Origin of the sequence: Desulfosediminicola sp., from assembly GCF_048381775.1 — a bacterium.
GTDB classification, from domain to species: domain Bacteria; phylum Desulfobacterota; class Desulfobulbia; order Desulfobulbales; family Desulfocapsaceae; genus Desulfopila; species Desulfopila ganghwensis.
Genome location: NZ_JBLXGE010000002.1, coordinates 507,065 through 564,735 on the forward strand (window position 1 = coordinate 507,065; position 57,671 = coordinate 564,735).

40 protein-coding genes, 1 tRNA gene, 2 pseudogenes and 1 riboswitch (1 of these 44 cut by a window edge) are annotated in these 57,671 nt (G+C 49.7%); of the genes and pseudogenes, 18 read left to right on the forward strand and 25 right to left on the reverse strand.

Features of this window, described 5'->3' with window-relative positions; genetic code table 11:
* The first annotated feature begins 328 nt into the window (after positions 1-328).
* Positions 329-916 carry a methyl-accepting chemotaxis protein gene (locus tag ACN5NT_RS05170; RefSeq protein ID WP_136795507.1) on the forward strand — a complete coding sequence of 196 codons (588 nt, stop codon included), beginning with the start codon at positions 329-331 and terminating at the stop codon, positions 914-916.
* Positions 917-949: 33 nt separating this feature from the next.
* On the opposite strand, the gene ACN5NT_RS05175 is transcribed toward ACN5NT_RS05170, so the two are convergent.
* Positions 950-1,456 (reverse strand): hypothetical protein, encoded by a 507-nt coding sequence (locus tag ACN5NT_RS05175; protein ID WP_419174715.1) that lies wholly within the window; start codon positions 1,454-1,456, stop codon positions 950-952.
* A gap of 435 nt (positions 1,457-1,891) precedes the next feature.
* Between ACN5NT_RS05175 and ACN5NT_RS05180 the strand changes: the two genes are divergently transcribed.
* Together ACN5NT_RS05180 and ACN5NT_RS05185 are read left to right on the forward strand one after the other, a co-directional pair.
* Positions 1,892-2,827, forward strand: a complete 936-nt coding sequence (locus ACN5NT_RS05180) for a methyltransferase domain-containing protein (RefSeq protein WP_419174716.1) — start codon at positions 1,892-1,894, stop codon at positions 2,825-2,827.
* Positions 2,828-2,850: 23 nt separating this feature from the next.
* Complete coding sequence (locus ACN5NT_RS05185; protein ID WP_419174717.1) at positions 2,851-3,195, forward strand: hypothetical protein; 345 nt, start codon at positions 2,851-2,853, stop codon at positions 3,193-3,195.
* Positions 3,196-4,365: 1,170 nt separating this feature from the next.
* Here the strand turns inward: ACN5NT_RS05185 and ACN5NT_RS05190 are convergent.
* From ACN5NT_RS05190 to ACN5NT_RS05210, 5 genes are all read right to left on the reverse strand, one after another.
* A complete protein-coding gene (locus ACN5NT_RS05190; RefSeq protein WP_419174718.1) occupies positions 4,366-5,070 on the reverse strand; it encodes a hypothetical protein in 705 nt (234 codons plus the stop codon).
* A gap of 34 nt (positions 5,071-5,104) precedes the next feature.
* Complete coding sequence (locus ACN5NT_RS05195) at positions 5,105-7,516, reverse strand: acetate--CoA ligase family protein (RefSeq protein ID WP_419174719.1); 2,412 nt, start codon at positions 7,514-7,516, stop codon at positions 5,105-5,107.
* Positions 7,517-7,586: 70 nt separating this feature from the next.
* Positions 7,587-10,109, reverse strand: a complete 2,523-nt coding sequence (locus ACN5NT_RS05200; RefSeq protein WP_419174720.1) for a 2-oxoacid:acceptor oxidoreductase family protein — start codon at positions 10,107-10,109, stop codon at positions 7,587-7,589.
* Between the two features lie 653 nt (positions 10,110-10,762).
* Positions 10,763-12,043 carry a PAS-domain containing protein gene (locus tag ACN5NT_RS05205; RefSeq protein WP_419174721.1) on the reverse strand — a complete coding sequence of 427 codons (1,281 nt, stop codon included), beginning with the start codon at positions 12,041-12,043 and terminating at the stop codon, positions 10,763-10,765.
* A gap of 240 nt (positions 12,044-12,283) precedes the next feature.
* Positions 12,284-13,255 carry a DUF1848 domain-containing protein gene (locus ACN5NT_RS05210; protein WP_419174722.1) on the reverse strand — a complete coding sequence of 324 codons (972 nt, stop codon included), beginning with the start codon at positions 13,253-13,255 and terminating at the stop codon, positions 12,284-12,286.
* Between the two features lie 334 nt (positions 13,256-13,589).
* Here ACN5NT_RS05210 and ACN5NT_RS05215 point away from each other — a divergent pair, with 334 nt between their 5' ends.
* Positions 13,590-14,342: a class I SAM-dependent methyltransferase gene (locus tag ACN5NT_RS05215; protein ID WP_136795515.1), complete on the forward strand. Its 753-nt coding sequence runs from the start codon at positions 13,590-13,592 to the stop codon at positions 14,340-14,342.
* Between the two features lie 48 nt (positions 14,343-14,390).
* Here ACN5NT_RS05215 and ACN5NT_RS05220 read toward each other — a convergent pair.
* Positions 14,391-14,707 (reverse strand): annotated as a pseudogene (locus ACN5NT_RS05220) (hypothetical protein).
* A 181-nt stretch (positions 14,708-14,888) separates the two neighbouring features.
* Between ACN5NT_RS05220 and ACN5NT_RS05225 the strand changes: the two are divergent.
* The gene (locus tag ACN5NT_RS05225; protein WP_419174723.1) at positions 14,889-16,787 is read left to right on the forward strand and encodes a TIGR00341 family protein; all 1,899 of its coding nucleotides are present in this window, start codon (positions 14,889-14,891) and stop codon (positions 16,785-16,787) included.
* Positions 16,788-16,804: 17 nt separating this feature from the next.
* On the forward strand, positions 16,805-17,947 hold the full coding sequence (locus ACN5NT_RS05230) for an ABC transporter substrate-binding protein (protein WP_419174724.1): 1,143 nt from the start codon (positions 16,805-16,807) through the stop codon (positions 17,945-17,947).
* 139 nt (positions 17,948-18,086) lie between these two features.
* Here ACN5NT_RS05230 and ACN5NT_RS05235 read toward each other — a convergent pair whose 3' ends face one another.
* A complete protein-coding gene (locus ACN5NT_RS05235) occupies positions 18,087-18,536 on the reverse strand; it encodes a cytochrome C (RefSeq protein WP_419174725.1) in 450 nt (149 codons plus the stop codon).
* 649 nt (positions 18,537-19,185) lie between these two features.
* On the opposite strand from ACN5NT_RS05235, the gene ACN5NT_RS05240 reads away from it, so the two are divergent.
* The 4 genes from ACN5NT_RS05240 to ACN5NT_RS05255 all read left to right on the forward strand — a co-directional run bounded on the left by ACN5NT_RS05240 (position 19,186) and on the right by ACN5NT_RS05255 (position 24,599).
* The gene (locus ACN5NT_RS05240; protein ID WP_419174726.1) at positions 19,186-19,650 is read left to right on the forward strand and encodes a hypothetical protein; all 465 of its coding nucleotides are present in this window, start codon (positions 19,186-19,188) and stop codon (positions 19,648-19,650) included.
* Between the two features lie 246 nt (positions 19,651-19,896).
* Positions 19,897-20,973, forward strand: coding sequence for an efflux RND transporter periplasmic adaptor subunit (locus tag ACN5NT_RS05245; protein WP_419174727.1), 1,077 nt, complete (start codon positions 19,897-19,899; stop codon positions 20,971-20,973).
* Between the two features lie 8 nt (positions 20,974-20,981).
* Positions 20,982-24,086 carry an efflux RND transporter permease subunit gene (locus tag ACN5NT_RS05250; RefSeq protein WP_419174728.1) on the forward strand — a complete coding sequence of 1,035 codons (3,105 nt, stop codon included), beginning with the start codon at positions 20,982-20,984 and terminating at the stop codon, positions 24,084-24,086.
* Positions 24,087-24,164: 78 nt separating this feature from the next.
* Positions 24,165-24,599 (forward strand): ferritin-like domain-containing protein, encoded by a 435-nt coding sequence (locus ACN5NT_RS05255; protein ID WP_136795519.1) that lies wholly within the window; start codon positions 24,165-24,167, stop codon positions 24,597-24,599.
* 300 nt (positions 24,600-24,899) lie between these two features.
* Here the strand turns inward: ACN5NT_RS05255 and ACN5NT_RS05260 are convergent, their stop codons facing one another.
* From ACN5NT_RS05260 to ACN5NT_RS05275, 4 genes are all read right to left on the reverse strand, one after another.
* Complete coding sequence (locus tag ACN5NT_RS05260) at positions 24,900-25,289, reverse strand: cytochrome c3 family protein (RefSeq protein WP_136795520.1); 390 nt, start codon at positions 25,287-25,289, stop codon at positions 24,900-24,902.
* 22 nt (positions 25,290-25,311) lie between these two features.
* Positions 25,312-26,838, reverse strand: a complete 1,527-nt coding sequence (locus ACN5NT_RS05265; protein ID WP_419174729.1) for a flavocytochrome c — start codon at positions 26,836-26,838, stop codon at positions 25,312-25,314.
* A 199-nt stretch (positions 26,839-27,037) separates the two neighbouring features.
* Complete coding sequence (locus tag ACN5NT_RS05270; RefSeq protein WP_419174730.1) at positions 27,038-28,480, reverse strand: flavocytochrome c; 1,443 nt, start codon at positions 28,478-28,480, stop codon at positions 27,038-27,040.
* Position 28,481: 1 nt separating this feature from the next.
* Positions 28,482-30,137 (reverse strand): PAS domain S-box protein, encoded by a 1,656-nt coding sequence (locus ACN5NT_RS05275; protein ID WP_419174731.1) that lies wholly within the window; start codon positions 30,135-30,137, stop codon positions 28,482-28,484.
* A gap of 137 nt (positions 30,138-30,274) precedes the next feature.
* Here ACN5NT_RS05275 and ACN5NT_RS05280 point away from each other — a divergent pair.
* Positions 30,275-30,667, forward strand: a pseudogene (locus ACN5NT_RS05280) (transposase); the annotation flags it as partial.
* A gap of 473 nt (positions 30,668-31,140) precedes the next feature.
* Positions 31,141-34,125: a PAS domain S-box protein gene (locus ACN5NT_RS05285; RefSeq protein WP_419174732.1), complete on the forward strand. Its 2,985-nt coding sequence runs from the start codon at positions 31,141-31,143 to the stop codon at positions 34,123-34,125.
* Between the two features lie 753 nt (positions 34,126-34,878).
* Here the strand turns inward: ACN5NT_RS05285 and ACN5NT_RS05290 are convergent.
* A complete protein-coding gene (locus tag ACN5NT_RS05290; RefSeq protein ID WP_419174733.1) occupies positions 34,879-36,156 on the reverse strand; it encodes an Hsp70 family protein in 1,278 nt (425 codons plus the stop codon).
* A gap of 572 nt (positions 36,157-36,728) precedes the next feature.
* Here ACN5NT_RS05290 and apaH point away from each other — a divergent pair.
* From apaH to ACN5NT_RS05305, 3 genes are all read left to right on the forward strand, one after another.
* Positions 36,729-37,553 carry a bis(5'-nucleosyl)-tetraphosphatase (symmetrical) ApaH gene (gene apaH / locus ACN5NT_RS05295; RefSeq protein WP_419174734.1) on the forward strand — a complete coding sequence of 275 codons (825 nt, stop codon included), beginning with the start codon at positions 36,729-36,731 and terminating at the stop codon, positions 37,551-37,553.
* Positions 37,554-37,735: 182 nt separating this feature from the next.
* A riboswitch (TPP riboswitch) is annotated at positions 37,736-37,837 on the forward strand.
* Positions 37,838-37,988: 151 nt separating this feature from the next.
* A complete protein-coding gene (locus ACN5NT_RS05300; protein WP_419174735.1) occupies positions 37,989-39,194 on the forward strand; it encodes an NRAMP family divalent metal transporter in 1,206 nt (401 codons plus the stop codon).
* Positions 39,191-39,730, forward strand: a complete 540-nt coding sequence (locus ACN5NT_RS05305; RefSeq protein ID WP_419174736.1) for a hypothetical protein — start codon at positions 39,191-39,193, stop codon at positions 39,728-39,730. The genes ACN5NT_RS05300 and ACN5NT_RS05305 overlap by 4 nt, the downstream gene beginning before the upstream one ends.
* Positions 39,731-39,830: 100 nt before the next feature.
* Here ACN5NT_RS05305 and gltS read toward each other — a convergent pair whose 3' ends face one another.
* A complete protein-coding gene (gltS, locus tag ACN5NT_RS05310; protein ID WP_419174737.1) occupies positions 39,831-41,057 on the reverse strand; it encodes a sodium/glutamate symporter in 1,227 nt (408 codons plus the stop codon).
* 616 nt (positions 41,058-41,673) lie between these two features.
* On the opposite strand from gltS, the gene ACN5NT_RS05315 reads away from it, so the two are divergent.
* Positions 41,674-41,760: transfer RNA gene (locus ACN5NT_RS05315), tRNA-Leu, on the forward strand.
* A gap of 510 nt (positions 41,761-42,270) precedes the next feature.
* Here the strand turns inward: ACN5NT_RS05315 and ACN5NT_RS05320 are convergent.
* Both ACN5NT_RS05320 and ACN5NT_RS05325 read right to left on the reverse strand, forming a co-directional pair.
* Positions 42,271-44,940 (reverse strand): cation-translocating P-type ATPase, encoded by a 2,670-nt coding sequence (locus tag ACN5NT_RS05320; RefSeq protein WP_419174738.1) that lies wholly within the window; start codon positions 44,938-44,940, stop codon positions 42,271-42,273.
* On the reverse strand, positions 44,937-45,782 hold the full coding sequence (locus ACN5NT_RS05325) for a universal stress protein (RefSeq protein ID WP_419174739.1): 846 nt from the start codon (positions 45,780-45,782) through the stop codon (positions 44,937-44,939). Before ACN5NT_RS05325 ends, ACN5NT_RS05320 begins: the two co-directional genes overlap by 4 nt.
* A 337-nt stretch (positions 45,783-46,119) precedes the next feature.
* Here ACN5NT_RS05325 and ACN5NT_RS05330 point away from each other — a divergent pair, with 337 nt between their 5' ends.
* Entirely contained in the window at positions 46,120-46,749 is a 630-nt protein-coding gene (locus ACN5NT_RS05330; RefSeq protein ID WP_419174740.1) for an N-acetyltransferase family protein, read from the forward strand.
* A 344-nt stretch (positions 46,750-47,093) separates the two neighbouring features.
* On the opposite strand, the gene ACN5NT_RS05335 is transcribed toward ACN5NT_RS05330, so the two are convergent.
* The 8 genes from ACN5NT_RS05335 to ACN5NT_RS05370 all read right to left on the reverse strand — a co-directional run bounded on the left by ACN5NT_RS05335 (position 47,094) and on the right by ACN5NT_RS05370 (position 55,217).
* A complete protein-coding gene (locus tag ACN5NT_RS05335; RefSeq protein WP_419174741.1) occupies positions 47,094-47,864 on the reverse strand; it encodes a sulfite exporter TauE/SafE family protein in 771 nt (256 codons plus the stop codon).
* Positions 47,865-48,125: 261 nt separating this feature from the next.
* Positions 48,126-48,506 (reverse strand): hypothetical protein, encoded by a 381-nt coding sequence (locus ACN5NT_RS05340; RefSeq protein WP_419174742.1) that lies wholly within the window; start codon positions 48,504-48,506, stop codon positions 48,126-48,128.
* Positions 48,507-48,711: 205 nt separating this feature from the next.
* Complete coding sequence (locus ACN5NT_RS05345; RefSeq protein ID WP_136799524.1) at positions 48,712-49,302, reverse strand: FumA C-terminus/TtdB family hydratase beta subunit; 591 nt, start codon at positions 49,300-49,302, stop codon at positions 48,712-48,714.
* Between the two features lie 20 nt (positions 49,303-49,322).
* Positions 49,323-50,204, reverse strand: coding sequence for a fumarate hydratase (locus tag ACN5NT_RS05350; protein WP_136799525.1), 882 nt, complete (start codon positions 50,202-50,204; stop codon positions 49,323-49,325).
* Between the two features lie 91 nt (positions 50,205-50,295).
* Positions 50,296-51,753 carry a cytochrome b N-terminal domain-containing protein gene (locus ACN5NT_RS05355; protein ID WP_419174743.1) on the reverse strand — a complete coding sequence of 486 codons (1,458 nt, stop codon included), beginning with the start codon at positions 51,751-51,753 and terminating at the stop codon, positions 50,296-50,298.
* A gap of 2 nt (positions 51,754-51,755) precedes the next feature.
* The gene (locus ACN5NT_RS05360; RefSeq protein WP_136799527.1) at positions 51,756-53,072 is read right to left on the reverse strand and encodes a 2Fe-2S iron-sulfur cluster-binding protein; all 1,317 of its coding nucleotides are present in this window, start codon (positions 53,070-53,072) and stop codon (positions 51,756-51,758) included.
* 30 nt (positions 53,073-53,102) lie between these two features.
* Complete coding sequence (locus ACN5NT_RS05365; protein WP_136799528.1) at positions 53,103-53,441, reverse strand: succinate dehydrogenase; 339 nt, start codon at positions 53,439-53,441, stop codon at positions 53,103-53,105.
* Positions 53,442-53,489: 48 nt separating this feature from the next.
* Positions 53,490-55,217 (reverse strand): L-aspartate oxidase, encoded by a 1,728-nt coding sequence (locus ACN5NT_RS05370; RefSeq protein WP_136799529.1) that lies wholly within the window; start codon positions 55,215-55,217, stop codon positions 53,490-53,492.
* Positions 55,218-55,535: 318 nt separating this feature from the next.
* On the opposite strand from ACN5NT_RS05370, the gene ACN5NT_RS05375 reads away from it, so the two are divergent.
* Entirely contained in the window at positions 55,536-57,071 is a 1,536-nt protein-coding gene (locus ACN5NT_RS05375; protein ID WP_136799530.1) for a sigma-54 interaction domain-containing protein, read from the forward strand.
* A 350-nt stretch (positions 57,072-57,421) separates the two neighbouring features.
* Here the strand turns inward: ACN5NT_RS05375 and ACN5NT_RS05380 are convergent, their stop codons facing one another.
* Positions 57,422-57,671, reverse strand: the final stretch of a protein-coding gene (locus ACN5NT_RS05380) for a hypothetical protein (protein WP_419174744.1). It continues 416 nt past the right edge of the window; the window shows 250 of its 666 coding nt (coding positions 417-666); its start codon lies off the right edge, out of view; the stop codon is at positions 57,422-57,424.

Consider the following 57,671-nt stretch of genomic DNA (forward strand, 5'->3'; position numbering starts at 1 on the left):
GTAAAAGATATTACCCCTGGAATTCTTATATCGATTTTCCGAACTTTTCCCACATTAAAACGTTCCCGTTGGCTCGACTGGTGATAAGGCGCTTTGCCTTCCATGCCCTCAGAAAGGCCTCATACAAGAGGGGGCCACTATTACAGCCTCGACAAAAAGCAGGGAAAATCAACGCGAAATTGATATTTTAACCAATTGACTATACAATTCAGCAGGCATTGCCTCGTCAGGATACGAAACAGGCCACCATCCCCCCGGGAGAACAAGCCAATTATTTCATTACCCAGCAATCTCAAATCATTTTGACTTGATTTAGAGGTAAACCAATATGGCCCTCAGAGTGTTCAGAAAAACCTGGATTATCGACTCGAATCAATACAAAGTACTCGCAATCATAATTCTTTACATACTTCTGGCCTTGCTCCTCTCCGGCGCTATGATCTTCCTGCCTTCAATCACCAGCCTCGTGTCAGACCAGCCTCCCGAACAGCAACAGCAAGCAGCCTTTGAGATGCTCCTGTTACATGAACGCTTCTGGCCCACCATCCTCATCGTCACCATCATCCTCGGTCTGCACTCGGTCTTTATCTTTCACAAAATTTTCGGCCCCCTCTATAGATTCAGGACCATTTTCAACAACGTTGCCGAAGGAGATCTTTCCACTCTTATAAAAATTCGTAAAAAAGATTTCCTGAAAAGTGAAGAAATAGCTATTCGCCAGATGGTTACCTCGCTCAATACCCAAGTCGGCCTGTTGCAGAAAACCCACCATGAATTGCAACACAACCTATTGGCCTTAAAAGAAAAGATTGAAACAACTGAAGACCTGACCCAAGCAGAGCTGCTCACCCAACTGGCTACCCTTGAATCAATGTGTTCGGAAATGGATACAAACCTGAGACATTTTCGAACCTGACAGCACGGTTTGCCTGACACACAAAAGCCGTTGTTACTTTTTTTTCTGCTCCTGCAACGGTATGACAATTCGCTGCAGCGACACCACCGTGCTTTCAGGCACCGTGACTTTAATTCCGCCTTGACTCAGGTAGCTTAACATGCCTTCACCAAACGATATCTTATCGGCAATGGTGCCGGTACCGTTCGTGAACTCAAGCTGATAGAGATACTTTTTCCCTGCAGGAGCAACTTCGGTGCTGAAAACCTTGCGGATGTCCGCCTTCCCGCGCCCGACCTGCTGCTGTTTCTGCTTCAACACTTCCTGAGTCGCTTTTTCAACATCTTCAGCCGAATATACATGGTGCTTTCCCTGCATTTCCATTTCATCAACATTTTCAAGACCAGGTAGATACTCCTTGATTGATAAAGACTTCACCTGGTCAACAACCCGCTTCGCAGTCTCGATTGATACAAGTTCAGGCCTGAGCCGATACACTGTTCCCCCTGCAGCAATTCCCCCCAGCAGCAAAAGCAATAATAACAGTTGTCTCATTGTCATGAGGTTTCAATCCCTTTATAAACTTCATCAGTAAACGGCAATGCTGGTGCAATCACTGGAATTCCAGTTGAATTCCCAGTTTATTCTTACCTCTTCAGGAACATTCACTATACCATTAAAGCCAGCCGATGAAGACGGTCATCTTAAACAGTTCACGCGGTAACCCCATAAAATCAATTGAGATTACCAATTCACAAATCATTCCCAGGCGAATTGTAGTTGTCTATTCACCCCTCTAAGAAATTTCTATTTCCCCATGATGCCTTGGCCGACCATCTTGACTCCCCCGCTCTATGGCGATATCATTTTTAATGAAACCTCCTTTAATTTAGCCTTCTTCGTCATGTTTTAGTTATCAGATCATTGCTTTGGGCAAGAGTTGGCATGTATTTCATGTTGTTCTGCTGCTACCAGGAATCACACTGAGGGATTGCTATGAAAAAAAAGCTTCTCGAGCTGCTTATCTGCCCGCAATGCCTGCCCGAAGAACATGGCCTGCAGGTTGAGATACGAGAAGAACTCAGCGAAGATATTATCGACGGCAATCTCAGCTGCCTCAAATGCCGGGGGAGCTACCCCATCTCAGACGGTATCGCCAATCTCGACCCAGACAGTAAAGGCTCCGGCCAGAACAATACGTATGAAACCGACGAGCTTGTTGCCTCGTATCTCTGGAGTCATTATGGTGAGCTACTCAACGACAGGCATGCATCTAACGCCTATAGTGTCTGGGCAGAACAGCTCCAACCCCATGAAGGAATAGCTCTTGACGCCGGTGGTGCTGTGGGTAGATTCGCTTTTGAAATGACCGGCCGCGCCGAATTTTCAATAGGGCTTGATAACTCAGTTGCCTTCATCAGGACTGCCCGACAGTTAATGAACGAACGCCAGATGACCATCTCCTTAAAAGACGAGGGGTTTCTCCGTAAAGAAGTTACCTTTATCCTGCCCGGCCGATGGAAAAGTGACAAGGTTGAGTTCATCGTCGCCAACGCCCTGGCGCTGCCTTTTCGCGCAAAATCTATCTCTTCCATATCTTCACTGAACCTGATCGACAAGGTGCCGTCTCCCACTCAACATCTTGCTGAAATGAACCGGGTAGCCAGGAACAGGTGGGCACAGTTCATCCTCTCCGATCCATTTTCGTGGTCAACTGAATGCACCCCAGTGCAGGAGTGGCTCGGCGGCCATATCGAAGGAAGATATTCGGGCAAAGGGATAGAGAACATTGCCTCCATGCTCACAGAAGACGAAGGCCCACTGTCTCCCCCCTGGCGTGTCACATCCCCGGCGAGTGTCTGGTGGAAGATCCGTACTCACTCCAACCATTACGAACTCATCCGGAGCTGTTACATCCTCGCACATCGCTGACAATAGATAATCCCTGGTAATTAATGATATACGATACAGTGTGTCGCCAGTGCTCTTCGTGCTGTGCCATCGAGGCAAAGGTGATCAACAACAGAGTTGTGTCTGCCTGGCGGAAATTTGATGAGGTGAGTTGGGATAGCGCACTCAATTGTGTCGCCGAAAAGCTTCACCGCTCAAAGAAAATGTCAGGCGATCGCTCTATCGCCTGGCTTCGCGCTCTAACCGGCAACATCTATCTTGCCGGCGGCGACCTTCTGCCACAACCGGTACCGGTTCGAAATATCCAGATAAAAGACCGCCTGCGGGCCGGAACATGGCCGGTTACCGAACAGTATGCACTGTTCAATACGTTCTTCGAGACCCGGTAAATCAGGTTCAGGGCTGTCCGGTGGATGCTGTTCTCGATCATCAACCACATCCTGTCGAGGCAATTATCGCGCAGTCCGCCAACCCGGTTATCCTGCAGAACGCGGTCATCGATCATGTGAGTGACTCGTGACCGGATTGGAAGATCGTTTTTGAGCTTGCCCGTAAACTCGGATACAGCGAAGAATTTCCATGGCGGACGGCGGAAGATGAAGTGCGTGGTCCAGTAACCGGTACTCCCAGCTACAGAAGTGTCATGTGCAGAGTTGAGAAAAAGTAGGAACCCGCCCTATCCCGCATCTTTCACAAGTTCAGACAGCCTACCTGCCAAGTAACTTTTAGGATCACGATGCTCTATAGAGTTTGACTGGCAATTTGCATGAGATATGCGACCGAAAAACTTCACGAGAAAACTTCCAACCGGTTCAAAATCGCCCGAAAATTGGTAGGGCCAATTTGGGCAATTCAGCAAGATACAATTTTGTTTTGATCTCTGCAATGAAAATTACTCACTTAGTTTCAGTAAGCTAGAAATCTAAACTTTCCCCCAAAGAGCTGTACGATTGGACTTGCTTCCCTGGTCTTACCAGCGTATTGTGGGACCAGAAATCAGCCACGGCTTTATCCTTCGATACAGGCAAAACCAGATGCGCCTGAGAGAGGAACAAGCCCTGGTCGCAGAAACCTTGCTTCGAGCAAAGTGCAGCACCATGGCGGTCGCTAAGAAATTTGCTGATCGCCGTTCGAGCGGGTTACCCACCAACCAATTGAAGCAAATGAAAAGGAGTATATTATGAGTAGCGAATCTAAAAAAGAAATGAATGAGTATCTTGAGATGGCCCTTATCACAGCAGGAGTCATAGCAGTGATGAGCATTTATGCGGTAATGATCTGATATATATCTGCCTTACTCTTCATCCTGAAAACAAAACTTCACGGCTGGAGAAAAGCGGAAAAACTTCCTTCCACTACGTATTACGAAATATTAGAGGAGCCTGTCCCTCCCAAGATGGCTCCTCCCCCTCACATTTGCAGGTCTCAATGCTTAGCCTGGGTCGCCCCAGGCTCCCACCGCATTCACATGGGGCAGAGTCAATAAACTCTGCCCCAGCCTGAACTGATAAGAAAGAGTGGCAGCGCACAGAACATGAAGGCTATGCTTCCAATATCACTTAGGAACAGACCTTCCTCTCAGCTGCGATGGCCAGGATGAGACCCAGAGTCACTCCCAGTATGGCTGCAAAAAATACCTGAAACTCTGCAGGTAGCAGAAAGGTAATAGTATGGGCGGGCACCCAGAAAAATGGGATGGTCTTTTTGAAGACAAAGTTCCACATTACCGACCAGTCTATTTCTCTCAAAATAGAGGCAATATCAATCGCCGACATGGAACCGCGCAAGCTCCCGCCCACCTGCCGAATGTGAGTGTCTGTGATTTTATGCAAGGTCATCAACACCGGCGCAAAAATCAGATTCATGGTCAGGCTTATGGAAAATGCCAACAACAACCTCTGGAAAGACAATCCTGAACGTATAGCATCAGGGTTCAACTGCACACCAAGCGAAGCCAGTACATTCGGTGCGCCTGTGGCAAAAATCACAAACGCGGCCTTTATTAACAGACCAAGCATCCCCCAGACCAGCATTTTCGGCAACAGACCAAACCCCGGCTGCAGGTAATTCCCCGTGGTTATCCGAAGAGCCATACATTCGCCGAAAGTGGCAAGCAAGGCAAATTTCACAAAACTCAACAGATAGGGATACTCGATATTCAGTTGCCGATATGTCTCGAAAACTCCAGGTACAATTGCAAAAATTCCAGCTGTGGCGCAAAAAACAGTTATTACCCGTAAATCAATACTCTTTATTTTTAACATATATACGTACAAGTCATTAGCTGAAGTCCCCACCTTACAACCCAGCTCCATTGCGTATCCGCTCTGCATAAAGGCGGCTCTCAATATACAAAGAGACAGAAGCAACAGCTCGATCACAGACTGGAAAAACAGGTACACCACGTTCAAGCAGAGCATCCCGCATGGGATCATAAAGACGGCCACCGTCAACCACGCCGATAATCGGCACCTCGCTCTTCTTCACCACTTCAGCAACCAGCTGCACTATGCCCTTGTCTGCACCCAGCTCAAAAGCAGGGACATCACTGTTCATGATGGAGTGAACTGCCGGTGAAAGCGGGTCAAGCCCCACCACAATCGCATCCACCGCACCATCCTGGCTCAGCACCTCAACAATAGAGGCATGCACCCCGTCATTAGCGGATGGGTTGATATCCATAGGATTCTTAACAGTGACCAAGCCATCGAGCCTGTTCTCTTTCAAAAGCGCTCCGAGTCGTGCCTGGGTCTGCAGCGAGAAAGAAGCAAGTTCCATTTGAAAATCATCGGACTGGATGGAGTCGGCCATGCCCACCGCCTCAAAGCCAGCACCGCTCACCGCAGCCAACCGGTTTCCCATGATCTTCTTTGGCCCGAGAGTCTCAGCCAATAGAAACAGGTCCTGAAACTCAGTAAACGAACGGGCAACAATCGCGCCCGCCTGACGCACACAGCTCTCGCAGACCATATAATCACCAGCAAGTGAGGCGGTATGGCCGCTGGTGGCTGTCTTGCCCTCCGGGGTACGACCGGCTTTATAAAACAGCACTTCCTTGCCTGCGAGTACAGCCCCGCGTACAGCCTTGCAGAACTCAAGCCCGTCGAGATCCGAGAAGCCTTCCGCGTAGACGGCGATCACGTCCACCTCATCCGAGTCCTTGAAGTACTTGAGCATATCGCCAAGGGTAAGATCCGTCTGGTTGCCCATGGAGACCATATAGGCCGGAGCCAACTCCGGGCACTGGCTGTAGCGGTGCAGCATAAATGCGCCGGACTGACTGACCAACGCCGCCCGTCTGTAGGGCTGATTGCGGCTTACAGGCAACTTCTCCTCAGGGATGAACCAGGTGTCGTAATTACCGGGATGTGAGACCACCCCCATACAGTTGGCCCCCAGAAAAACCGGGCCGCCATCCTCTGTACCATGTACCGCGTCGATCTTGGCGATAACTTTTGCGGCCCGCTCCTGACTTTCCTCATTCTCGCCCATACCGCCGGGGATGAGCATCACCGAATTGGCTGCATCGAGTGCAATCACTTCATCAACCAGCTCAGGCACCTGGTCCGCACCGATGGCTACCACAAAGAGGTCGAGCTTCTCCGGCAGCGATTTGAGATCAGGGAAACATTTCACACCCTCAATCTCATCCACACCATCTCGAATTATAACGACATTTTCTGCAGGATAGCCTTCAGCCAAAATGTTGTCGAGAATGATGCGGCCAAAGTTTTTGCGGGTGGCAGAAACACCGACAAGACCAATCTTGCCGGGATGCAATAAGGTGTCGATCTTGACCACTGGCCTGGTATTGCCGAGTTTCTTCGGTAAGGAGAATCGGCACATGCCATCCAGCGGCACCATCAGGAAATCGGTAAAGGCGTATGGATTTATCTCCATCTCCTCAATGACGAACTCCGCCTGCGGGTTCACCGGTGAGTATCTGCGTCCCATCTCGATAAATGAGCTGAAGCATTCGATCAACTGTTCATCGGAGACGATACGCCTTTGACCGCGGGTGAGACCTGCCAGCTTTTTGTAGGAGATGGTTTTGCGAAACAGTTCAAAGAAATGCTCGCCATCTATCAACTCGCAGGAAGCAGCAATAATTGCCTGGCCTTTACGGAACCGCTCAGCGTACAACTCGGTATCTGTGCCACCAAGCCCGGCACTGATAACCATCCCGAATTCCCGTGTGTTCCTGAGGCCCACGATCAGCTCGTTGCCAAAGGCCGCCGAGTCAGGTGGCATGAACTGCACCATCAACACACCCACCACATCGCGACTGATAGCGGCCAGCAGCGCCTCGCCACTCAAACCTCGATATGAGTCCGGCACCGCGGCCGGGTTCGCCTGGCACCAGGCAGCATAATTCTCCGGCACTTCATACAGCATACGTCTCAGCGCCGAGCGGATCTTGTTCGGGTCCTTGGCAACGATACGAACACCACCCACCTCGGTTTTATGGATGATGGTGGGTGAGGCTATCTTCAGCACCACCTTCTCGCCGGGCAGAGCCAGCAACTCGTCTTCCGAGGGCCTTGCTCCGCGTGGAATCAGTATCGATTTCGGCGGCGTTTCGGCACCTGAATCCGCAAGGAGGTTATACACCTCGTACTCATATAAAAAATTACGCCCTTCGTTCCCTGCATTCTGAAACAGTTCGGTAATAGCATCGAAATGAATTTCCGGCCCATATTGAACAGTCATTACTTCTCCTTATCCGGCTTAACAAAAACTCTGGATGACATATCATCCAGAGTCACCGTGTTGTCAGTTGCTAATTTTTCGCGACAATCACCTGAGCCATCAACTCACGACCCGCTTCGAAGGCAGCGTAGTTTGCTGCCCAGATAGCCGGTTTCGGGCTGACGTTCTGCAACGCCTGATACCAGAGTTCCGCCGGGAAATCGGCAAAGGCCGAAGTCGCGGAAAGCGCACCCATCATCACTACATTGGCACTGCGACCGCTCTCATCACCCAGGGCCAGAGCCTCTCCCAGCACATCCACCTCAAACACAGTATAACCTGAAAGTGACTCAAGAATAGATTCGTAAGCTGGATAGCTCGATTCATCCACGCCATACGGGAAGACCCTGGTTCCGGCAAGCAGAACGGTACCTCCAGGCTCAAGCATGGAGAGAAAGCCCGGTCGCAACACCTCGCTCATCTCCATGGAGACCAGACAGTCCGCAGTACCTGGCAGGAGGTTTGGCGAGCAAGCCTTACCGCAGCTGAAAGTCGAGATTACCGGCCCACCCATCTGGGCCATACCATGGGTCTCACCTTTCACGATATTGGTGTCTCCATAACCGGCCAGGAAAGCGAGTTGGGTCAATACACGGCCAAAGAAAAGGTTTCCCTGACCGCCCACACCGCGAATGGCAACTGCCAGCTTCTCCGGCAGGGTCAGATCTTTAGCATTCGGAAGCACTATGTTTTGGGGTGGTTCAGCAAGATCAACCTTACCCTGCCCAGCGCTTTGTACCGCTTCGGCCGGGGCAAGCGCCCCTACCGGGCACATCTGGGCACAGGCCGAGCCCTGGCTTACGCATCCGGAGCAAATGTTATTGTACGATGGCAGGCCATCTTCATCCGCCTGAATACCGGGACAGACCTGGCAGAGGCCGCACCGTTTACACTTTTCCTCATCCACCATCATTTTGGTGTTAAAAGAAGCTTTCGGCATCCGGCGAATACAGGTTCCGGTAACCACCAGGGTGGTAAAGCTACCCTTTTCAGCCTGCTGCAGCACTTCGGTCAACGCCTTCTTGATCGCCTTGCGGTCATAGCCGTTCACCACGACTATCTCCGCGCCATGGGCAGCAAGTGATGATTGCAGATTAAATATATTTTCCTCACCGGCAAAGTTGGTCGGCGATGTCGGACCAGGTTGGCCACCGGTCATGGCCGTCCAGTTATTATCTAGAATAACTTTTACCCCCGGGATCTTCCGAAAGAGGGTATTTCTGGTGGCATCCATACCGGAGTGCGTCTCGGTACCGTCACCGAGAAGAGAGATACATTTGCCGACTTTTCCCGGATTGGAGAGCACATAACCGGCACGATTCGCCTCCGATGCTCCCATACAGAGGTTGGTATCCACCGCATCCATAAAATAGAGCAGGGTATTGCAGCCGATATCACCAAAAACCGTCTCGAGTTTCTTGCGCTTTTTCATCAGCCGCACCTCTTCCCCGAAGAGACGGTACGGACAACCACCACAGATCATCGGCGGACGCATCAACGGCTGGGCCGCAGGAGGTGTAGCCGTGGCAATCCCGAAGCCAAGTTTTCTCGCGATCATTTCCGGGTTCCACTCGGTGAGAGTGTCATATTCAGCCTTACCTGTTACCTCCAGGCCTTTGCGCTCCAGCTCATCCTGCAGATAGCGATAGCCATCCTCAATCACATATACCGGTCCGTCGATGGACTGGCAGAACTCATTGATCAGCTTCATCGGCAAAGGAAAGGTGAAACCGAGGGAAAGGATATCAAACTGCTCGCCCAGGGAGTTCTGTACCTCACGCACCATCATATCGCTGACGCCATAGGTGATGATGCCGATCTTACCGTTGCCCTTGTCCCAGGTGTTAAGCGGGCTGTTCTCCACCATCTCCACCAGCGCAGGCATGCGCTCGCCGAGCACCTTGTCGTAATCCTTTCTGGCTGTTACCGGTAAGGTGTTGAAAGTCTTGAGGGGCACCTCGATTTCAACTCTGTCGCGTTTTTTCAGCTCAGAGAGACGCACCAACCCCTCACTATGACAGAGAGTGCCGCTGGTCATGATCACCACCGGGGTATGGAAAGCACGTCCGACATCCGCCGCCAGTTCCGCCGCGCCATGCAGCTCCTGGTGATTTCTCGGCTCGTACACCGGCACAAAGCAGCTTTTGATAAATGGCCGCGGGTCAACCAGATGCTGGGTGGAACTCGGGGTGAAATCAGAGGCCAGATAATAAACCAGGGCCCCTCGCTTTTCGTTGAAAAATGCGGAGCTTGCAAATGGATCACCGCCCTGGAAAAGTCCTGGGATCTTCATGGTGACTACACAGTCATTACCCGCCAGCGAATGGCCATGGCCCATAGCCACTGCGGCCGCCTCGTTGACCGACCAGCCGACGGTGATCATATCCTGTACATGATTCAAGCCCTTGTCGATAACCTCGGTGCTCGGTGTTCCAGGATAACCGTCAACAGCATGAATACCGCTACGCACACAACCCACTGCAAAAGCAATATTACCCTGCAACACTGTTGCCTCACCCTCTCCCCTGGTACACAACTGCTTAATCTGATTCATTATTGGCAACACCCCAAATTATGTGATTTATACGTATTTACACCTACCCTGAACTTCTCATCGGTTCAGGCAGGATTCGCTTCGAAGTTTTCTGCGACAAATCATAGCAGACTGTTTTCGCAACACAAGACCAAGGCAGATAAGGCGCATAAGCTGACCTTTCATGAGCAATTCCGGCCAATCACGACATTCTTCCCAAACCCTGGCTGCAGTCAACTACACCCTTTACCAACAGGCCGGACCACCAGCTAGTGCAGACCGTTCTTTAAAGACAGGTCCCGAAAGGTACTGGAAAACCAACCATGGTTGCTATATTTTTATCGATTTTTCTTACCCCAAGGATGGTAATTTGAAAACAGGCTCAGCGTTTTGCGGAAAGTGGATAACGGGTGGGGAGCGCTGAGCAGGCAGCTGCCTGTCAAAGCGCGGTGACTGGACAACACGACTGCCCCCTTGTTTTTTCGTGGTCTCCCTTCTTAATCAGGCGAATCAACATCCCGGGATCTGAATGAGGTTAGCCCGGATCTCTCACGAGCATTTTGTCGTTATGAATTGAATAAAGCAGCAAGCCATAGAACTGTCTCCCCCGGACAAACATTTGCCAATCTGCCACGCCTCAGACCTCACTCCTCACCTTTTCAAGTCTGGCGCTATCAATTCTTATCCATCTTGTACCACTCTTCTCTACCATACAGTTCTTCTATGCAGACCGGGCAGATTCCATGGCTGAACGACACATCTGAATGTCTTTGCAGATACGCCTCAAGCATTTCCCAGTAACCGCTGTCGTCCCTGATCTTTTTGCAGTTGGTGCAGATGGGCAGAATGCCTTTCAAAGTCTTGATCTCTTCCAGGGCAGTCTGCATTTTGGTGATATCGGAGTGGATACCCACAATATTGCCTGCCGCAGTTCGCCGCTCACGAATCTGCAACCACCTTCCGTCATAGAGTTTTAATTTAGCATCAATATCGATCGGATAACTGGAAGCAGCCCTGGCATATAACATCTCTATATCTCTTTGCGGTGTATCCGTAGAAACAGCATTCCTGGTGCGCCCTATTTGCAGTAACGCCGAGCGGGGTGTTCCCCGTTCCGCCTCCAAATCTGTAAAACGATAGTTTTTCTTAAAATTCTCATTGCATAAAAGAAGCCTCTGATCTTTATCGAACAGCACAAAACCTTCAGAGATATTGTCTACCGCATCTCGCAATTGCTGGCTGGAGCGTTCCGCTTCTTTGTTAACTAGCTGTAATTGATCAGATATTTTTTTATTCTGAGCAATCTCCCTGTTGAGCAACACCACTTTCCAGAAGTTCATGCGTGATAATCGTTGGGTCTTTCGTGTTGTAAAAAAGCCGACGCCATTGGCGAGTGAAATAAAAATCGCCACTCCGGTGATATCAAAAGGTTTCGATTGAATAGCGACCGCCATCACTCCCAGCAGGAAGAATGTCAGGAATAGACCGAGGAAAAGTTGATAGTTCAGGCGGAGCGGGAAAAAACAGTAGAAAATGACCACCATTATCACGGTGATCAGTTGATGAATTTGTGCCTCCTCTATTCTGTAATACGGCACCAGGCAAATTACTGCCGATACAGCAAGAGCAGCGATGAGCATTGTTATGTCAATCAACCTGTCTGATTGCAGGAAAGGGGTGAACAATGCGGCAGCCAAACTCACCCCACCCGCAATTAGGCGAAGGACCGCAAGCTGATAGAATTCAGCACAAACACCCAGATAAAGATAATCAGCAACAATAGTGGCCCAAAAGAGCAAACCGCCCAGAATTGCGAAAAAACGAAGAGCTCTCAAACGTTCGGTTCGGATGCTGGCCGCATAGTCCTTTTCGATTTGCGGGTCGGCAAAAGTCGCCCCGAACCAGGCAAACAACGGTTCTGTATACGCTGGATCAGTTCTGGTTTCTGTATTCATTTCAAGCACCCCTGAAAAGGGTTTCCGGCCGGCACACAGCACAAGCAAAATTGATAACACGACATCTTCACAACAAACCAAAACCAAAAAACAATGGAATGATAGTTTTTAGAATCTACCACAAAATAGGAATGCAAACAGAAAAATCAGATATTATGCTTTGTTATACGACAAACATATAATCATGAGACAGAATCATTCGGCATAGCCCGCCCAAAAATAACACTGCTGTGGTGATAGCTAAAAGAGCTTGAGCTGTTTTGATGCAACTGTACAGGCTTTATCTGTTTTCACCTTTTTCACAGATGGCTTGGCATCATACCTGCCAAGAAGCGAGGGGGACGTGGGATCATGTTCGGAGTAATTTCGTTGGGCAACGTTGAAGCTGCTGGTCGCATAGCAATAACTGCAACCGAATAGGCAGGAGTCGTACATACCGATGTCACGACTTACCGCGCAACCGCATTCCTTGCGCTGAGATGGATCTTTTCTGGCAGAGACATCAACCTTGAAGACCTTTCGTATCAGGTCATCATCAATACATTTACCGGGAGATACCCCCAAAGATTCCAGGTTCATCTTTTCAGCACAACTCAGCAGCCTTATGTCGTGCGATCCGGCCATTCGCATCAACTCAGCAACGAGGGGTTCAACATCCCTAAACCTGATATTGCCTGAGTGATTCACTGTTATGTTTTTTTGTTTGAGTTCATCAATACGCCGCGATGCCTTCCGGTAGAAATCGACGAAGCTGATAAAACAACGTTTGGTATACCCGGCAAGTTTCCCGGCAATTCTGCCGAAATTGTCGAGGTGGTAAGAAGCCGGGGTAATATTGCCCAGGATGATCGGATCATAACGCCAGATCACCCGCTCAGGGCCTATCTTGTCGGCAAGCTCTTGAAAAACAGCCAGCGCCTTGTCAACTTCTGGAGAATAGGGGTCTATCTCCCCTGGATTGTTCACCAGAGTAAACAGGAAATAGTAGTTCAAGCCCCTCCCATCCAGCTCTTGCAAATGGGCCAGAAGTGGTTTGGGGTTACGGGTCCAGAATACTATCGCGTCTACATCTTCGGGCGATAGCGAGATATACGAAATTTGCTTTCGGTTGAACGGGTTGGGCACCGCGCAATAGCCTGCTGCGATTCTGTTGATAAGCCATTGGGAATAAAAGGCGGGGATATCCGTTCTACGGCTTGCGCTGATAATCATCTGGTACCAGATTTGAGATTGTGAAACGGGGCCAGGTCTTGGATTGAGACTTTTCGCTATTCGCAGATATTATTTTGCTTACTGTCGAATAACGCAAGCCTATGTGTTTTTCAATATAACAGTAACCTGTCAGGGCAGTTCCTGCCTCTTCGAAACAGTTCGAGATTTCTTTTACGATTTTTTTGGCTTATTGCAAAACCACCTTTACAACTTACCGTAATTGTATATGTAGCCCGGCTCTTTAAGGCTCAGCCTAACTGGACTTCGACGAATACTGCGATAAATGATGCAATAAATACTCTGATAGATACTTTGACACTACGTGGAGGAAAAAATGGAAGATTTCCAGCTTTTAGCTGACCTGCATTTACGGCAAAAACGTCAGGGACCGGGGGGAAGCGCTGCAACGAAAATGGCAATTGATCTGGCCATGCTCGATCCCTCCGCACCACTCAAAATTGCTGATATCGGCTGCGGTACTGGTGCTTCTACTCTCGATCTTGCACGCCGGCTCAATGCGGAAATCACCGCGGTGGATTTTCTGCCTGAGTTTATCAAGAAGCTTATCGCAGATTCAGAAAAAGAAGGTCTAGGTGACAAAATAACCGCCGTGGTCGGTCCAATGGAAAATCTGCAATTTGAGGATGATGAGCTTGATGTAATCTGGTCGGAAGGGGCAATATACAACATTGGTTTCGAGAAAGGAGTTAATGAGTGGCGTCGTTTCCTCAAGCCGGAGGGGATACTGGTGGCATCTGAGCTTACCTGGATAACCGGTGATCGACCAAATGAAATCCAGGAACATTGGAACACTGAGTATGCTGAGGTGGATACAGCCTCGGCCAAGATTAAGGTTCTGGAGGATGCCGGCTATTCTCCGGTTGCCTATTTCTTCTTACCCGAGCATTGTTGGTTTCAAAATTATTACGGTCCCTTGCAGGACAGTTTTGCCGAATTCCTGAGGCGTAACGCAAACAGCGAAAGTGCCCAGGCAATAGTTGAGGCAGAGAGAAAGGAAATCGCTCTTTATGAGAAATATAAGGGGTATTACAGCTATGGGGTCTATATAGCCAAAAAGTTGGGGTGAGACCTGATAAATCAGGGAAAACACGCTCAACGCACCTCAAATTTCATGTTAACTTTCAGGGACTTTGACACGATTGAAGTCCCAGGCACCCTCGCCGAGCCAGTCCCTGAGCATTTTGAGATGTTGCTGGCGCTCTTCATCATCGTCACCAAGATATTCATACATGTCCCCCGGCTCCTGATTGTCTAAACGGTGCAACATCCCGCCTGTTGCCGGCCATACCACGTAGCTCATGAAATGAAGGTATCCATCCAGGAACCGAGCTCTCTCCTCCTATCCCCTGCCAGTCTCCCATCTTTGTACTCCGGAGTGTCACTACCATGACAATCGAGGCAGCGTTGCTCCAGCATTGGTTGAACATCCATGTGCCAGGTGAGCCCCCCTGCTCTACGATGCAAGGCATCTTGAATTGTGCTATTTGCAATACTAACTGAGCTTTTGCTGCAAAACAGACAGGGCTTTCATTATAATATTGTTAAGAGCAGTTCGTACGCAGAGAGCAGGAGCTAATAAGGTCTCTGAAAGCAAAAGACAGGGTTTGCGTCTATGGGTAACCGTGTTGATTCAGATCTTTTTGTCTATTCGGAAGCGGGTAAAGGCTATCATGACAGACTGGCCAGGAACAGCTCGGGCACTGTTGTTACCTCATTGCCCATGGATACATTCAGCAAAAATCCCGAAGCTTATCTGCGGTCAACACAACATATCGTCGTAGCGGCAGAACTCTCGAGCATAAAGCAGGTGATCGAAATTGCCGTTGAACATGGTGCAAGCCTCGGGATTTTGCCACTTGACGATCAGAAGGCTCTGGTACAGTGCTATGGTCTGCCGAAAAACACGCAAGACCGGATCGACATAGCCCTCAAGTCGGAACATGACCAGATCGACATTGTCCGCTGCAATAACCATATCCTGCTGTTCAAAGGGGTGTTCGGCAGACTCCCTCTATTTGACAGCCATATGGATTCAAGCAAAATCCAGGTTGTCTGGGACGCACTCAAGAGAGTGTTTTCACTGCAGCTGCACCCTATAACGATCAGCACAGCCGATAAAAGAAAAACACAAATCACAACAGCGGCAAGCGGCTGTGTGATTCTTGAAGAGGCAGAGAGCGGCCTGCTCCCAAAAAGCATCAGCGATGATTGCTCGAACCGTGACGGTATGATTTCACTCGTCCTGGTCGCGCCATTCTCTGTCATTGACTATTTACGCCTGATTTGGGCCCAACTTGTTTCCGGTCCCAATTCCAGCCTAATGCCCAACTCAATCGGTTTGGTCAAAAGTTCGCAAATAGCAGTTGATTCAGAAGATCCTTTAACCGTTTCCATTGACGGTGAAGGTGTGACAACAACACCGGTATATCTCAGCATTGCTCGACAGGCGTTAAAGATCAACCACGGGCTGCCCAAAAAAAGCACGCAAGACGGTGAATCACGTTGCCAGGAAAAGGTTTTAACCGCGTCCCTGCCAACCGGCAAAGAGCTGAATAGAGCCGGGGGCAAAAGATTACCATTCTTCACATATGCATCTGAACAAAGGTTCAAGGATTTATTTACCGCTCTCAGAGATGATGCCCTGCTTGATTCGAAATATATCCTGTTAATGGTGCTTTCAACGATTATTGCCACTGTTGGCCTATTTCTGAACAGCGCCTCTGTCATCATCGGAGCTATGCTGCTCGCCCCGCTCATGGCTCCGATAATTGCAATGGCTATGGGGCTGTTGCGCAATGATCGTAGCATGTACAGACAATCTTTCAAAAAAATTATGGTGGGGATCATACTTGCGCTTGCCACCTCCGCTACCATTACAGTTATTTCTCCATATCAGCCATTTACTCTGGAAATGCAGGGCAGGCTCAATCCGACGGTACTCGATCTTGTCGTGGCAATTGTGGCTGGAATCGCCGGCGCCTATACCAAATCTTTCAAGGAAATCCTGCAAAGCCTGGCCGGGGTTGCCATCGCTGTTGCTTTGGTTCCCCCTCTGGCTGTTGCCGGAATCGGTCTTGGCCGATTCGATATTTCATTTTTCAGCCAGGCATTTTTACTGTTCTCAACCAACTTGATTGGTATCGTCCTGGCAGCGACCTTTACTTTCAGGGTTCTTGGTTTTTCCCCGGCGGTTCGCGATAAACGCAGACTGAGTGTTGTCAGCCTCTTTTTATTGGCTATTTTCATACCGCTTTTTCTGTCCTTTCAGGGAATAGTTGAGCGAGCACGGTTTGAGAAAAGCTGGCAGTATGAGCGCTTCCTGGTGAACGGGAAATACCTGATCGTCGACACAGCCGAGCTTCATACATTTCATCGGGTAAAGGTACTGACCGTTGACCTCCAGGTCAGGGAGCAACTCAATCGCAGCGATCTGAATGAATTCAAGCGCAAAGTAAAACGTAACTTCTCAGATAATCTCGTGATCAGGGCCAAGGTCACATATATCCCTTAACTGCGTGGTCATCCGGAATGAAGCATATCCTATTAGTTCTCCTTTCTGGCATACTGGCTACTGTATTTGTGGCCTGCGAGAATCAGCAGTCGTTTAAGGTAAGCGGAAATACTATTAAGATCGGATTTATCGGTCCAATGAGCGGTTCGGACGAGATGTGGGGGAAAAGTGGCCTGCTTGGCAGCCAGATAGCGTTGCAGATTAAGCCGTATTTAATGAACGGCGACAGAGTTGAGCTCATTGTCGAGGATGACCGGAATAGTCCGCAACTGGCCGTAGCAGCTCTTCGAAAACTTGCTGTTACCGATCAGGTATCCGCTGTTTTGATCATGTCAGACAGTGAAACAGTACTCAGGTTAAAAGAGGACGCCGCTGTTTACAAAACGCCTATTTTAGCCCTCAATGCGACTCATCCTGATATTACGAACAGCGATTATATCAGTCAGCTGACTTTCAATGACTCAATTCAGGGTACGGTCGCTGCACTTTACGTCATTGACGAACTGCTCATTGAGCATGTAGCAGTGTTCAAGGACGTGTCCCAGCCCTATTCGGCCTTTCTGGCAGACACCTTCACCCATACCTTTACAGAGGTAGGCGGTACAGTGGAATTGGTCGAGTTTGGCCAGGGCAGCACAGCGCATATCGATAGCCTTGAGAGACTTAAGGACCAGGGCATAACATTTCTCTATACGCCGCTGACCGTTGAGCAAATCCTGGGAATTGGCCTTGAAATAAGAAAAACCTCATGGCATCCGAAAGTGATGGCAACTGACGGTTTACTGAGTCAATTTATCCTGCAATATGATGAACAGATCGCGGTGGTTGAAGGGATGCTCGCCACCGACCTCTACACAACCGGGGTGACTAAAACCGCTTTTGGTAAAGAAATATATCGAATTTACCAAAAGGACTTCAAAGAGTTGGGAACAACCTTTACCCTCCTCGGTTCTGAGGGAATAGCTCTTCTGATGGCGGCGATAGATCGCTGTGACAACAGTTCGGATAGAGACTGCATCAACAGGTCATTGCGAAAAACCAATGACTTCGAAGGGTATCTTGGAAAGATCAGCATCAAAGAGAATGGCCAGGCTGAACGTGCAATTTTCATCAACCAGATCGTCAATAATCATTTGATGTTTATTGTGAAAATCTATTGATCCTCGATTTTTCCTGTCCCCTGTCTGCAGATACGCTTTTACTCACTATCGAATATTGCAGGCCTGGGTACATTTCGATCTGTTTAACAAACCGCGCTCATTCAAGACCTGACCATATCGGTCACATTGTTGCGGATGATCAATACTTCGCCTTAATCATCTCCAGCTGTTCCTTGGTAATTCCCGGCACACCATCCCGCTCCTGCCAGCGATTGAGGTTCCAGGCGCCCTCGCCGAGCCAGTCCCTGAGCATTTTGAGATTTTTCAGGCGCTCTGCATCATCGTCACCGAGGTATTCACACATGTTCCCCGGCTTCTGATCGTCCAAACGGCGTATCATCGCACCTGTTGCCGGCCAAACCACGTAACTCATGAAATGAGGGTAGGTATCCATCCGGGAACCAACCTCTTTCCTCTTATCTCCTAACAGCCTCCAATCGTTGTACTCCGGAGTGTCACTACCATGACAATCGAGGCAGCGCTGCTCCAGCATTGGTTGAACATCCTTACGCCAGGTAAGTTCCTCTGCTGCTACTGGAGATACAAAAAATGCAGCAATCACTGCAAACAACGGGACAATTTTCAACATTTCGAAATCCTCTCTAACTATTTGATTTTTCAGGTTCAGCAAAACAGGCTCGGCTTTCAGGTCAATTATTGTTTGATCCTTTCATCGTAATACCTGCTGGCTCCGCCAAGGTTGTCAGCTCTGTAAAGGAACAACATGCGAATCGTAGTGGGTTCTTCCTGCCTCCCTGTATGGTCAGAGAGACTGTATAATCAGGATTTTATACTGTTAAACTTTTAACGAATCGCCCGAAGACACTAGGGGTAATTGCGACTGGAATGCTTTTTAAGAGTATTAGTGCAGAACACGTTCCATTTGTGAAATGCGCCGATGATTTAGCCCGGAAAAAGAGATGGGCAACCCTTGAGTTGCGTATCTGCTGGGTATACAAATACAATTTAGCCTTCTTCACTTATACTAGCCTGGGTGTACGTACCATTATTCAATGTCATGGCAGGACCGACACCTCAATTGAAGGCCATACTCCATTGCTGCCATGTTGCCCAGCCCTCTATCTTTCTGTATAATTTTACATAAAGAGCGTCAGGGACCAGGAGCTATTCGGCAACCCCTAACATCATAAAAGAGTCCCTAGCCCTTAACCCTTGGGGGCCTTGGAGGGAGGAGTGTTGCACTTATTATCTGAATTCAGCCACAAGGCCTCGAAAACATGAAATATGTTATTGAAAGGATACTGACAGGTGTGCATCTGGTTGCCGCTCTCATATTGGTGGTTCTTTCCTTAATAATCATGTCGTTCTCTATTTATGAGGTGTACTCCGGCATAAAGTTCGATGATACTTTTATACCTGCAATTCTTCAGGCCGTAGGTGCTATAATTATATCCGCTGCTATCCTGGATGTTGCCGGTTATATGATTGAAGAAGAAGTATTCAAGAACAAGGAACTTAGAGATCCGGTTGAAGCGAGAAAGACAATTACCAAAATTATTGTAATTATCACCATCGCAGTAAGCATTGAAGGGCTGGTTTTCATTTTCAAGGCCGGCACAAATGATTTAAAACTTTTGCTCTATCCTGCCGCGTTAATATTGTCGGCAGCGGTTCTGATTGTTGCACTTGGGCTCTATCAAAAACTCAGCGCCTCAGTTGAAAAAATAGATCGAAAATTATAACACCTATCATTTTAAGCCATTAACGCGGACTCGCTGAAGCCCACCATCGACTTGCCTGAAAAATCTCATTGTATAACCGCTGCTCCCACGCCCTGACTAGATTGACTTCACCTTTTTGAGTTATACTTTCTCAAGACCTGCGAGAAGTCGTTTTCGTTCTCAGCCCAAAAGTGGATGATTTTCCTGCAGGTGGTCAAATGTTTCATTCCTTCATCCGGAGTTCGTCCACCTTGAGGTAATCCTCCTATGAATCGCCCTCTCTCACTTTTCTTTTTTTGTACGATCACGGTTGCACTGTTTATAATAAATTCTGCGCTCGCAAAACCACCGGTACAGGTGATTATCAGTGAAGTTGTAGCAAAAGAGTTCGGGGATAAAATAGAGGCACTGGGCACATTACGAGCCAATGAATCTGTGCAAATCACCGCAGCGGTGACGGACACCATCACGGTCCTGCATTTTGAGGATGGGCAGAGGGTGAACAAGGGTGATGTGCTTGTTGAAATGACCAGTCAGGAAGAGCACGCCCTTCTTGCAGAGGAACAGTCGAGGGTGGCAGAGGCTCAAAAGCAGTATGATCGGCTGAGTACACTGGTCGGCAAGGGGGTTACATCTACATCTGAACTCGATGAACAGCAACGGGAACTTGGCACGGCCCAGGCGAGATTGCGGGCAATTGAGTCGAGACTTCAGGACAGGCTGATTCTTGCGCCGTTTTCAGGGGTGGTAGGCTTGAGAAATATTAGCGTCGGCGCTTTAATTGAGCCGGGCGACATGATAACTACCCTGGATGACGACAGCGTAATGAAGCTGGACTTTACAGTACCATCCATTTACCTCGCTTCGTTATATCAGGGGCTTCCGATAGAGGCGAAAGCGGCAGCATTTTCCGACAAGATCTTCACCGGCAAGGTCAGCAGCATTGATAGCCGAATTGACAGCTCGACCAGATCAATAAGCGTTCGCGCCCTTATCCCTAATCCGGAAGAGCTTTTGAAACCAGGGCTACTGATGAATGTTATCCTGCTGAAAAATCCCCGATCTGCCCTGGTTGTGCCCGAAGAAGCCCTGGTTCCTGTGGGAGGGAAAAACTTCGTCTACGTGGTGGACCCTTCACAGGAGTCCCCTCGAGCGGAACACCGCCAGATTCAGACTGGCCTTCGCAGGCAGGGAGAGGTCGAGGTTGTGGAAGGTGTGCGGGAGGGTGAATTTGTCATCACCCATGGCACAATCAAGGTACAACCCGATCAACCCGTCTCCGTTATAACCACAGAAAAAGGGAGTGAATCGCTGGAACAGTTACTCTCAAGCGGAGAGGATTGAGGCCAGCAATGATACTCTCAGACATTTCCGTCAAACGCCCGGTATTCGCAACCGTGCTCTCATTACTTCTCATGGTTTTCGGCCTTGTTGCATTCACCAGCCTCCCTCTTCGTGAATATCCTGATATCGACCCGGCTGTAGTAACTGTTGAAACACTGTACCCGGGAGCCTCTGCCAACGTTGTAGAAACGCAGATAACTGAACTGATAGAGGAACGGATTGCCGGGGTAGAGGGAATTTTTTCGATTTCGTCGAGCAGTGAGGACGGCGCGTCGAGGGTAACCGTGGAGTTTACCACTGCACGAGATGTTGATGATGCCGCTAACGACATAAGGGACAGGGTATCAGGTATAATCGACGACCTGCCCGATGAAGCCGACCCGCCGGAAATAGAAAAAGTTGATTCGAATGATGATGTCATCATGTGGCTGAACCTCACCAGCGACCGGTTATCCGTCCCTGAGCTCACTGACTATGCGGACCGCTATCTGGTGGACAGGTTTTCGGTACTCGATGGCGTCTCAAGGGTGCGACTTGGTGGTGGCCAGAGTTTTGCCATGCGTATCTGGTTAAATCGAAACGCTATGGCGGCGCGGGAAATTACCGTAAGTGACGTTGAGCAGGCTTTGCGCCAGGAAAACCTTGAACTGCCCGCAGGGGCAATCGAATCGGTCGAACGCAGCCTGACTGTCCGAGTCAATCGCACCTTCCAGGGCGCCGCGGATTTCGAGCGATTAGCGGTTACGCGGGGGGAAGATGGATATATTGTGCGTCTTACCGATATTGCCCGTGTAGAACGGGGTACTGTCGAGGATCGTACTTTTTTCAGGGGCAATGGCGAGGCGATGATTGGTCTTGGTATCATCAAGCAGTCAACGGCGAATACCATAGATGTGGCCCGTGCGGCTAAGGCTGAAACCGAACGGATCAATTCCGCCCTGCCGGAGGGGATGGTAATACTGCAGAGTTATGATACTTCGGTTTTTGTTGAAGATGCCATCGCTGAGGTTTACAAAACCCTGCTGATTGCAATCGGCCTTGTTTTCCTTGTCATTTTTCTTTTTCTGGGCAGCTGGAGGGCAACCATTGTCCCTGCCGTGACGGTTCCTGTATCAATCATTTCCTCTTTTATCGCTCTCAGCGTTTTCGGCTTTTCGATAAACCTGCTGACATTGCTGGCACTGGTGCTGGCCATCGGCCTGCTGGTGGATGATGGGATTGTAGTATTGGAGAATATTCACAGGCGGATAGATGAATATGATGAGACACCGCTTGTTGCAGCATATAAGGGGACACGCCAGGTTGGTTTTGCGGTCGTAGCAACCACTCTGGTGCTGATCGCAGTCTTTGTGCCCATTGCATTTCTGGAGGGTGATGTGGGCAGGCTCTTTTCTGAATTTGCCCTGACCATGGCTGCGGCTGTTGCTTTTTCGAGCGTTGTTGCCTTGAGTTTTTCGCCCATGCTTGCCTCGATTTTGCTCAAAAAGAAGAGAACAGATGACGCCAGAAAACCGTATATCGATCGATTTTACAGATGGATACGAAGAACCTACCGCAGGGTACTGAAGCTGTCGTTGAAGCGACCCGGCATCATCCTCACGCTCTTTGCAGCCTTGATAGCTGGTACATATTGGCTGTTCATCAACATTCCGACTGAATATGCCCCGAAAGAAGATCGCGGAGCGTTCTTTATAATCGTCAACGGCCCGGAAGGTGCGACCTACGCCTACATGAAGGAATACATGGATGAGATCGAGCGACGACTTATGCCGCTCGTGGACAAGAACGAGGCAACCCGGCTGCTTGTGCGTACTCCACGATCGTTTTCCAGTTTCGCAAATTTCAATACCGGCATTGTTATCATAGTGCTGAATCTTTGGAGCGAACGGCGGTCAGCGTGGGAGATAATGGATGAAGTGCGTGGTTTGCTGGCCGGGTTACCGGGGGTACGCGCCTTTCCTGTGATGCGCCAGGGGTTCGGCGCCTCAATTCAAAAACCATTGCAGTTCGTGATAGGCGGAGGAACCTACCAGGAACTGGCAGAATGGCGCGACATCCTGCTCTCTGAAATATCGGTCAATAATCCTGGGCTGATAGGCCTTGACTATGATTACAAGGAAACAAAACCCCAGCTCCAGATCGACATTGACTACGACAGAGCGGCAGAGTTAGGTGTCACAGTGGCCTCTATCGGCAGAACCCTTGAAACCCTGTTCGGCTCGCGTAGGGTAACGACCTATATCGAGGAAGGGGAGGAGTACGATGTGATTGTCGAGGGGGAACGTGACAGGCAGCGAACACCCGCAGATCTTGAATCGGTATACGTTCGCTCACAGCGAACCGGACAGCTTATCCCTCTCTCAAACATGGTGTCACTCAGGGAGTTTGCCGATTCCAACACCCTCAACCGTTATAACAGGGTGCGGGCCATTACCCTGGAGGCCAATCTGGCTGACGGCCTGGTTCTCGGGGATGCCCTGGATTTTCTGGAAAACCTTGTGCGTGAAAAGCTGCCGGAAAAAGTGCTGATCGATTACAAAGGAATCTCAAAAGATTATAAAAGCTCATCCCAGTCGATTGTCTTTGTCTTTCTCCTTGGTCTGGTGGTTGTCTTTCTTGTGCTGGCCGCTCAGTTTGAAAGCTTCATTCATCCATTGGTCATTATGTTTACCGTGCCGTTGGCCATGGCGGGGGGCTTACTTGGACTGTACCTTACTGGCTCGACTCTTAATCTCTACAGCCAGATCGGGCTGGTCATGCTTATCGGGCTGGCTGCCAAAAACGGTATCCTGATTGTGGAGTTCATTAATCAGCTCCGCGCCAGCGGCTATTCATTTTATCGTGCCATTCTGCAAGCTGCCGAGGTGCGATTGCGCCCCATCGTCATGACGGGGATTACCACTGCCGCAGGCGCATTACCCCTGATCCTCTCCAGCGGTGCCGGTGCGGAAACCCGCATGGTAATAGGTATTGTTGTTCTGGCAGGGGTGTTGACCGCCACCATTTTCACCCTTTTTGTAGTCCCTGTGGCTTACAGTCTTTTAGCCGGTAAGACCTCGCCTGCCGACGAGCGTGCCAAGCGTCTTGCTGAGGAAATGGCTGCAACCAGATAAAATAGACCACACCTCTTTCTTGTACCATTTTTTTTGTGCTACAGTCATATCAACAACCCTAACCTGGAGGATGTTCAAATGAGTGCACCGCCGACCGTTTCCCAAGAACTCAAGGATATGTTGAATGATGCTATCGCCCGCGAAATTTCCGTCTCAATTTCGTACATATGGCAGCATGTGCTGATGACAGGCTTACAGGGCTTTGCGGTGAAAGGTGAAATCAAGAAAATCTCGATAGTCGAGATGAAACATGCCGAAGAAATCGCAGAGCGACTCGTTTATCTGGGGGGCATGCCAACAACAAAACCCACCCCGATTACAATTGGGGAAAACCTGGAGGAGATGCTCACCATCAATCGGGATCTTGAAGCGGATGCCATTGAATTTTACCGGGACATAGCGGACAAGGCCGAAGAAGAGGGAGATATGGTCACGGCCGATATGTTTCGGAGGATACTGGCCGATGAAGAAGAGCATCACGATACTTTTGCGGGGCTTCTGGAAGCGTCCTGAGTTAAGAGTGATCAGCTCTCGAATCTAAGTATCCATTCTTTTTTAGATACACTGTTTTCTTACTGCCGAATAAGTCAGGCTTTTATACATCGATATCTGGCTATGCATGCATCCTGATTGGAAACGATTTCAGACAACACGAAAATTCAAGGCCCGACCCCGACCGCCGGCACAGTGAAGCGTCCTCCGCGTTTGGGCAGCAGTGACGGGACGCCTCTTTTAAAAAGGAAAAACGGGCAGGCAAACATTCTCCCTGTTCACCTGCCCGTTTTTCAATGGCTATGTCAACTGTAACCGCTATTACTGTTTGTAATTGGGGTATTCAAATGAGTGGCAGCCGGCACACAGAGGCTTACTTTCCTGGTGCTCACCATGACATTCCATACAGGGGACATCCTTGCCATAATGCAGGTTGTTATGCGGGTTCTGCCATTTCTCGTCTGCCGGTCTGGCGGTAGCCTCCACCAGCTCATCACCATCATGGCACTCAAAACAGGCAAAGTCTGCAGGAAAAGTCTCCGGCTTCGCGTTGTTATGACAGGAATCACAGGATTCTCCATCATAGAGATCAGCATGATAGCTTCTTCCCTTGGTATCGCCAAACTGCTTCAGGGTCTCCCCGGCAAAAACAGATCCGGCTACAAAAAGAGCGCATGCCGCTATAAGTACAATCTTCAGTCGTGTTTTCATAATACCTCCCAGTCTTCGTCTATCACGCTTTCATCATGCTTCTGGCCGCCGTCATGCCCATGACCATACAGTCAGGTATCGAGCAACTGCCAAGACGGCTGACACCGTGCATTCCACCGGTTACCTCGCCCGCCGCATACAAGCCCGGAATAGGCTTCCAGTTATCAGAACTGATCACGCGGGCAAGGACATCGACCTTGGCACCGCCCTGACAATAGTGCACTTTCGGCCAGTTGCGGATAACGACAAAAGGAGCTTCGATATATTTTCCTTTCGCTTTTTCCATCGGTTTGCCGAACTGCTCATCCACGCCGGACTTCACGTATCCGTTGTACTCCTCGATCTGGGCTTTAAGGGGCTCGATCGGCACCTTGAAGTGCGCTGCCAGCTCCTCAACAGTGTCAAATTTCCAGCCGACACCATATTTCAGCACCTTTTTCATGGTCGGGTGCTCTTTGGCATGCTTATAGCTCGTAATAGTAATTGGCGGCAGCGGGTTACCAGCATCATCACGGCAGGCCAGTTGCGCATCTGAACGGGTCTTGCGGTCTGCAATTTCGTTCATGAAACGCTTGCCCGTCCTGGTGAAGACAGAGATGGAGTGGGCAAAATTATAAATGGAATAGTTGGAAACATAGCCGAAGCCGTCTTCATCGGGGGATGCCCAGGGGCCGGTCTGGATATAGGCCATGTGGACTGGTATCGCGCCCGCTTTGAAGAGTTCCAGCAAGGCCTCACCGGTTGCACTCGGCGGGTTGGTTGAAGGAACCTCAGCGGTCAGAGTCGGATCCTGAGCCTGCCTGAGACCAACGTTGCGCGCAAACCCGCCGGTTGCGATCAGTACGCCGCGCTTTGCCTTGATGTTTACCGGAGAGCCTTCCGTGTCCCGACCGAAATAATGGCCCTTCAGGATTTGTACACCAATCACCCTGCCTTCTTCGTCATGGATGAGGTGATCGAATTTTGCCCGGGTCACCATCTGCACCCCGAGTTTCTTACACTGCTGAACCAATGGCTGCACGATACCGGCACCGCTGGCACTGGTTGTCTGGTAGGTACGTGGGACCGAGTGACCGCCAAGCTGCTGCAGATAGGGGAAATATTCGCTCCCCGCATCCAGGGTCATCCGCAGAGCCTCTTCCGCATGTTTGGCCACATGCAGCAGGAGGTCTTTGTCAGCAACACCGCGCCCGGCCTTCAGCTGGTCTGCCGTCATGGTCTCGGGTGAATCCTGCACTCCTTCTTTTTTCTGCAGTGGTGAAGCCGGTACGGCAAAAAGGCCGCCATTGTAGGTTGAGTTGCCTCCGAAATATGGCATTTTGTCATACACCACAACATCTTTTGCACCGAGGTTTCTGGCCTCTATGGCAGCTGCCAATCCGGCAAAGCCACTACCAATGATTACAATTTCATGCTCTTCAGCCCACACAGTGGAACTCTCTGCGGCCACGGCTTTCAGTGCCGGGGCTGCAATAGTTGCCGCCCCGACCATCCCCATCCCGGCCAGAAACTTTCTGCGATCTGGTTGATATTCGTTTGTCTTGCCCATACTTATCCTCCCATGAAGTAATTATTTTCCCGGCCCGGCTTATAATGACCTTCATAACCCGGACCGAAAATCACCTGTAGAGAGTGAATGTATCGCGCCTGACGTAATGAATGTAGGGGAGGTATCGGGGTATTATCGGGTAAAAAAACATACCCGATAATAGTTTGTATTTGTTGTTTTTACCCAGCAGCAAAGGCTCTCAGTGCATTTCCCGGCAAACATTTTTGCCGGCTATTCGCCCGAAGACAAGACATTCAACCACAGAGTTGCTCCCAAGCCGGCTGGCACCGTGGATTCCACCGGTTACCTCGCCTGCAGCATAGAGCCCCTCTATAGGCCGACCGCTTTTGATATGCACAACTCTGGATTGGGTATCTATCTTGATCCCGCCCATGCAGTAATGCACTTTGGGGAGCAGGCGAATAGAATAATATGGCGGCTTTCCGATAGGCTTGAGCCCTGCCTGAAGAGGCTTGCCGAACTCGGCATCCCTGCCATGCTGCAAATAAAGGTTATACCTCTCCAGCGTTTCCCGCAGGGCTTCCAAAGGGATCATGTTGTAGGTCGCGAGTTCCTCAATCGAGTTGAACGCCTTAACAACACCGCGCTTCAGGCACTTCTCCAGAGTCGTTGCATGGCTTACCCCTTCTGAGTCGACAATGGCAACAGGCGTGCGGTCGTTCATCAGCATCGCATCCGTGCGGAGTCGTCTATCCGACGTCTCGTTGACAAACCGTTTTCCGGTATTGGCATCCACCATGATGCCGTAGGGAAAACCGGCCAGCAGGGTGAACATGGAGCCGACTCCCCATCCCTTTTCATCAAAAGAAGCCCACGGCCCGAGCTGTATCCAGCAGAGTTGCAGCGGAGAGCCGCCGATCCCCATGGCGGCGATCAATCCCTCGGCTGTGGCACCGCTGTGATTGGTTGTATCGACCAGGTGTGTCAGCCTGGGATCTTGAATGGACCTGAAGGAAACATCGCCACCAAAACCACCGGTAGCAAGCACCACCCCTTGACGGGCACGTATATACTGCAATGTACCGGATTCTTCATTGGGATGATAATACCCCGCCTGAATGGCTACTCCGGTGACTCGGCCGTCGGGAGCCTGCACAAATTCGGAAAACCGGGCCCTCATTCGCACTTCTATACCAAGGTGCCGACATTTTTCCAGCATCGGTTGAATGATGCCGGAGCCCGTACCCGTTTTGGTGATATACGTTCTCGGTACCGAATGCCCGCCGAGCTGGTTGAGGTTATCTTTATAGGCAACGCCAAGGTAGTCTATGGTCCACTTCAGTGTTTCCCAAGAGTTTGAAGCAACAACATGGGCCAGTTCCGGATGGTTGAGTTCCATTCCTGCTTTCAGCATATCCTCAAGCATCAGCTCCGGCCTGTCTTCTATGCCGTCTCTGTGCTGGAGTGGTGATCCGGCCGCCGCAAACAGTCCACCGCTGATCGCAGAGTTCCCGCCGGGTATACGCATCTTTTCAAGAACGATCACCTTGCTGCCGCCGAGCCTCGCCTCCAGTGCCGCCGCAAGACCGGCAAAACCGGAGCCAATGACGACCACGTCATACTCTTCAGCCCAGGAAATACCTGCCTCACCCTCTTGTACTTCATCCATTCCCGTATACATACTACAGACCCCTGTCTGCCAAAAAAGTGTGTAGATTAATTTCTTTTCCCCGCAATCCCAGTTTTTTGCGAATGTTCTTCCGGTGCGTCTGAATCGTCTCGAATGACAGATTCAGGGTGTCGCAGATCTCCTTGCCGGTCAATCCCGCCTTGACGAAGCGACAGATGCGAAGCTCGGTTTTACTCAACCTGAGGAGATCTCCATCGAGAGCCTGGGAAAAATCCTCGGTAAGAGAAATCATCTGCTCCTCCAGCATCGACAAATAGCCGGAACGCCATTCGTCATCACGCTCGTTCCTGATACGCGAGAGAGTTGGCAACAATGAGTTGCGAATTCGCAATGAAAGGTTCTCCTCAAATTCCTTTTTCTCTTTCTCTATGGACTTGAGCACATTCCTGAGAGTCAGATTCATCTCTTCAGCATGCTGCTTTTGCTCGACAATCCGTGTTTCCAATTTTTTCTGCTGGGTTATATCTGAGACGATAAGCGGCCAGAAAGTCCTGTTGTCGAGCGTCATCGAGGTAACCGTGATAAGTGCCGGGAACTTCCTGCCGTCAACATACAGGCTCTGGGATTCAACTCTGAGTACTTCCCCCTCTTCAAGCTCACGACATGTCTTTGACATAACCAGAAAGCCCTGCTCATCGGTAAAGGATTGGTAGTAGCTGCCAATGAGCACTTCCAGCGGAACCCCATACATCTCACTCGCCATCCGGTTGGCCTGAACGACCTCCAGTTCGCTATCAAGCAAAAGAATACCTTTGCCCACAGACTGGAAAATTGAATCCAGCAGCTTTTCAGACTTTGCGAGGGCACGGGTCCGCTCTTTGACCCTTTGCTCCAGAAGCTGCCTGTGATCGACAGCACAGGTAATATCATTGAGGATAAAGAGGAACCCCCGTGCCAGCGGATACAATCTGGACAGCAGCCGTATCTGCAGATTATACGTTTTCCTGATTCCGGCCACTTCGATAGTCAGTTCATTATTCGTATCGGGTGGATACATACTGAGAATCGACTCAAGTTCGCCCTCTATCTGCAGCAGCTCGCCGCAAAAACGGCCTGCCAATCGTTCGCCGGAAAAAGCGATGTGTACAATTGGGTTCACTTCCAGAATGAGCCCGGCCTCATCAGTTATGAGAACCAAATTGGAAGTAGACTCGAAAATGCACTTGTATGTGGACGGCCCAATAACGATTTGCGGTTCGATCGCTCCTTCGTCCCTGTTCTTTGCTGCCTGCCACCTGGTAATCATGGTGATCTCGAGGCAATCGGTCACACAGTGCAGGAGGTTGAGCATGAGTGACTTATGGTTTTCTGATGCAGCAACGCCCCGGGTGTATTGCTCCAACGCAACCCTCATCATCTTGATACAGTGAACCACTTGAACTACATCCGCTCCCTTTGCAGTAATATCGGTCAGGCTCTTCACGAGGGCACTTGTCTCAGCCTCACTGAAACGGGTAGCCCCCCCTCTTTCATCGAGGGTGCAAAGCTTGGTACCAACAACTTTGATCAGCTGTAGAAAGAGAGCGTTCGCCTCGTGCCGGGAGATGTCTTGAAGGGCAAGGTGGGAGGTATGCAGATATTGCCGCACCCAGATCTTAAGAACTTCCGGGAGGCCATCTTCAAGCTGTTTTACAAGATCTGCAAGCATAAAAGAAAGAAACGTACAAAAATCTGGTTTATGTTGATCGCAAGCGCCCACAAAATCGCAATTAAATCCTGGAACCATATCTCAACCTTCACCAATAGTAAAACGATTCCTTGTTTGCGATGAACAGTTCCAGGAAATTGCAGCGGTCAGATCAAGTGTGGTGTGCTGACATTACATATATTCCAATGCCACGAGGTCATCTTTATCTCGTGGCCATTATAGATTGGCATAGTCGGGCTGTCCTAGCCTGGTGGCTTTCAAACATCATGGATTGTGACTTTTGTGTTGCTGCCCTGGAGGATACCATCAACCTTTATGGAGTACCCGAAATCTTCAACACTGACTAGGGCATCCAATTTACCTGTTTTGATTTTACCAATGCTCTAAAAACAGCTGGCATCAGCATCTCTATGGATGGCAAAGGGCGTTGGATGGATAACGTTTTCATAGAACGACTCTGGCGCTCGGTGAACTGGGAGTGCAAATATTTGCAAAGACTTGAAACGGGTTCAGAGTTGAGAAAGGGGCTAAAATACTAATTTCGTTTTTATAATTACCCGATACCATATTCGTTTTGTGATGGGAAACTGCCAATGGCGGCATGGCCAACAACAGAGATTCCACCTTAATCATGCCCCGAGCCTGTCCAACGAATTGGGACCAATTCTATATATCAATGTTGAAAGCTCTTCAGAATCACATGATAAACTTGTGAAATGTATTAACCACCTGTTCCTGAGCTCCTGCTCTGGTGAATATCCCTGTTCTGCGGATCGCAGAATTATGATATATTAGGTTCTTATTCAGGTGCTACTAGTGATTACTACTGTTTTCCTTGCACAACTTAGCCACTAAGAGGAGCAACCCACCCACATTTCCGCTATCACTCCACCACACCTGTCATGCTGCTTTAGCAGGAGGCCTTGCCGACGAAGTATCGAGAATCCAGTGACACCGATTCCCTTGAGTTCTACCTGCACTCTCTCTGTGAAGGAGGAAACATATGTTTAATAGTAACTGCTCGAAAAGAAATGACAGCCTGCTTGAAGTGGTAGGGGAAGCTAAAATCAGACAGTTACAGCAGCGATTCTACGAGGCGACAGGCTTTGCCAATGCATATCTTAGCACCGATGGCCAGCTCATCTCCTATGCGGGTAAACCCGAGTCCGTCTGCATGAACATGATACGGACAACCCCCCTGGGATTGCACAGATGCCGGAAATTGGTCCTTAAAAGTCGGAAAGATGCCAATGGCAAAAACACAAATGTCTTTCGATGCCATGCCGGCATGCTAGACGGCAAAATTCCTATTACCGTCGGAAACGATACCCTGGGCTTTCTGGTCATGGGGCAGGTTTTTGATGCGCCCCCATCCAAGAACGAGGCTCTCTCTTATGCCAGGGAACTCGATCTTGATCCTGAAGCCTACTGGTCCGCACTGCAGAAAGTCAAAGTTGTCCCCAGGGAGAAGATTGAAGCTGCAGCACTGCTTCTTGAGTTCATGGCCAGTGAAATAGCAACAATGGCATACAACAACATTCAACTCCGAAAAGAGATTGTTGCCAGAAAGAAGACCGAAAAAAAGCTCCGTCAACTCAACAGGGAACTGGTTAATGTCAATGAGGTATTAGAACAAGAGCGAAACCTCTTTGTCACCGGAAATGTCGTTGTAATGAAATGGCAGAGTAAGGACGGTTGGCCGACAGAATATGTCTCGCCCAATATCAAGGAGTTGCTTGGATATGAGGTTGATGATTTTCTGTCCGATAAAACCACCTATGCGGACCTGATTTACCCGCCCCATCTCGACAGGGTAAAAGAGGAGGTGCAGTCCTATACCCGCAAGGGAATCAACCGATTCAGCCATCTCCCATACTGTCTTGTGGCCAAAAATGGACAGTTAATTTGGGTTGAACATTTTACCACCATCCAACGCAACGAGCAGCAGGAGGTAACGCATTACCAGGGATACCTGGTTGATATTACATCCCTCAAAGATAGTGAGGAAAAATTTCGCCTGCTTGTGGAACATGCACAGGATTCGATTTTTCTCACAGATACTTCCGGTCGTATTCTCATGGTCAACCAGCAAGCATGTAGCTCCACCGGCTACAGCAGAAAAGAGCTGCTGACCATGACCACAGATCAGATTGAAGTAGCTTCCTCAAAAGCAGAGATAAAGGATATTATCCATCAAATCAACCAGGGGAGCCTGGACAGGACTCTCGGCCTGCACAGAAAGAAAGATGGAACAACATTTCCGGTAGAGGTTGCCCTGTGCAGTTACACAACCAGGGAAAAGACATTTGTGCTGGGGCTTGCCCGTGACATCACTACGCATAAGAAAGCAGAGCAGGCACTGGTTGACAGTGAAAAAAGATATAGGAGCATATTTGAATTCACCCCTATCTCCGTATGGGAACAGGACTTAACAGAGGTAAAAAAGTATATCGACAATCTGGCGGAAGCAGGGATTACCGACATTCAGTCGTATTTTAAGTCAAACGTCGAGGTCGCCCGGGTATTGGCCCGAACAGTAAAAATAGTCGACATTAATTCCACAAGCCTGAAGCTTTTTGAAGCAGATACCAGGGAACAGCTGCTCAACGAGTATTCATATGTGTTTACAGAGAAACAATCGCTTCCTCTTTTTATCGAGGCTGTATCAGCACTTGCCAGTATCGGTTATTCAGAGTCGCAGTTGTACAACATTCGCACACTTAAGGGGAACAGGCGCGTAGCCCGGATCAGGGGAGCGATTGTGCCCGGAAGCGAAGCCAGCTGGTCGAGGGTGCTGTTCTCCATGGGTGACGTGACAGAATTACTTGACGCACAACGACAGGCGGAGACGGCGAATCAGACCAAATCCATTTTCCTTGCCAATATGAGCCATGATCTGCGAACACCCATAAATGGAATCTGGGGGACTCTGCAACTGCTTCAGGCAGAGGCGCTGGAAGAGAGCGCGCGGGGATATGTTGAAATGGGCATCAACTCCTGCAGGCGTCTGACGGGTCTGGTTTCTGATATACTTGATATCTCAAAAATAGAGGCCGGCAAAATGGCCCTTCAACCGAAACCGTTCAGGCTCCGGGATGTTCTGGGCGGTATCGATACCATGTTTTCCTTGATGGCTTCGGAAAAGAACCTCACCCTGTCATTTACCCAGCATACAAACGTTCCGGACTCCCTGTATGGAGATGACAACAGGTTGTCTCAGATCTTGATGAATCTTGTCGGCAACGCAATCAAGTTCAGCCGGACAGATGATATTCACACCGAAATCGCTACGATACATCGGACCCCAAAGAAAGTCTGCTTACTGATCACAGTCTCTGACAACGGCATTGGGATCGCTGAAGATGATATCCCCAATCTTTTCAATCCTTTCACCCAAATGAAGAGCAAAACGGTCCAACAGGGAGCGGGGCTTGGCCTTGCTATTGTCAAGCAGCTTGTTCTCCTGATGGGGGGCGGTATCTGCGTTGCCAGCCAGGAAGGGGTGGGAACAAGCTTTTACCTGAACTTACCTTTTTATCTTCAGGAGCAGAGTGCTGATAACGTTTCTTTGCTTGATTCCCTGGAACAGACAAAAAACATCGGTTCTTTTAATGCCCTGATCATCGAAGATGATTTCGTCAGCAGAATCGTCATATCGTCTATGTTGGAGAAAATCGGAGGCAAAACTGACCAGGCAGGAACCGGAGAGGAAGGTTTAAAGCTGCTACGGGAAAAGGATTACGATATCGCGTTTGTCGACATCCAGTTGCCGGGTATGAATGGTTTAGAGGTAACCAGGACACTTCGCGCCAACCCTATCGCGAGCAAGGCGAATATTCCGATTATTGCGATGACAGCAACTGCAATGGCCGGCGATAAAGAGAAGTGTATACAAGCCGGCATGAACGACTATATCACCAAACCAGTCGAGACCAACTTCTTACATGCGTCTGTTCAAAAATATGTCGGTTTACAGACGAAGCTCTAAGCTCAGGCCCGGAGCTGCTGAAAGGATCGTACCCGATATGTGAGGAAGGTTTCTAGATATCCTTACGGAATTGCCTTGAATTGCAGTCATGGTTTGCCCATCTGGTGCACAACAGTCAAAGAGCAGAAGATAACCGGGGCTGCTGGTCTTATTTATACCCCCTGCGGTTCACCTTCGGATTCACGCTCTTTCACATCATGCAAGCCATAAAAGTCGTAAACCGATTAAGAACATTAGCGCCAGAACAATTAGGCGAAAAAGTTCCTGCGATACTCTTTTATTTTGAGCATTACCCAACACACCTCCAACAATAATTATTGGAGAACGTACCAGAACAAGGACTAAAACCTGGTCGGTGATAATTTTACTCCCTCAGAATCGGCGTATTGCAAGTGCCGAACCCGAAGTTTATGCAAGCTATCAGTCATTTCTAGTTCTCCAGCTTATAATTCCCATGATTAACTGCGTATAGACCGCACTGGGACGCAAACGAAATTAGATGAGAGCTACGCACAAACTCACTGTGGATCCCAGCTTACCCCTGCAATGTGGTGCTTGCGACGCTCAGCTGACACGTAATAAACTCCTACTTATGAGCATTACAAATGCGAACAACCCAAAAAAGCCGGTGACAATCACAATTGTGATGGCACCGGTTTAACCTGATGGAGGCAAATCTAAAAGGGACTGACTAAAATTACACGAGTTGATACAACTAATTCCACTCTGACCCTTTTCGTTACAAACCATGAACTACATATATTGATTGCCGCAAAAGCCGAGCCCCTGGCCAACACTGGTAAACGCATCTGTATTGATAATCTTCTCTCTTCCGAAGGTGGCGGTGAGATAGCTGTTAATGAGAGGGACATTTGATGTTCCACCTGTCAACATCACTTTGTCTATCTGGTTGTTACCGAGACCGGCGCTGCTGACCGTGGTCTTTATCGAGTGTATGATACGCTCGATGTCGTTTGCTATGGTCTTATTGAATTGAGTTATGGTAACCGGCTGGTGGACTGAAATATTGTAGTCTTTATACTCAATCACCGTCTGCTCTCTGCCGGAAAGTTCAATTTTCGCTTTTTCAATCGCCTTAAACAGTGAATAACCATGATTGTGCTCAATCAATGAAATGAGGTTCCGAATGCATTGTGGCTCGTCGGCAAACCGTTCTATTTCATGCAGATATCTCATCGTTTTGGGGGTATTGAGCTGCGGAATTAAATGCCATTTTCGCAGTCTGTTCATTATCGAACCGGGCATACTGACCACGTTCCTGGTCATGGGGTAGGAAAGCTTGACATTTTTACCGAATGTTTTGGCGACCTCTGACCACATCAGGCTTGAATCAAGGGTGTTACCGCCAACAGTACAGCCGCCGAGAGAGAGGATATCTTTCCTTCTCTCAAGGTAACTTTTTTCATTTCTGCCGCAGGCTTTAAGAACGGAAAAATCTGAAGTACCACCACCAAAATCACAAATGAGAACGAGCTGCTCCTGATGAGCGTCTAATGTCTGTTCATAAAAGCTTGCAGCGGCAACCGGCTCATATTCCAGATATATATTTTTGAATCCTGCCAGTCGTGCAGCATCCAGGAGGCGCTTCTCGGCCAGTTCTTCCTTCTCTTTGTCTTCTGAAAAGACTACAGGGCGACCAATCACCGCATCGGTTATCTCACTTTTAAGATAGTTTTCGCCCTTCGATTTTATGTGTTTCAGTACAAGGCTGACGAGCTGCTCCAGTGAATGTGTGGTGCCTGCTATGTCGGTGCTTTTGAAGTTAAGATCTGGCAGATATGTCTTCACAGACTGAATGTATCTGCCTTCCGCATCAGTTTCTATATATCGCTCAATTGCCTGCTGGCCGAAAAGGAATTCTTTTTCGAAATAATCATAGAAGATAATTGATGGTAAAAGTTTTGTGTTGGTGTTGTGTTCATCAAGCTCAATTGCTTCTGTCTGCCCATCAATATTTACTGACAGTGCTGAATTCGATGTGCCGAAATCGATGCCGAATATTGCACCCATTACCATAACTCCTTTACGTACTGGCATTTCCGCTGATAAGCGGTTTCACAAATGCTCGACTCAATAATGATATGTTAAACACACCCATAAAGTGGGCATAGTCCTCAATCTTTCTTGCAGACACAGTAAACCCGGAACACTGCCTTACATGAGCGATGTCGTGTGAAAATGTTAGTAGCTGCAAAACAGAAGGGGCTGTTTACAATATGACGCGGTAAACAAGTCAAGAAAAATAACGATTATTTGAATAGTGCAGACCTATGCACGTCGCCTTCTGTTCAAGCCATCTACCGGAGACAAAACAGGTTTTTGGTAGCTTTATAAATTTATATCGTGGTCTGCCCCGGTTTAATTGGTGTTTGATTGTGACTCCGTTTGATTATCACCCTCCAGCCTCATCCCGTCCACAATGATTAATCTGTTTACAGTATTGGCAGCAATGCTGTAGAAACACCCTTTGAAATAAGGTCAGGGCGATGTGTCCTGCGTAATGTACATGGCCTGATGTTTGCGTCTTAAATCGAACACTTCTTCCCGGCGCTATTCAACGGTTCCAACTGAGTGAGGTTATTTTGTCGACATATATTGTGGGAGATGTGCAAGGCTGCCTTGCTGAACTCAAGCTGTTGCTTGAAAAAGCAGCCTTCAATCCACAGCAGGATAGTATCTGGTTTGCCGGCGACCTGGTCGCCAAGGGCCCTGAATCACTAGAAACATTACGATTCGTGCACAGTCTTGGGGACAGTGCAACCGTCGTTTTAGGCAATCATGATCTGCACCTGCTCGCGGTCTCCCTCGACCTTGTTCCACCTAGGCCCAAAGACAAAACCGCACCGATCCTGACCGCGCCTGATAAAAATCAACTGCTTGACTGGCTGCGTCAACAACCGTTGCTGGCAGAGCATGATGAATTTGTCATGTGTCACGCCGGGATCTCCCCCCAATGGGATCTACCGACTGCCCGAGACAATGCGCGGGAAATCGAGACCCTGTTACGCAGTGAAAACTGGCCATGGCTTATTGAACAGATGTACGGCAATCAACCGGATTCCTGGGATCAAGAGTTATCGGGTATAGAGAGATACCGGTATATCATCAATGCCTACACCCGGATGCGTCTTTGCTTCAGCGACCAACGTCTGGATATGAAATGCAAGCTGTCGCCAGGCAAGATCAACGGCAATGGCCTGCATCCGTGGTTCGCCTCACCTCAACGTATCGCCCTGGAAAAAACAGTGATTTTCGGCCACTGGGCCTCCCTGGAAGGATGCCACGACAATGATAACAACGTCATCGGGCTGGATACTGGCTGTGTCTGGGGCAGGTTCCTGACCATGCTGCGCTGGGAAGATCAACACTATTTCCGGCAACCGGCACTTTCTGCCAATCCGCAATAAACCAGCCACCGCTCATCTGCTAAGACTGCACCATTCAGACAGCGCCACCACCCAGCGCATCAGCTGTTTTGCATCCGGGCAAGAAACAAGGCCAGCTCAGAATCATCGGTCAGCTAGCCCGCTGTTTGCCGCCCATGATTCAAAATGATTTGCTTTTTAGTTGATAAATCATTAGTAATTCCACGTTCCGATTGGGGTGTTTTGCAATGTCTGCAGAGCTGAGATCATACCCATCGAACTTGATACAGTTCACACTGTCGCAAGAAATTCGGAGATCGCTTTTCCCGCTGGAATGTTCTTTCCGGCATCGTAGAAAGCTTCCCCTTCCTTAGACAGTCTCGCTATCATGAACCATTTTACCCGAAAGAAAAGAGCGTTCATGAAAACCGGAGCAGCCGTTGCCGGCTCTCCAGAACTTAAGGAACAGAAGAGCCCATGCCAGTCAAATACGTTCGATATGCAAGAGAGATGGGGCCAGCGTGGATTATCAGCGCAGTTGCCTGTGGCCCAGCGACATTAGCCAGCGTGGCCATTGCCGGTGCCAGTTATGGATATCAGCTGCTGTGGGTAGTGATCCTCAGTGCGGTATTCGGCACCACCGCACAGTATCTGGCGGCCAGGGTAGGCATCCTTGAGGGTCAGGGGATTATTGCCGCAACGGAAAAACACCTGGGGAAACGCTGGGCATGGGTACTCACGGTAGACGCGCTGCTGGCAACCTGGCTGGCGGCAATGGTGCTCATGAGCGCGCTGTCGGGCATCACCTCTCTGGTTACCGGCGTGGACACCCCATTTTGGGGCATGTTGTACGGCATACTGATCTCGGTATTTCTGGTGCGCAAGGGATACCGGAAATTTGAAACGCTCTGTAAAATCCTGGTGTTCTTTGTCGTTGCCTGTTTTGTGGCCACGCTCTTTATGGCGGAACTCTCTCTGCCTGGTATTGTTCAGGGGCTTCGTCCCAATCTTCCCGGGGGGCTCAACGCGGCCATGATGATGGCGGCTATCATGGGCGGAGCCGTTCATGTCACCATTATCGGCATGCATACGTACAATACCAATGCCAGGGGCTGGAAACAAAGCGAGCTTTCGCTGGCCCGGTTCGACACCTTTACCTCCATGGGCCTGGCCCTCGGTCTCTACAGTGTGGCCATTTTTCTGGTGGCGGCAGCGGTTCTCCATCCTAACGGCATAGCGGTGACCAGTGCCACGGACGCGGCCCTGGCCCTCAGGCCATTTCTGGGGGACAATGCGATGAAGATTTTTATGATCGGGTTGTGGTGCGCCACCTTGACCACCCTCTCCCCCACCTTTATGGCCGGGGCCTATTTTATCTCGGACAAGATGGGATGGGAGCTGGATGTCAGGGACAAGCGCTTTGCGGCTGCCATAATAGCAGGCTGCCTGGTCAGCATGCTCGGCCCTTTCGTAAAGGGCGGCTTTTTCCTGCTCCTGCCCCTGATGCTGGCTTTAGGCCTTACCGGCACCCCGCTGATCATTGCGATCATTCTCTACCTCTTGAACAGGTCTGACGTCAGCCTGCGAAATTCAGCACTGCTGAACCTGATGGGTGGCCTCACCCTGCTGGTCACCTCATTTCTGGCAGTACGGTTTCTGCTTACCAAAATCGGGATCGCATGATGACAACTGACCATATTGAACAGTATCTCAACCGGCAGACGCTGATTGCCGGAGATGTCAATTCAGGCAAGACCACCAAAACCGGCCTGATTCTGCAGCGGTTTTTAGAGGCAGGCTATGGCCGGCAGATGGCTGTTCTGGATCTGGCCCCGGCAACGGTTGCCGGAATCGGCGGCAAGCTTGCTCTTGATTCCGGCACCCCGGTTCTCTATCTGACCGCCGACATTGCCGCCCCGCGTTCCATGGGCCGGGACGCTGCCCACACCCTGCAGCTGGCCACGGAAAATGCGCGAAAAATAGAAGAGTTGTTTGAAGAGTTCAGGGCAGACAGACGTGACATCCTTTTTGTCAATGATGCCACCCTCTATCTGCAGTCCGGCAAGTTTGACCTGTTTCTCAAGACGCTGGAGATGAGTGCCACCAGGATCATCAACGCCTACTATGGCACAACTTTCGCCGAGTCAGACCTGACCCGGCGGGAAAGACGGCTATCCGACAAATTGATGGACGCCAGCGACCAGGTGATCCTGCTTTAGCCCAAATTTCTCATGAGCCCATACAGCACAGCCTGAACTGAAGAGGAAACCGGGTTGGCACCTCATTTCAAGGTCTGCCCCTCCCCTTCCGGACCCAGAACTAAAAGTTTGATAAAAAGAACGGAATCATCACCGCGTTCACAAGATCTATAAAGAATGCGCATACCAGCGGCACAATGACAAAAGCCAAATGAGACGGGCCATAACGCTTTGAAACCGAGGACATATTCGCCATTGCGGTTGGAGTCGAGCCGAGAGAAATACCGCCAAAACCCGCACAGACGACAGCGGCATCATAAGTCTTACCCATTGCCGGAAAAACGATAAAAAGAGTAACCAGCACTGCAACCAGTAATTGCGCTGCCAGAATGGCTAATATCGGTCCGGCTAAATCGACCAAAGTCCATAATTGCATACTCATCAGCGACATGGCTAAAAAGGTGCCAAGAGAAATATCTGCAAGCAGGGCGATGGAGGGTTTTCTGCTTGGCCATCTGGTCCCCGACCACCTCGGGAATGATTCCGGTATACAATTCGTTATGATGATGCCCGCGAAAAGACAGGTCACAAAAAGAGGTAGCTGCGGGCCCGCTTTACCTATGGCTTCATTGAGGATCAAGCCGAAGATAATACACACATGAATTGCCAGCACCGAATCGAGAAATGCCAGATAGTCTATCTTCTCATCAGCTTTGTTTTCATCTGACACCCCGACATCCATTGCCTCCTGCACTGCCGGCTTGAGGTTATAGCGGGTAATAAGCAATTTACCGATCGGGCCTCCCATGAGACTTGCCAGTATTAGGCCGAAAGTGGCACAGGCAATGCCGATCTCCATAGCATTGGATATTGCATAACCCTCCGCCACCCGCGGCGCCCAGGCAATAGCGGTGCCATGCCCGCCAATAAGGGAGATAGATCCACCCAGCAAGCCAACCTGGGACTGCAAGCCAAAGAATTTCGCCACGCTGAGACCGGTGATATTTTGTACAAACATGTACCCGATGGTTATGACCAGGAGGATGATGAGCGGCTTACCACCGTTAAGCAGATCTTTCAGACTCGAATTTATACCTATGGTCGTAAAAAAATAGACCAGCAGGACGTCCCGTGCCGCCAGGTCGAACTCAATTTCCACTCCTGTCGCCAGATAGACGACTGCAATCAGCACAGAACAGATCAGGCCCCCTGTGACCGGCTCGGGAATACTATATTCCTGCAGGACTTCCACAGCATCGTTTAACCGTTTACCCAGAAACAATATGACAATACCGATTGTAACCGTCAGAAATGATTTTATTAACAAAACCCCGTCGACGAATTCCATAATCTGCCTGGCCCCCAGCCTTATTTTGTCATCTCCCGTTGCCTGCCGCCCGGCAGTGCTTGTGTATATTCCTCAGCGCTCCACATTACACTTCAAAGGATTCCGGACCCCTTTCAGCGATACACCAACCTGCTCGCACCCAAAGTATATGGTCGCACAGTGGAGTGACTGTAATCAAGAAGAAAGCCCTCATTCACAGCACGCAGCCTAACGCACTTCTGGTCGAAGAGCCTGCCTCTTTCCCCTGCCAGCCACGATCGTTACGTGAGTTTGTGGCCCTCTCAAGTAATATGGAGAATACGTTCAACCACCTTCCACACATTGAGTGGGATCACCTTTTATTATGGGGCATCCCATCATCGAGGCACCTGAAAAAGCCGACGGACCAAAAACAACGCGCCCCAGACAACCGCGGCATCAGCAGAAACGTTCTCCAAAATAGAATTGAGAATTTAAGTATCTTATTAAAATTCTGTCGTATGCCAGGGGCGCTGTGTTTTGGGCTATCTGGTAATAGTTGCAATTCCAGATCTGCCCCTCGGTTGTTTGCAGATATCTGCAAAAGAAAGTGTTGACAAAACCCTTCTGAACTACGATATTCAGGGCCGCTATTGTTGCCGAAGTGGCGGAATTGGTAGACGCGCTAGGTTCAGGGTCTAGTGGGGGTTTCCCCGTGGAAGTTCGAGTCTTCTCTTCGGCACCAAATTGATAAAGGGCTGCAGTCATTATGATTGCAGCCCTTTTTTTATTGTAACCGTTCAGCTGCTCAACCCTACCCGATTCCGGCAAATTCGTTCAACATTCGTTTCCCCGAAGCACTCCCAAGCTGATCAGCCCACTCAGGAAAACATATACCAGACACAGGCGGATCGTTTAGGATTCCTTGAGATCCCAGGCAAACCTGTGGATCGATAGAGCTGGATATATGTCATGCCTACTGTTTGATAGACAATCATTATCACCTTCCCATAGAAACTCACGACGCAAACCTGTCCCTCGGCATGCGCCAAGCTCAATGGCATATTCACTCATTACCACAGAACAAATAACGGGATCGTCAAGGCTCATATCTTTAATTCGGCTATACCTTGAAAGAGATTACCGAACATCCGGGGCCACATTATTCAACGGTGGGCAAATTACTATCCGCTAATAGTGCGTAGTTACAATTCAAGACCGTACCTATTATTTCTTAGTATTTCTTAGCCCCACCTCAACCGTTTCGGGCAACAAACCGTTTGCGGATATAGTCCGCACCGAAGATTATGAGGATGCCCAGCCAGGCAAGTGCATAGACCCGCCCGCTGACTGGGCCGGTACTCAAAACTTTCTGCAGCGGCGGCCAATACAGGGTCGCCCATGAGAAGACCACCTGAATGAGGATACCTGACACGATCAGAATATTTGTGAAAATCCCCCTGTCGAGCCCGGAGCGCAGGGTGTAACGGCGGCCGAGGAGGTTGCCGATCTGCATCAGCAGGATGGTCGAAAGGGCAATGCCGGTGGCCGAGCGATAGAGCGCTGAATCTGTGGGCAGCTCGACCCCATAGCGCCAGCCGCCTTCAACGAGCACATAGAAAAATAGAAAGAGCGACCACGCTCCCTCCAGCAGGCCGAGGAACAGATAACTGTGAATCAGCAGTCCCGGTGTCAGCAACCCCTGAGCGAGATCTTGCGGCGGCCGCTCCATCACTTCGGTCGATGGCGGCTCCTGGCCCAGTGCCATGGAGGGGATGATATCGGTGCCGAGATCGATGGAGAGAATCTGTATGACGTTTAGGGCCAACGGTACCGGCAGGACGATATAGAGCAGGTAAGGCAGGATTTCCGGGCCATTGCTCACCAGCACATAATTGGTGAATTTCCCGATGTTCTGGAAGATTGTTCGCCCCTCCTCGATACCGGCCACTATGGAGGAAAAGTTGTCGTCAAGCAGGATGATCTGCGCCGATTCCCTTGCCACCTCGGTCCCCTTCAACCCCATGGCGATACCTACATCGGCAGCCTTCAGAGCCGGAGCGTCATTGACCCCGTCACCGGTCATAGCCACCACCTTTTCCATCTTCTGCAAGGCGGTGACGATCTTCATTTTCTGCGCCGGTGTGGTCCTGGCGAAAATACGCACGCCCTGCCGTAGCTTCTCGGTGAGCCGGCTCGTGGAAAGCTTTTTGAGAATATCACCGGTAAGGCAGGTTTCCCCCGTGCTGCCATCACCCACCAGTCCGATTTTTCGCGCCAGGGCGGTGGCGGTTTCCGGATGATCGCCGGTGATCAGGATGACGTCGATTCCTGCCTTTCGGCAGGTGGCGACAGCCTCCTCCACCCCCGGCCGCACCGGGTCCTCAAGGCCGATAAAGCCGGCCAGGGCAAGGCCATGCTCCAACTGCTCCTGATCAAAGTCCTCCCCACCCCGTATTCCGGCGAGAGCTTCCGGGCTTAGCCGCCGCCAGGCGACTGTAATAACCCGCAACCCCCGGGAAGCCATATCCTGCATGACGCCCTCTGCCCTGCTCACCATCTCCCGGCTACATTCCCGGTCCAGCATCGGCGCGATGGCCTCGAATGCTCCCTTAACCACGAATATCCAGCCGACTTTATGCTGCAGGATACCGCCGGATCGCCGTTTTTCCACATCAAAGGCAAATCTGTGCCGGACGGCCGACTCGACCTCGGCAACAGCAAGTCCCGCGTCCTCGCACTGCATGGCCACCGCCACATCCAAAGGGTCACCGAGAAGTTCCGACTCGCTCCGTCGCACCTCGGAAGCCGCCAGGGCCATTCGCAGCAATTCCTTGCGCTCTTCTCCCTCGAGAACCTTTCCGGTAAAGGGATCAAGCAGGCTGGTAATAGTCAGCCTGTTCATGGTCAGAGTGCCGGTCTTGTCCGAACAGATGACATGGACCGCCCCAAGCGCCTCGACGGCGTTGAGACTTTTCACCAACACGTTTTTTCTGGCCATGCGCAGGCTGCCGATGGCAAGCGACAGGGTAAAGGTCGGCAGCAACCCCTCCGGCACATTGGCCACGATAATACCCATCATGAACACCAGGTTGGTCCACAAGGGTTTACCGGTCAACAGCCCGTAAAGAAAGAAGGATCCCCCCATAGTGCAGGCGATAATGGTCAACACCCTGACCATGTGCGCGGTCTTGCGCTCCAGCGGAGATCTCACCCGCCGAATGGTCTGGGAAAGATGTGCCACTTTGCCGAACTCCGTGCGGATGCCGGTGGCGAACACCACGCCTGTGCCGGAACCTCGCACCACCGAACAGCCGGCATAGGCGACATTGGCATGGTCTCCATACTCCGTAGATGATATTTCCGCGCTGACATCGCATGGCAGCGACTCACCGGTAAGGGGAGAATTATCCACTTTCAGGCGGTTGGTGTCGACGAGTCGCATATCGGCCGGGATCTTGTCACCCTCGGCAAGCAGCACCACATCTCCGGGAACAATCTGCCAGGCATTTTCCCGCACCAAACGGTTTTCCCGACGCACCTCGACCAGCTGCGGCAGGAAGTGTTTGAGCGCCTCCATGGCTTTTTCCGCCCGGTACTCCTGGATAAAGCTGAACATGGCGTTTATAAGCGCCACTCCTAAGAGCGCCCAGCCCAGCACATCCATGCTCTCACCGGGATTGACATGATGAGCGACCAGACAGATCAATGCGGAAAGCAACAACAGCAGCGTGAAAAAATTGGTGAACTGGTGGACAAGACTCCTGACGTTTTTCCACCTGTCGGGACGATCAAAACGGTTCTGGCCGACATGGGCGAGCCGTTCTTCCACTTCTTCTTGACGAAGTCCTGTCGGCCTGCTGTTCAGATGCTGAAATACCTCGTCAGGCGACAGGTGGGAAATATGGTGAAGACGATTCATCATATCTTCCTGTAAATCCCGACATCACAGGGCGATTCACGCAGGATCTGCTCAAGCCGGTTACCATAGTAAAACCGGGATTGCAAAAACCTGTCACTGGCTCCGAGCAGGATGAGTCTGGCATGCAACCTGGCGGCCTGGATGAGAATTTCCTTGGGCCAGTCGTCGGACAACACCACATGATCATCGAAGCGAAAACTCGGCGAACCTGTGGCCGCCATGATCTCTTCCATGACCTGCCGGAGATACAGATTGCCCTTATGCAAGAAATCTCGCGCTCTGGCGATGGTCAGATACCTGAACAGCAGCGAGTTTACCGTCATGATCCGCAACAGGGTCAGCGTGTGGATAGAGGGGGCCAGCAGCTGGAGAAACGGCATCGCCGCCTGAAATCCCCTGGGGTGTCCGCCGAGAGGAAACATGATATTCCCCGGGCGACCCAGCAGCCCCGGATCAACGACCCGCAGTGCCAGGGTGTTGAACTTCCTCGCTCTCAACAGCCTCTGCGAGACCGTTCCCGCCAGAAACCCTTTCCCCCTGGAAGTGGCCCGGGCGCCGCAAATGCAATAGACGTCATCCCCGGCCGGGATCACTTCGAGCAGGCTCGTCAGCACATTCTGCGTTAAGCGCTGGATCTGGACAGACAGTTCCACATCCAGTGCCCGCCCTTCACTGGCAATATGCTGCAGCTTCGCCTCCAACCGCTCGGCGTTCATGGAACCATCCTGGATGTGGACAAGTAGCAACCGCCTGTCCGGCACCGTACCGGCCATCCTGAGTGCGTACCTGGCCACCCAGTCACCACTGATTGAACCATCGTATGCCAGATATAACGAACGGGCCATCGCACCCTCCATCAAACGTATCCCTCGAAAAGAACCGCATCCCGTCCCTTGTCATTATTGTCCTGTAAATGGCCCCGGATGGCAAACTGACAACGTGCAGCGCTAATGCCCCCCTGGGACAAAGCCCATCGGACATAGAGCAACCACACCAGGCCGGCAGTTTGACTCTGCAGGGCAAAGGTATATAAGCTTGAATAGAACAAAACTTTTTTGCCTATAAAATCACGGTGACGAATGGCCACTAATACTGTGCGAAAGACAGGTATGTCTGGAACCACCGGCAAAAGAGACACCGGAAACAATGTGACAAAACCATTCCGCTCTCCCCCATTCCCCATTGATTACCAGACGCTACGGGCATCTTTTTCCTGGGAGAGCATGCGCGGGGAACTACCGGATCGCCCACAGCAAAGGGCCGGCCGCCGATCGCCTGGCGATTCGTCCCTATCCGCAGGAACCTGAGGAAATCATTGTTCTTCCGGATACAACCCGGCTGCTCCTGCGACCAATCCGGCCGGAGGATGAGCGTGGCCTCCAGGATATCGTTTCCTCACTGCCCCCTGAAGATGTGCGGATGCGTTTCCTGCATCCCATGCGAACCCTGCCCCATGAGCTGGCGGCCTGGCTCACTCAGATCGATTACGACCGGGAGGTGGCTCTGGTTATCGAAGGAGTCGACAATCAGGGGTGCAGACTCCTCTATGGCGGCGTGAGAATAAGTGCAGACCCGAACAACGAGAGGGCGGAATTTGCGATACTCCTGAGAAGGGAAATGACGGGCAGCGGTCTCGGTCCCTTACTGATGCGGCGGATTATCGACTATGCCCGCAACCGTGGCACAGCCACCCTCTACGGTGAAGTGCTCAGCGACAATATCCTGATGTTGCGCCTTGCTGCGGCATTTGGTTTTACCACAAAGCCGGTCAGCGATGATCCAGGTCTCAGGCTACTGGAACTACGGCTGTGACGCCCTTCTCCACCTGCAGCAACTCTACCTAATAACGGCGGATGTAGTTGATACAACCGTTGAGGCTTCCCAATAAGGGATTACACGGTTAACCCGTATCTCTCGAAACAGGGGCAGGAGAAGCGGCAATGATACCAATTCACAATCGATTGTCATGACCTTACCCCGTATGTGCGTATGTCCCGAATGTGAGGAAGTTTTCGCAATATCCTTACGGAATTGCCTTGAACTGCAGTCATGGTTTACCCATCTCGTGCACAACAGTCAAAGGGCAGAAGGTAACCGGGGTTGTTGGTCTTATTTATACCCCCTGCGGTTCACCTTCAGATTCACGTTCTTTCACATCATGCAAGCCATAAAAGTCGTAAACCGATTAAAAATATTAGTGTAAGAACAATTAGGCGAAAAAGTTCCTGCGACACTCTTTTATTTAGAGCGTTTCCCAATACACCTCCGATAATAATTATTGGAGAAAATGCCAGAACAAGGATTAAAACCTGGTCAGTGATAATTCCAATCCCTGAGTAAGCAAAGATTTTGAACAGATTGATCAGGGCGAAAAAAAGGACCAGCGTGCCTACAAAAGTTCTCGGGTTTGACCTTTTCTGCAGCATATATACTGACATCATAAGGCCACCTGCGTGAGCCACGGTGCTGGCAATTCCGCCTAGAAAGCCAAACAAAACCGTATAGGCCCGACTCTGCATTCTCTCTATGGACGTTCCTGTTTTCGTTTCAGCAGGATTGAAATACCGGATTCTGATTGTTTTTACGATTTGATGGGATGCAAATAGCAGGGCAAAGACTCCAACCCCATGCTTGAAAACAGTGTCCGGAGTAATTACCACAAGGTAACTACCCAGGAGAACACCGAGAGCAGCAAACGGCATCAATATCAGCAACTCCTTTTTATCCCACTCCCCCCAATAATTCCGGACACCTATAATATCAGAAATCAACATGGCCGGTGCACCAAGTCCTAGGGCAACTTTTGCCGGCAGCACAAGGGCAAGGAAAGGAAGAAGAAAGATTCCGGCACCTACACCGACACCATTCTTTATGACTGCAGAACCGAAAACTGCAAACGCAATAATAATAATGTCAGTGTAGCTCATGGTCTCACCTACTGTGCCAGCATTGCAGCGAATTACTTTTGTCGTTCCAGCGGATGTCGATTACGATACTGTTATATTGTGCTGGGCAACCAGGTGGCGATGGCGGGGAATACTACTACCGGCGCAAACAGCATGAGAATTGCTGGAATAAAAATAGACTATCAATCTGCAAATATTATTAATCGTGGTATCTATTGCAACTTCGCAAAGAACGTGAAGGTTGCCAGCAAACTTCCAGTCCGGTTCGATCGCCAATTATATTTATTCTTTCTTATTGTAATATTCCTGTGGCTCAAGCCTTCCGCCACACTCACATTGAGATTCAGATGAGTAATAGATACTTTTACATTCTTTGCAAACACAACAATATGATCCATCAAATAGATCTCTTTTTCTTGCTATTTGCAAAATGTGGAAAAACAATGTTGAAAAAAAGCCACAACATGATGCAAAAATTAACACTTTAATTGTTGGTCCATTAATTACACCGCTATGTTTATTTGGCAATATAAAGCCAGCGATAAATGCAAAAACAGTAACAAACAAACCGATCAGTAATGGCGTTTTTGAACGAATAGCACGACTCAACATCATCCTTTCAATGTCTTTTATCTCTTTATCAGTTTTACGTGCGTAGTTCATGTAAATATAACATGGACATTGAGTCCGACAGGTGGAGTGACCAGACATGCTTTGCCCAGTGTTCCTTAGTGGGTTGTCGGTAATGTTTGTGTTGTTTTATACAGTGCAGACCCTGGTTAGGTGAGTGAGCTGACGCCATATCGTCAACTCACTCAATTTTCCATATTCAGTCTGTTACATGTATTCTATTACCCCATTAATTATTCTAGGTGATTTGCAGTCTTTTATAGATTTCAGGAAGCTTTCTGCGGGTCTTCTCCTTGACTTCTTCAAAAAGATTTCGTCCATGACTATCCATTGCCACCGTCAGGGGGCCGAAATCTTTTACCCGAAATTTATAGAGTGCCTCCGGGTGGAGATGCTCCCAATAGACCTCTTCAACTTCCTCGACCTGCTGGGTCTCGAGTGCTGCAGAACCACCAACGATTGCCAGGTATACAGCTGCATGTTCCTGCATTGCCTTCAAGCTGCCTTCATAGAGGCCACCTTTACCAATTATCGCCTTCACACCATATTGACCGATCAGGTCCGGGGAAAAACGGTCCATTCGAGTGCTCGTTGTCGTTCCGACACATATCTTTTCCCATTTGTCCCCAACTTTTTTCAAACTTGGAGCTGTGTGAATACAGGGCATTCCCGCAAGACTGACCGGCGGTTCATGATTCTGGTCAAACATGTAGATCTGCGTCAAATCCCTAATGCCAAAAAGCGTCCCGTCAAAATAGACGATATCTCCTGCTTGAAGCTTTCTGATCGCTTCATCTGTGAATGGGGTTGTTAGGTGATGAGTTGCCATTCTGATTCCCTCCTTGGTAGTTAATATCCGTACTCAACATTGCCGTTTGGATAAATCTTTGCACGAGCCCGCCGGGCTGGCCAACACTGGGTATTGATGGCAATCGGGTTTTGGGTAATATGGGTATAAGCAGTCTCGATATGAACGCCGAGTGTGGTGATCTTGCCTCCGAGTCCCATTGGGCCCCGATCCATTGAATTGATGGCCTCTTCAAGCTCTTCTTCCATCTCTGCAATTTGCGGATCCGGATGCCTCTGGCCGACTGGGCGAGCAATTGCCTCTTTGGCAAGTTTCATCACCAGGTCCGCCGTACCACCGATACCAATTCCAATGATCCCTGGGGGGCACGGGTTTGCTCCGGTCTCAAAAACGGTATCAATTACGAACTTCTTGAGCGCGGATATCCCATGCGCTGGGTAAAACATCTTCATCGTGCTCATGTTTTCCGACCCAGAACCTTTTGGGATCATGAGGATATCGAGATAATCGTTTTCCCCATCAAAGTCATAGTGCACAACGGGTAGCCCCTCGCCAACGGAGGTTTGTGGATTGATCCTTGTCAGTGGGTGGGTGGAGCTTCCCCTGAATGGAAACTCCCGGGTTGCACGCTCGGCTCCCTTCGCCAACCGTTCTTTTATCTGGTAGCCGTTCCAGGGAAATTGGGAACCTACCTTAACCATATAGATAGGGAGACCGGTATCCTGACAAATCAGTGTCTTGTTTTTGTCCGCGACCTCAATCGTCTTGAAGATGGCTTTGAAGATCTCTTTAGCCGTCGGGTTTGTTTCCCGGTCATGGGCCTTTTTCAGGGCCTCCCGCACATCGGGCGGCAAATCGCATAACGCCCGTATATAAAGCTCCTTAGCGACATCTTCGACAATTTGATAATCAAGATCAGCCATGGGTGTACCTCCAATAATGTTAATCCAGCTCAACTCTAGAATGTGATGTAACGCTTTCTCGTGGAACCATCGTTATGCCGAGCTTCGGTAATCAATGTCCCGTAACCAGTGAAACACTCTCTTTTGCTTTCCCCTGCTCGAGTACTTCGCGTTTTTCAATCAGGCGGCCAGCATTGTCCCGGAAGTCAAGAGCCAGCATGAATTCGGCCAAAGCATCTAATTCAGCTTGTTTCATTGGGTATTTCGGCATGATGGAAAAGGAGCTCTGAGCCTGTGGATCCTTGACATACGCTGCGAGATACTCCTTGGTTCTTCCCTTGGGATTTAACCTTGCCATATCAGGACCAACCCTCCGACCGCCTTCACCGCGGGTCTGATGGCAATAGGCACAATCCTGTTTCACATATATCTGCAACCCTGCGTTTTCGGTTTCGGTAAGATTTCGCTCAGGTAAGAGGATCTCCCCGCCGTAATCCCGAGCAGCGGCGAATGCGGTTATCGTGAGATAGACAATGACAACAGCGCTGCTCACCCCGACCGCAGTCGCGAGGGGACGTTTTGCCATCCCAACATGTTTGGATTTTTCAATAAATGGCAGCCCCAGAAGGACAACTGCACAGAGTGTTGGAATACCCAGGCTTCCGATAACCTCCGTTGATCCGGAAAAAAACGTCAGAAGTTGGAATATCCACATGAAATACCATTCCGGACGGGGAAGGTAGCTCTCGTCGACGGTGCCGACTATGCCTTCTTTGGGAATATCAGCAAAGATCGATAAATAAATAATGGCTCCAAATACTGCGATAAATACCAGGGTGCTTCGTCCGCAATGTTCTGGGTAAAAACGATAGAGCTTGGTTGTGGTGGCATGGTTGGCTGCAGCGTCAAGCTCACCCTTGGCTTTTGGCTTGTGATCACTTACGCCGTGTAACCTCACCAGATATATATGCGCGGCAATCAGAACAATCATAACCGTCGGCAGCACGAGCATGTGAATTGCGTAAAACCTGGTGATGGTAAATCCGGAGACCTGGCCACCGAGAATCAGGCTGGTAATCCCCTCCCCGACAACCGGGATATCTCCGGGTATTGCCGTTGCGACAACAGTCGCCCAGTATGCCTTCTGATCCCACGGCAGCAGATAACCGGTAAAGCCGAGACCGAGTGTCGCAAACAGCAAAAACACACCGACAATCCAGGTCAACTCACGCGGCGCCTTGAATGAACCATTAAAAAACACGGCATAAAGATGAAGGCAAACTGCCAGAACCATTGCTCCGGCACCCCAGTGATGAATCCCCCGAAGAATATCCCCCATGGGCACATCATTCATGATATACTCTATCGACTGATAGGCCTTGTCAGGAGAAGGGCTGTAATACATAGCCAAAAACATCCCGGTGACCGCCAGCAAAACGAACAGCATCACGCAAAGACTGCCAAGAGTCACAGACCACCCAAGATTGGTGGGGAGTTTTTTGTAAAGAAAAGGTTTTAGGTGAACATCCCAACCAATGCGCTGCAAGAGTACTTTCTGAAAATCTGTCATGATTACACCATTGCTATTAGTATATTTCCGTTCTCAACCCGATGTTCGAGTGTAGCGAGCGGCCGAGGGGGCGGACCTGCTTTTACCGATCCATCGAGTTCAAAAGCTCCTCCATGACAGGCACACAGAAAGAGTTTCTGTCGAGCGTCCCAATGAACTGAGCAACCTAAATGAGTGCAGCGGCTGTCATACACTACGACCTTGTCTTCTTCCTGGTTGCGGTAGATCATTACCGGCTTTACCCGTTCCTGGTTGTAGAAACCGACATTCTCAACATATCGAAGGTTTACCGTTGTCACGTCGCCTTCCTTGAGATCACCAAGCTTCCCCGCCGGCACCCATACCGGCTCCTTCTTGTCCAAGGACTGGCCCACAAATGTTGAAGCAAGAACGCCACCTACCGTGAGGGCGGAAACTGCACCGAGACCAACCGTGACCTTGGCGAGAAAATTCCTCCGACCGGTATCAAGGTTTTCATCACAACCACATTGACCAGCCTCCCCTGAAGCATGCGCCGCACATGGTTCAGCAGCGACATTCTCCCCGTGCGCCGGCGCTGAGGCAGCTGCTTCAGCTTTACTTTTTGCTTTTGCTCGGAAGGGCTCCTTGATTGCCAGGCGTTGGATAAACTTGATTGATCTGGTACAGCTGATCTCCTTCGGGCACACTTCAGTACAGTTGAACTCAGTTCGGCAGTTGTAGCATGACTGTAGGACACGATCCAGCCGCTCTTCGTACAGCGCATCCCGACTGTCCAGCAACAGCGTGAACGCACGGTTCAGCGGGGCGGGGCCGGCATAGCCATCGTGATAATTGACCATTGTGCAGCTCGAAACACAGCAGCCGCAAGCGATACATTCAGTTGAAAAACCGATTGCCCTCCGCTCTATGGAGTCCGGTCTGATAATAGCCGGCTCCTCACTCATATCCCTGGGTTCGAAAAACGGTAAACACTCCTCGTATTTTTCAAAAAACGGCCCCATATCAACAACTAGGTCCTTAACCACCGGGAAATGATTCAACGGCCTGATGGTCAGATCTTTAGATTCAGCAAAATCCGACACATTGGTTTTACAGGCCAGCCCTTCCCGGCCATTTATGACTACAGCGCACGATCCGCACATATTGACCCTGCATGCATAGCGAAAGGCCAGGGTCGAATCCTGCTCCCTCTGGATTCGCAGCAATACATCAAGGATCGTGGTATTGGTCTCGTCCTCTATGTGGAGATCGTAGTGGTCATAATGACCGTCCCCTCCCACCGTTGGATCATACCTGTATATTGCAACTTTTCTTGTGTTCCCTTGTTCTTGAGCCATAAGATGCCTCCTCGTTTTAGAAGTTGACGATTACATAGCCCGCCAGATCAGTCCGGCAATAACAAGCCCAAGAGCGGTAAGCCCCCAGATCAAAGCACGTTGATACTTGACATTGACCAGGTTGAAGTCGAGGAGGATTACCCGCAACCCAAGTGTTGCATGGAAGGTTACCGCCAGCAGCAGCAGAAACTGCAGCCACGGTTTATAGGTAAGTGTGACATGCAGGCCGAGTAGAAAGATGATCGCAACAGCCGTGATACGCTGCCACATCCAGGCCCACATCCCGACAAACATGTTACGATGCCTGTTCGGATCAAGTTCACCCCATTGAAGCGGTTTACGATAATTGTTTACATTTTGCTGTTCCATCTTGGTTTCCTTTTCTTTTAGGTGGCTCTTAGGTATTTCGATTTCGATTTATTTTTTGTGATTTCTGCATTCCTCGGCGGATTTATATTTAAAATCAACCGGTTCAGAATGAAGCGTAGGTAAACCATTGTCACCAAGGGTCAGGTATGTGTTGAAGAGGCCGATCTCATCATTTTGATCCGGGAAGTCACTTCTGTAATGAGCAGCTCTTGATTCTTTGCGTGCAAGTGCACTGGCAACAACCATGTCTGAGACATCGATCATGTTCGTCAAATCGATGTAGGTGTTCCAAACCATGTTGTAGTTGTCCCCGCCAGTCACTTTGACTTTTTTAGACTCTTCTTTCAGGAAGTTGATTTCGCCTATTGCTGATTCCATGTCCTGACCGTTACGAACAACACCGACCTTTTTCCAGTTACATTCCTGCAGCTGCCTGCGGAGCTGGAATACATCTTCCGTGGAGCCGGATCGCCCGAATGGTTCGGTGAATTTTTTCTTGAGTTCATCCACCAGGCCAGGTGCGGTCTCAGGAGGGGTAGAGGAGTTGGTCCTAAAGAACCTGGCCAGGGATTTACCAGCCTGCCGGCCATAGACGGCAGATTCACAAATACCGTTTCCGCCGAGACGGTTGCCGCCATGAACGCCGCCGGAATCCTCGCCGGCAACGAATAAGCGTCGGAGTGAGGTATGACAATTTTTATCAATGTCGGCACCACCCATAACAAAGTGGGCGGTCGGGGAAATGGGTACTCTCTCCCGTGCGAGATCGTAACCAAACTGCCGGCAGCGAGCTGCCATGCCAGGAAAATTCTTAAGGACAAATTCCGCACCCATATGTGCGGCATCGATCTGGATGCCACCCTCCACGCAGGCCCTTCCCGCCAACATTTCAAGGAATGCTGAACGACTCACCACATCTCGTGTTGCACGTTCTTCTGCAGGGTCGTACTTATGCATGTAGCGCTTTCCCTCCCCGTTATAGAGGTGCGCCCCGGCTCCACGCAATCCTTCCTCGAGAAGTGAACCAGCCACTACGCTTCCGGGGATTATCAGTCCCGTAGGATGAAATTGAATCATTTCCATATCCCGCAATCGGACACCGGCACGGTAAAGCATCGCCAGGCCATCTACAGATTTTTCCGGGCCGGGAGCATGGAAACTATACTGGGTAGGACCGCCACCGGTTGCCACCAGTGTTGCGGCAGCCTCAATAACGACGAATCGTCCCTGTTTCATATCCAGCATCAAAGCCCCTGTGACCTCATCCCCTGAATCGTCAGTAAGAAGGTCCACAGCTCTGCATTCCTCGAGAACTTGGATATCCCGCTTCATGATCTGCTCAGTCGTGCGACTGATCATTTCAATACCTGTCAAGTCTCCCTTGTGCACCGTCCTATCGAACGACTGCCCCGCAAACGGTTTCTGATGGATGGTTCCGTCAGGGTTGCGATCGAAAAAGCACCCAAATCGTGTTTCCATCTCTTTTATGGTTGGAGTTGCTTCTTCAACGAGAGTCCTGGCAAGATCCTGATCATTGACATACTGACCACCCTTGAGGGTATCCATCAGGTGCTTTTCGTGGGAATCTGAATCGTTTAAAACGACATTGAGGCCGCCCTGAACCATTCGGCTGCAGCCCCCTTTCCCCTTGAGCGCCTTCGTTACGATTGTGATTTTAAGATCAGGATTAGCGTCATACGCATAGAGAGCTGCTAATTGCCCCGCAGCACCCATCCCGAGAATTAGAATATCTGTTTTTAAAGTTTCGTGAGACATAGCGTCACTCCTGAGGTTAAATTGGAAATTACAACAGATAAAGCAACCTCTATGCCAACGAACACTAAAACATCCAACACCTTGTTATTACGGATTATTGAAAGGCTAGACGAAACCAGAACCCAATCCGGGCCGAAACTTTCAGCCTCAAAACTGGGCCCGGGCCCACTTTTGGGCTTGCGTAATTATTCTAAAGTAGTAGAAGAAGATGGCGATCATAGCCTAAAGGTAATGGAGATTACCTTTTACGTAGACTCTTCGATCAGGCGAATGGGTCAACCTATTGAAATATAGGCAAAACATAAAAAATCAGAAAAAATGCGCTGGGACTTAGCAACACGTCATAAGATTCTCTTGGAAGTCAACAATGCGGTAATCACCAACTATTCCATTGATGATTTTTTCGGATCACTCTCAACCGAGCTGAGAAAACATTTTCACTACGATCGATTATCCATTTTCATTTATGATAACGAAGCTGATTCACTCACTTATTTAACGTTGGCTGATGGCGTTCAGCCTAAAGGTTTCGAAAGAAATGTTCGTCCGCTCGCCAGCGGTGCAGTTGCAAGAATGGTGATTCAGTCCAAACAGAGGATAACCATCAAAGAACTATCTCGTTACACCGACCAACAGTCAATTCTTGCGATGGTCAATGCCGGCCTCGTATCAACGATGGCATTTCCCCTGATTGTGCGTAATCGAATTCTTGGAACACTACATATGTCGTTTAAGAAAGTTCCGAGAGACTTTTCTGAGCTTGCTGATATCCTCACCGAGGTTGCTAATCAAGTGGCAATTGCCGTAGGCAATATGGTTACAATCTCTGAATTGGTTGAGGAGAAACAGAACCTTGAAAGAGAAAAGCATTTTCTGATAAACAATGCAGACGATTATCAACCTGCAAACTTCCTGTATACATCACCGGCCATGAGTGATCTCATGCAGCTGGCTCGAAGCGTTGCTGAAATCGATGCACCCTTGTTGATAACCGGCGAGACTGGAACAGGAAAAGACTACGTTGCCCGCTATATCCATTCAATAAGTCACCGAAGGGATCGTCTCTTTGTCAAGGTAAATTGTCCGGCCCTTACCTCGTCACTTTTTGAGAGTGAACTTTTCGGCCATGTGAAAGGTGCGTTCACTGGTGCGGACACTCCTCGAGTAGGGCGATTTGAGATGGCCGATAAGGGGATAATTTTCCTGGATGAAATTGCTGAGCTCCCGATAGACCTTCAAGCAAAACTCCTACAAGTACTGCAAGAACACCAGATTGAACGTGTGGGCGACAACAGGGTGATCAAGACTGATTTTAGACTGATTGCCGCTACCAATCGAGATCTGTCAGAAGCCATCGAACAGAGAAAATTTCGACAAGATCTTTATTATCGCCTGAATATTCTTCAAATCCATATTCCGCCCCTTCGCGAACGGCGGGAGGATATACCCTATTTGATAGAAAAATTGAATGAGGCTGAGTCATTGTCCCTTAACAGGCCAGCGCCAAAATACACACCTAGAGTTATCGATTTCCTGTCAGAATACCAATGGCCTGGAAACGTCAGGGAACTTAAAAACCTCGTAAAACGTTTTGTCATACTAAAACCGGGAGAGGTGTTACCCCTACACGATATCCAAAACCTCGTGGGCACTGTTGGTCAGCGTACCCCTCTATATAAAGGAAATAATGGATCGATGGTTAAGTCAGAGCAATTTGCTATTGAACAGGCTCTTATAGAAAGCAAAGGCATGGTTGGTGGTCCCAATGGAGCTGCAAAGATTCTGGGTGTTCCAAAATCTACCCTGCAATACCGTATTAAAAAATACGGACTCCGCCCGGGAAATTATGCTTAGCGTTCTCATTAGCCATACGTTCCAGAAAATAAATCCCGTCCTGCCTGAGCACGCCCCCATGTGACAGATAGAACATTTCTCTCATGGTTCGGTATCACATGCCAGGCTGTTCAGTACCCGGAAAATTATCGCCAGACGCTCTCACCACAGGCTGTCTTGCAGAAGTCGCATTGCCGATCCCAAGGAGGACGTCCAACGGCGAAGACTGGCTGTTCCCCGGCTGGCCACAGAGTCACTTCTTGAGTCAGGCACTCTCATGCAGCCTGGTCATTATCAACTCACGATGCCCAGGCAGTTCTGCCGCAGTCAGGCGACCGTTAGCGGCATGGAAACAACAAGAAAAAAGCAGGCTAGTATCCGAAAGCGAAAAATTCCGATAAAAATGACTTCACCGAGGTCATCATTGAACTTCCCCCCTTGTTGCACTGAAACAGGCTGATAATATTGCCGATTTCATCAAATTTAATATTTTCCCTGCTGTCTACCGGGGAAGGCACCGGGTAATTTTTCATATCTTTCAATAACGATGGAGAGACTACAATTTCATTATAATATTTCGCATCTTTTACATATACCAACTTGATATCGCGGACTGGTACC

Coding starts and splice junctions, on each gene's coding strand:
- ACN5NT_RS05170 (WP_136795507.1), top strand. CDS start 329: ATGGCCCTCAGAGTGTTCAGAAAAACCTGGATTATCGACTCGAATCAA.
- ACN5NT_RS05175 (WP_419174715.1), bottom strand. CDS start 1,456: ATGACAATGAGACAACTGTTATTATTGCTTTTGCTGCTGGGGGGAATT.
- ACN5NT_RS05180 (WP_419174716.1), top strand. CDS start 1,892: ATGAAAAAAAAGCTTCTCGAGCTGCTTATCTGCCCGCAATGCCTGCCC.
- ACN5NT_RS05185 (WP_419174717.1), top strand. CDS start 2,851: ATGATATACGATACAGTGTGTCGCCAGTGCTCTTCGTGCTGTGCCATC.
- ACN5NT_RS05190 (WP_419174718.1), bottom strand. CDS start 5,070: ATGTTAAAAATAAAGAGTATTGATTTACGGGTAATAACTGTTTTTTGC.
- ACN5NT_RS05195 (WP_419174719.1), bottom strand. CDS start 7,516: ATGACTGTTCAATATGGGCCGGAAATTCATTTCGATGCTATTACCGAA.
- ACN5NT_RS05200 (WP_419174720.1), bottom strand. CDS start 10,109: ATGAATCAGATTAAGCAGTTGTGTACCAGGGGAGAGGGTGAGGCAACA.
- ACN5NT_RS05205 (WP_419174721.1), bottom strand. CDS start 12,043: ATGAATACAGAAACCAGAACTGATCCAGCGTATACAGAACCGTTGTTT.
- ACN5NT_RS05210 (WP_419174722.1), bottom strand. CDS start 13,255: ATGATTATCAGCGCAAGCCGTAGAACGGATATCCCCGCCTTTTATTCC.
- ACN5NT_RS05215 (WP_136795515.1), top strand. CDS start 13,590: ATGGAAGATTTCCAGCTTTTAGCTGACCTGCATTTACGGCAAAAACGT.
- ACN5NT_RS05225 (WP_419174723.1), top strand. CDS start 14,889: ATGGGTAACCGTGTTGATTCAGATCTTTTTGTCTATTCGGAAGCGGGT.
- ACN5NT_RS05230 (WP_419174724.1), top strand. CDS start 16,805: ATGAAGCATATCCTATTAGTTCTCCTTTCTGGCATACTGGCTACTGTA.
- ACN5NT_RS05235 (WP_419174725.1), bottom strand. CDS start 18,536: ATGTTGAAAATTGTCCCGTTGTTTGCAGTGATTGCTGCATTTTTTGTA.
- ACN5NT_RS05240 (WP_419174726.1), top strand. CDS start 19,186: ATGAAATATGTTATTGAAAGGATACTGACAGGTGTGCATCTGGTTGCC.
- ACN5NT_RS05245 (WP_419174727.1), top strand. CDS start 19,897: ATGAATCGCCCTCTCTCACTTTTCTTTTTTTGTACGATCACGGTTGCA.
- ACN5NT_RS05250 (WP_419174728.1), top strand. CDS start 20,982: ATGATACTCTCAGACATTTCCGTCAAACGCCCGGTATTCGCAACCGTG.
- ACN5NT_RS05255 (WP_136795519.1), top strand. CDS start 24,165: ATGAGTGCACCGCCGACCGTTTCCCAAGAACTCAAGGATATGTTGAAT.
- ACN5NT_RS05260 (WP_136795520.1), bottom strand. CDS start 25,289: ATGAAAACACGACTGAAGATTGTACTTATAGCGGCATGCGCTCTTTTT.
- ACN5NT_RS05265 (WP_419174729.1), bottom strand. CDS start 26,838: ATGGGCAAGACAAACGAATATCAACCAGATCGCAGAAAGTTTCTGGCC.
- ACN5NT_RS05270 (WP_419174730.1), bottom strand. CDS start 28,480: ATGTATACGGGAATGGATGAAGTACAAGAGGGTGAGGCAGGTATTTCC.
- ACN5NT_RS05275 (WP_419174731.1), bottom strand. CDS start 30,137: ATGCTTGCAGATCTTGTAAAACAGCTTGAAGATGGCCTCCCGGAAGTT.
- ACN5NT_RS05285 (WP_419174732.1), top strand. CDS start 31,141: ATGTTTAATAGTAACTGCTCGAAAAGAAATGACAGCCTGCTTGAAGTG.
- ACN5NT_RS05290 (WP_419174733.1), bottom strand. CDS start 36,156: ATGGGTGCAATATTCGGCATCGATTTCGGCACATCGAATTCAGCACTG.
- ACN5NT_RS05300 (WP_419174735.1), top strand. CDS start 37,989: ATGCCAGTCAAATACGTTCGATATGCAAGAGAGATGGGGCCAGCGTGG.
- ACN5NT_RS05305 (WP_419174736.1), top strand. CDS start 39,191: ATGATGACAACTGACCATATTGAACAGTATCTCAACCGGCAGACGCTG.
- gltS (WP_419174737.1), bottom strand. CDS start 41,057: ATGGAATTCGTCGACGGGGTTTTGTTAATAAAATCATTTCTGACGGTT.
- ACN5NT_RS05320 (WP_419174738.1), bottom strand. CDS start 44,940: ATGATGAATCGTCTTCACCATATTTCCCACCTGTCGCCTGACGAGGTA.
- ACN5NT_RS05325 (WP_419174739.1), bottom strand. CDS start 45,782: ATGGCCCGTTCGTTATATCTGGCATACGATGGTTCAATCAGTGGTGAC.
- ACN5NT_RS05335 (WP_419174741.1), bottom strand. CDS start 47,864: ATGAGCTACACTGACATTATTATTATTGCGTTTGCAGTTTTCGGTTCT.
- ACN5NT_RS05340 (WP_419174742.1), bottom strand. CDS start 48,506: ATGAACTACGCACGTAAAACTGATAAAGAGATAAAAGACATTGAAAGG.
- ACN5NT_RS05345 (WP_136799524.1), bottom strand. CDS start 49,302: ATGGCAACTCATCACCTAACAACCCCATTCACAGATGAAGCGATCAGA.
- ACN5NT_RS05350 (WP_136799525.1), bottom strand. CDS start 50,204: ATGGCTGATCTTGATTATCAAATTGTCGAAGATGTCGCTAAGGAGCTT.
- ACN5NT_RS05355 (WP_419174743.1), bottom strand. CDS start 51,753: ATGACAGATTTTCAGAAAGTACTCTTGCAGCGCATTGGTTGGGATGTT.
- ACN5NT_RS05360 (WP_136799527.1), bottom strand. CDS start 53,072: ATGGCTCAAGAACAAGGGAACACAAGAAAAGTTGCAATATACAGGTAT.
- ACN5NT_RS05365 (WP_136799528.1), bottom strand. CDS start 53,441: ATGGAACAGCAAAATGTAAACAATTATCGTAAACCGCTTCAATGGGGT.
- ACN5NT_RS05370 (WP_136799529.1), bottom strand. CDS start 55,217: ATGTCTCACGAAACTTTAAAAACAGATATTCTAATTCTCGGGATGGGT.
- ACN5NT_RS05375 (WP_136799530.1), top strand. CDS start 55,536: ATGCGCTGGGACTTAGCAACACGTCATAAGATTCTCTTGGAAGTCAAC.